The following is a 55,947-nucleotide window of genomic DNA, read 5'->3' on the forward strand; positions in this document are numbered from 1 at the left end:
CATCTCCCGGCAGCGACACGCCAACACCTAACGCCTACAAGCGATTTCGTGGCAGCGACACCGGCATCAACTCACTTCTTAAACACTCCCTAGGTGCGTGTCGAAATCTGCTGGACCGCCCAGCCATTGCCGTCCGGATCGGAGAAGAAGTAGAAGCCGCAGCCGCAGCCGCAGCCGCAGCCGCAGCCGCAGCCGAAATCATCGCTCGTTGCGCGGTTTCCAGCGCCACGCGAATTCACCCGCCTCCGGCGGCGGACCGGGCAGTTCACCTTTTCCCGACAGACCGGCGATCAGCATGGCGAGCACGCGTCTGCGCAGTTCCGCGGTTCGGGCCTGGTCCGGCATGGCGATGGCTGCGCATGATTCCAGGACGAGACCGAGGTCGTTGGCATTGGCATCCGCGCGCAGCCGGCCGGAGGCGTGCGCCCGCCGGACCAGTTCCTCGGTGACCTCCCCCGAATGCATGATGTCCGGCAGCATCGACTCGTCCGGGGTGAAGGTGCCCGCCAAATGCACGGTCAACGAGTGCACATCCGCGTCGACGACCCGTTGCAGGAATCCGATCAGACCGTGCCAGCCGTCCGAATCCTCCAGTGCGGCATCGGCTTCGGCGTTATAGCGGCGTAGGCCCTCGTGACAGAGGGTGCGTAGCAGCACCTCCTTGCTCGGATAGCGGCGGTAGAGGGCGCTGATGCCCACTCCGGCTCGCTCGGCGACGGCGGCGATGGGGGCGTTGGCGTCGGCGAGGAAGACCGCGCGGGCCGCCTCGAGGATGAGCCCGTCGTTGCGGGCGGCCTGCGCCTTACGGCCGGGCAGACCCTTCTGAGCTGGGGCATCGGATGTCTTCGGCATGAGTTCAGATTAGCACTTGAAACGGAATGATCCGTTCTGCTACTGTTCAAACAGAACGAAGCATTCCGTTTCACAAGGAGTAGAGATGACCGACATCACCCCCTTCCGCATCGCCGTCCCGCAGGCTCAGCTCGACGACTTGGCCGACCGGCTGTCCCGAGCCCTCTACCCGAACGAATTGCCCGGCGTCGGCGACGCCTACGGCGTACCGAACGAGCGGGTGCGGGATCTCGCCGAGTACTGGCTGGAACGCTTCGACTGGCGCGCGCTGGAGGCGAAGCTGAACTCCTACCCGCAGTTCACCACCGAGATCGACGGCGAAGATATCCACTTCCTGCACATCAGGTCCTCCCGGCCGGATGCGCTGCCGGTGGTCCTGACCCACGGCTGGCCGGGTTCGGTGCTCGAATACCTCGATGTCATCGCGCCGCTGACCGAGCCGGAATCGGCCGATGAGCCCGCCTTCCACCTGGTCATCCCGTCGCTGCCGGGATTCGGGTTCTCCGGGCCGACCCGCAGCACCGGATGGGGCACCGTCCGCACTGCCGCGGCCTGGGCGGAGCTGATGGGCCGACTGGGCTACGCGCGCTACGGCGCCATCGGCAACGACGGTGGCTCGATGGTCTCACCGGAGATCGGACGGCTGGATTCCGATCACGTCGTCGGAGTGCATGTGACGCAGCTGTTTTCGTTCCCGTCCGGTGATCCATCGGAGTTCGACGGGCTGTCCGAGGAGGACATGGCGGCGCTGCAGCACCTGCAGTGGTTCCATGAGAACAAGATGGCCTTCAACGCCTTGCACAGCCAGCAGCCGCAGACGCTGGCGTTCGCGCTGGCCGATTCGCCGGTCGGATTGCTCGGCTGGAATGCGCAACTGTTCGGCGAGAGCCTCGACGAGGAGTTCGTGATCGGCAATGTGGCCATCTACTGGCTGACCGGAACGGCCGGGTCGTCGCTGCGGTTCTACTACGAGAATGCGCACAGCGCGCAGCAGCCGAGCGGACCGACCACGGTGCCGACCGGATTGGCGATGTTCAAGGGTGATTTCCAGTCGATTCGCCGGTTCGCCGAGCGCGATCACAGCAACATCGTCAGCTGGAATTCTTACGACGTCGGCTCCGTCCAAGGCGGCCCGAACGACGCGGCCGGACACTACGCCGCGCATGAGGCACCGCAGGTGATCGTCGCCGATATCCGGCAGTTCTTCGCCAAGCTCAGCTGAGCGCACGCAGCGCAACGGCCCGCATCCGTTTTCCGGACGCGGGCCGTTGCGCGTTCCCCAGCAGAGACCCTCTCTTATGTCTTCGAGACGCACGGCCATGGTTCGTCTCGCTCTCCGTTGATGTACTGGATTCACCAACAGCTCAACAGCTTTCAACACCCGCGGTGCGAGCGTCAGGCCCGGAGGCGGCAGCCTGCGTAACCACGTAGGGCCCGGGAGCACCGCAAATACAACACAGGAGAACATCATGCGTATCGCAATCTTCGGAGCCACCAGCACCGTCGGTCGGCTGGTCGTCGACCAGGCGCTCGAGCAGGGGCACGAGGTCACCGCCTTCACTCGCAATGCGGCGAGTGTCGGGCAGCGGCACGAGCGGTTGCACATCGTCGAGGGCGATGTGCTGGATACGAATTCGGTGGAGCGGGCCGTTGCCGGGCAGGACGCGGTGCTGATCTCGCTGGGTGCGGGCCGTAAGGGTGTCATCCGGGCCGAAGGCACCCGCGCGGTACTCGAGGCGATGAACCGGACCGGCGTCGAGCGCCTGATCTGCCAGACCACCCTGGGTGTCGGCGACAGCCGCGGCAACCTGAACTTCCTCTGGAAGTACGTGATGTTCGGGATGCTGCTGCGCGAGGCCTACGCCGACCACGTCAAGCAGGAAGAATACGTCCGCGCCAGCAACCTCGACTGGACCATCGTGCGCCCGAGCGCCTTCACCGACGGCCCCCGCACCAACGCCTTCCGTCAGGGCTTCCCCGCCGACGCCAAGGGCCTCTCCCTCAAAATCGCCCGCGCCGACATCGCCGCCTTCATGCTCACCCAACTCACCGACCCCACCTACACCCACCAGGCCCCCGCCATCTCCAACTAGTGGCCGAGAATGCGGTGGTGGCGGGGCACTCTCGACGGTTGCCTGCGTGGATGCATGGTGAACGGTTGTCCAGGTCAGTGCTGGTGGAGAGTGCCCCAGGCGGGGAAGGGGTCGGGGTAGGTGGTCCAGGTGGTGGGGCCTGCGCTGAGTTCGTCGTCGGTGAGGAGGGCGGCGTCGAGGAGGGCGCGGATGTGGGTGGTGTCGAGTTTTATGCCGATGAAGACGATTTCCTGGCCGGCGGGGACTTCGAGGGCGGACCACCAGGCGGCGGGCTCGAAGGTGAGGTTGGGACCGGCTTGGGACCAGATCGCGGCGAGGTCGGGGCGGCTGGCCAGCCAGCAGAAACCCTTGCTGCGCAACATGCCTCGGAGTTGAGTGAGGGCATCGGCGAGGCGCTCGGGGTGGAATGGGCGGTCGGCGGTGTAGGTGAGGCTGCGGATGCCGTATTCCTCGGTTTCCGGGGTGTGGCCGCCCGCCAGTTCCTCGGCCCAGCCATCGGATTCGGCGGCCACCACCGGGTTGTAGCGGCCGGTCGCGAGGACCTCCGCGAGATCTACCGCTCCCTTCTCGGTGCGCAGCACATGGGCGCGTGGATTGAGCCGTCGCACAGTGGCTTCCACGGTTCCGGCGGCATTGGCGCTGACCAGGTCGGTCTTGTTGATCAGCAGGACATCGGCGAATTCGACCTGATCGACCAGCAAGTCGGCGATGGTGCGCGTATCGCCGTAGCCCGCTTCGAGATTGCGCTCGACGAGGGCCTGCCCGCGGGCGATTTCGGCGAGGAAGGTGGATGCGTCCACCACGGTGACCATGGTGTCCAGGCGGGCGATATCGCCGAGTTTGAAGCCGTCCTCGAATTCCCAGTCGAAGGTCGCGGCGACCGGCATCGGCTCGGAGATGCCGGTGGATTCGATGACCAGCTGATCGAAGCGGCCCGCGCGGGCGAGCCTGCCGACCGCCTCGATCAGATCCTCGCGCAGCGTGCAGCAGATGCAGCCATTGGTCAGTTCGACCAGCTTCTCCTCGGTGCGGTCCAGGTGTCCCTGCCCGGCAACGAGCGCGGCATCGATATTGACCTCGCTCATGTCGTTGACGATGACCGCGACCCGGCGACCGTCGCGATTGGCCAGGATGTGGTTGAGCAGGGTCGTCTTGCCCGCGCCGAGGAAGCCGGAGAGCACGGTGACGGGCAGCAGATCAGGGGTCGATGAAGAGGTCACACCTTAACGATAATGGTTTTCATTTAGTTGCGTTCACGCGGCTGCGGATTTCACCACCGCCGACGACATTGCGGCTGTCGCCATTGGTTGGCAGAAACCGCTGGAAGGTGAGGGACATTCGTGCGATCCAACGCGGGGGCCGCCGCACTGCATAGGTATGCGATCGGGCAGATCGGGATGGTCGGGCCGACGCTGAGTAGGGTCTGGGATGTGAAATTCCTGCCGCTCGTGCCCGACGGGCAGACCCCGGTTCGCGTACTCACTATCGCCGGGACCGATTCCGGCGGCGGCGCGGGTATTCAGGCAGATTCGCGGACCATGGCCCTGTGCGGGGTGCACGCATGCGTGGCGGTGGCCGCAGTGACGGTGCAGAACTCGGTCGGGGTGAGCGGGTTCCACGAGATTCCGCCGCAGGTCGTGGCCGATCAGGTGCGCGCGGTCGTCGGGGATATCGGGGTCGGAGCCGCCAAGACCGGGATGTTGGCTTCGACCGCGATCATCGAGTCGGTCGCGGCGGTGTGTCAGGAAGTCGGGATCGGGCGGGATCGGACGCCACTGGTGGTCGATCCGGTCGCGGCATCCATGCACGGCGATCCACTGCTGCACGAGGAGGCGCTGGACGCCGTGCGGCACACGCTGATTCCGCTGGCCACGGTGGTTACGCCGAATCTCGACGAGGTGCGGCTGATCACCGGGATCGAGGTCATCGACGACGCCTCGGCGCGCAAGGCGGCGGAGGCGCTGCACCAGCTCGGGGCGCAGTGGGCAATCGTCAAGGGCGGCCATCTGCGATCCTCGGCGGTGAGCACCGACCTGCTCTTCGACGGCGATCGCTTCCTCGAGTTCACCGCGCCGCGGATTACCACCGGCAACGACCACGGCGGCGGCGACACCTTGGCCGCGGCCATCGCATGCGCACTCGCCAATGGCTACTCGGTCCCGGATGCCGTCGAATTCGCAAAGGACTGGACCTACCGCTGCCTGGCCGCCTCCTACGACCTCGGCGCAGGTCACGGCCCCGTTTCCCCGTTGTGGCGGCTGTCCGCCTCCTGACCCCCGGCTTGCCGCTGTACCAGGGATGCCGCCGTCACCAGTCATGCGGACTTCGGCGGTCCAGTGGGTTCCGAAACTTGTCGGTGGGTGGGGTCATACTGTGGGCATCGCAGACACCGTTGGCCTCGATGATGCGGTTGACGAGAACGATGGGGTTCGAAGTGGATGCGGGAGCCGACCGCTAATGGCGCGCTCGCGGTCGGTGCGTACAAGTCAGTCGCTGGAGAACGCGAGGTGCAGCGGTTGGTCCGCGTCCATGCGGATGCCGTTCAGTCGCGCATTGGCCTCGGCCAGTGCCGAGATGATCTCGGCCAGATAGGCAACGAACTTCTCGATCGGCATGGTGTGTTCCTGTAGCCGGTTCGCACCGAGCCACCAGTCGGTGGCCGAGGCCACCGCACCGAATACCGAATAGTTGACGAGTTCCACGCTGGACACCTCGACGGATTTGTCGGCGAGCAGTCCGGTGAACAGATCCGCGGCCCGCTTGGCCGATTGCCGAGCCGACTGTAGCGCCCGCTCGGATTCATCGACTCGCTGCGTGAAGTGGCTGTGCAGCATGAACCGGAAGACATTGGGGTGCTCGGAAACCACGAGCACATATTCGGCTGCGCCCCGCCGAATCAACTCGCGCGCAGAATCATTCGTCAGATCGGCGCTGGAAACGATCCGCTCCCACAGCATGTCGCGAACCCGGTCGACAATCGCGTTGTACAGATCGGTCTTATCCTCGAAGTGCCGATAGAGTTTGGGCTTGGCCGCCCCGGCCTCCTTCGCGATATCGCCCATGCTCACCTCGGGCCCGAACTTGTCCAGCGCCCGAAACGCCGCATCGACGAATTCCGCCCGGACCTTCACCCGATGCTCCCGCCACCGCTCGGTCCGAGCGTCGACCCGCCTGGGCGTCCCCGCATCCACTCCCCGCCCACTGCGCATCACAAATCCGACCGTACCAATACCTGCACCCGACCTCGGTAGACGCGGTTGCCGAAACGGCAACAAAGTTGGCGCTGTCGCGGACCCTGCGTACATCATGCGAACAGGGTCGATGGACCGAGATACGCGACTTCGATGGGAGAACGACGCATGACCGAGAGCACCACTTCTGGCAATACCCAGGAGTTCTGGGAGGGGTTCTATCAGGATCGGGATCAGGTGTGGACCGGGAATCCCAATCCGTTGTTGGTGCGAGAGGCCGTGGAGCTCGAGCCGGGGACCGCGTTGGACCTCGGATGTGGTGAGGGTGCGGACGCTGTTTGGCTCGCGGGGCGCGGGTGGCGCGTTACCGCGGTCGATGTGTCCCCGACAGCGCTGCGGCGTGCGGCTGTCCATGCCGACGAGGCGGGCGTCGGGGAACACATCACGTTCGCGGAACATGATCTGGCGCAATCGTTTCCGGACGGAGAGTTCGATCTGGTTTCGGCGCAGTTCTTTCATTCGCCGGTGGCGCAGGAGCAGGAGCGGACGAAGGTTCTGCGGCGTGCTGCGGAGGCGGTGGGTGTCGGCGGGGTCTTGTTGATTGCGGGGCATGCGGGGTGGCCGACGTTTGTCGAGGATCGGCATGACGTGCACTTCCCGACGATGGATGAGGTGCTCGACGGGCTGGCTCTCGGGCCGGACTGGAACGTGGAGACCAAGGATGCGGTCGAGCGGGAAGTCACGTGGCCGGAGGGGCAGGTGGGGCTGCGTACCGACACCGTGTTGCGGATTCGGCGAGTGCGGTAGCCACGGTCCCCAGGAACCTCACAGGTAGAGCCCAGCTAGGGTCCAGCGCGGTTCGCGAGGGTAGTCACCATGACCGAATCGACGACCGCCGCGCACCGGGCGGAAATGACCGAAACGGTGATCACGCCCGTGCTGGACGTCGTGATCCCCGTCTACAACGAAGAGGCCGACCTGGGTGTCTGCGTACGGCGGCTGCACGCCTACTTGCGCGACGGGTTCCCGTTCCCGGCGCGGATCACCGTAGCCGACAATGCGAGCACCGATGACACCATGCAGGTCGCGCAGCTGCTCGCCGATGAACTCGATGACGTGCGGGTCGTGCACCTCGACGCCAAGGGCCGCGGCCGCGCACTGCGCGCGGTGTGGGAACACTCCGACGCCCAGGTGGTCGCCTACATGGACGTGGATCTGTCCACCGACCTCAATGCGCTGCTGCCCCTGGTCGCTCCGCTGATCTCGGGCCACTCCGATCTGGCCATCGGCACCCGGCTCGACGCGGCATCGCGAGTCGTGCGCGGGCCCAAGCGCGAGATCATCTCGCGCTGCTACAACCTGATCCTGAAAGCCTCACTGCAGGCGCGCTTTTCGGATGCGCAATGCGGTTTCAAGGCAATGCGCACCGATGTCGCGCGGCGACTGCTGCCGCTGGTGGAGGACGGTGAATGGTTCTTCGACACCGAGCTCCTGGTGCTCGCCGAGCGGGCCGGGCTGCGCATCCACGAGGTACCGGTCGACTGGATCGACGATCCGGACAGCCGGGTCGACATCATCGACACCGCGCGCAAGGATCTGCTCGGCGTGTGGCGACTGCTGCGCGGACTGACCACCGGTGCGCTGCCGTTGGACGAGCTGCGCCGCTCGGTCGGCCGTGAACCATTGGTACCCGGTGTGCCGTTGGGGATGGTCGGGCAGGTGGTGCGGTTCGCGATAGTCGGCGTCATCTCCACGCTCGCTTATATGCTGCTGTACCTGGTGTTGCAGCCCATGACCGGCGCGCAGGTCGCGAACTTTGTCGCGCTGCTGATCACCGCGGTCGGCAACACTGCCGCCAACCGCGCCTTCACCTTCGGGGTGCGTGGGTCGAATGGCGTTGTGTCACACCAATTCCAGGGTCTGCTGATCTTCGGCTTCGGCTTGTTGGTCACCAGCGGATCGTTGTTCGCCCTGCACCGTTGGGCACCCGACGCCGCCGTTCATCTGGAATTGTTCGTACTCGTGGTCGCCAATCTCATTGCCACGCTGATCCGATTCGTCGGCCTGCGCTGGGTCTTCCGTAACCCGACTGCCACCCGCACGGCGCTGGTCACCGAGGGCGGACAGCAGTGACGGCTACGCTCACGCCAGAGTCGACAGCGGTACCGCCGCGATCGCGCCCCGAGCGCGAGATCGGCTGGGAATACCCGGCATTGGCGGTACTGCTGCTCGGCACCGGAATCGCCTACCTGTGCAACCTCAGTGCCAGCGGGTGGGCGAATTCCTTCTATTCCGCTGCGGCACAGGCGGGTTCGGAGTCCTGGAAGGCCTTCTTCTTCGGCTCCTCGGATGCCGCGAACTCGATCACCGTCGACAAACCACCGGCCTCGCTGTGGTTGATGGAACTGTCGGTGCGGGCGTTCGGACTGAATTCCTGGAGCATCCTGGTTCCGGAGGTGCTGCTCGGCGTCGCCTCGGTGGCACTGGTGTGGGCGACGGTGCGCAGGCCCTTCGGCCCGGCGGCCGGACTCATCGCCGGACTGGCGCTCGCGGTGACGCCCGTCGCCGCACTGATGTTCCGTTTCAACAACCCGGATGCGCTGCTGGTATTCCTGATGATCGCGGCAGCCTGGGCAATGACCAGGGCCGTCGAGGACGGACGCACCCGCTGGCTGGTACTCACCGGCGTCTTCATCGGATTCGGATTCCTCACCAAGCAATTGCAGGTGCTGCTGGTGGTGCCGACACTGGCGCTGACCTATCTGTTCGCCGGCCCGCCCAAACTCGGCAAGCGGATCCTGCAGCTGCTCGCGGCGGGTTTGTCGATGATCGTCGCGGCCGGCTGGTGGCTGCTCGCGGTCGAACTGTGGCCCGCATCTTCGCGACCGTGGATCGGTGGGTCGCAAAACAATTCGATTGTCGAACTCACTCTCGGCTACAACGGTCTCGGTCGCTTGAACGGCAATGAACACGGCAGCGTCACTCCCGGCGGTGGCGATATGCCGCGCGGTGGCGGCGGCGCCGGCGGCATGTGGGGCAGCACCGGCATCACCCGGATGTTCGAACCGGCGCAGGGCGGTCAGATCGCGTGGCTCATCCCTGCCGCATTGGTCGCGCTGGTCGCGGGAATTCTGTTGCGCGGCAAGGCAGCTCGCACCGATGGAAGGCGCGCGGCGCTGATCCTGTGGGGCGGATGGCTGCTGGTGACCGGGCTGACCTTCAGCTTCATGGCGGGCATCTTCCACCAGTACTACACGGTGGCACTGGCTCCGGCGGTCGCCGCATTGGTCGGTATCGGCGCGGTTCAGCTGTGGCGGGATCGGCACCGGCTGTGGGTCCGGTTGTTCGCGGGGCTCGCGGTCGGCCTGACCACCGCGACGTCGTGGATGTTGTTGTCGCGCAGTTCGAGCTTCGTGCCGTGGTTGCGCTGGGCGGTGCTGGTGGTCGGCGTGCTCGCGACCATCGCGGTACTGCTGCCCGCACCACGGAAGGTGGCGCTGGTCGCGGCATTGGCCGCCGCATTCACCGGATTCGCCGGGCCCGTCGCGTATTCCGCCCAGACAATTTCGACCGGACACGAGGGCGGGATCCCGTCGGCGGGACCGAATGTCGGGAGGTTCGGGATGTTCGGTCCTCCCCCGTGGGCCGAGGCCGGGATGGCGGCGGGACCGAACGCCGAGATGTTCGCGACGTTCGGACCTCCCCCCTTTGCCGATGGTGGCGCGCAAGGTAAACGCCCCGGCGAAACCAACCTGCACGGCACCAACGAGTCCGCGGGCAATCCGATGATGGGCGGCCCCGCCGGCGGTCTGCTCGGCGCGAGCAGGCCGAGTGAGAAGGTCATCGCGCTGCTGGAAAGCAATGGCTCCGACTACACCTGGGTCGCCGCGGCCACCGGCTCCAACAGTGCCGCCGGATTCCAGCTGGCCACTGAACTGCCGGTCATGCCGGTCGGCGGCTTCAACGGCAGCGATCCCTCGCCGACCTTGGATCAGTTCAAGCAGTATGTCGCCGACGGAAAGATCCACTACTTCATCGGCAGCGGCAGTCGCGGCGGCGAGGATGGCGGTTTCGGTTTCGGCCGCTCCGGCACCAGCAGTGAGATCAGCAAGTGGGTGGAAGAACACTTCACCGCGACCGAAGTCGACGGCATCACCCTGTACGACCTGACCGCCGCCCGCTGATCCACACTGGCGGGATCCGCACCCCTTCGGGGAACCCGCATCGGGTGCGGATCCCGACAACCGGTGCGGGTTGGCACGCAAACTAATTCGCCCGGTGCGTGTGCACCGGGCGAATCGCGTTGTGGGTCAGGCGTATGTGGCCTCGAGCCACTCGGCGAACGTCGGACCCGCCAGCTTCGCGTGCGAACCCGGCAGCAGCGCACCGTTCTCGAACTGCTCACGATCCAGATTCGCCGGATCACTCGACTCGATCACCTGGGCAGGAGCACCGAGCTTTGCCGCGAGCAGACCGGCCGCACCCGCCATGGTCTCCGGCTGCGGACCCGCGATCTCTGGGAACGGCCCGTCGAGCGACTCCGGCGCGGGATGCACCGCCAATTCCACCAGCGCCTCGGCCACCGCGCGTGCGGCGACCAACTGGGTGCGCATCTTAGGCAGGTAGGCGACCTCGCCCTGGGTCCCCCACTGCACCATCACCTCGACCAACTCGTGGAACTGCGCGGCCCGCAGAATCTGCACCGGCAGCGGCCCTTCCAGCAGCGCGGCCTCATGCGCCAGCTTCGCGGCGTTGTATCCGGCGAGCGATCCGTCGATGCCGATGATGGACACCACGACCAACCGCTCGACACCGGCCTTCTGGCCCGCCTCGTGCAGGTTGCGCGCCGCGGCCCGGAAGAATTCGGTCGCGATGGTCTGGTCCGCGGACGGCGTGCTGGACGCGTCGATGACGACATCCACACCGTCGAGCGCTTCCACGAGCCCGATGCCGGTCTCGATATCCACACCGTTGGCCCGGGAGAATGCGACGACCTCGTGTCCCTGCTCGTTCAGCACGTCCACGACGTGGCGGCCCAGCCGTCCGGTCGCTCCGGCCACTCCGTAGCGACTGCTTGCAGGTCGCTCGAAAGGATCAGCGATCTTCTTGGTATTCGACATGATTCCCGCTCCTGTTTTTCGCTGCGCTGTTCCGCTTTCACAGAGAGGACGACGCAGGACGCACGAGTGTGACATGCCGCTTCGGACCGATCCTCGAGATCCCTTTACCTGGTTCCTCGAAATCCTCTTAATGCGGCATTCATTCGAAACCCTTTCGCACGCCGCGAACTCCGGGAATGATGATCCAGTTGCGCCAACTCCGACCATCAGGAAAAACGTGAGAAGCATTTCGAGATTCGTCCTAACCGTCATCGGCGCACTCGTCGCCATCGCGCTCACCGTCGGCTTCGCCTCGACCGCATCGGCCGCACCGGGTGAAGCGCCCCAGCCGACCGCACCGGTCGCGACCGCACCGATCGCCGCGGCCGCCGAACCGACCCCGCAGGCCGACCTCATCGGGCAGTGCCTGGCGCCCGGCGACACCATCGAGGTCAGGACGCTGGTCGGTGGTCTGGTCGGCGCCACCATCGGCGGCATCGCGGGCCTGCCCCTCTTCTTCGTCGGCGCTATTCCGGGACTGGTCATCGGTGGACTCCTCGGCGTCCTCATCGGTTCCACCTCCTACGCGGTCGACGAGGGCCACATGCAGCAGGCTGGGCTCTGCTGACAGCGAATTCCCTTTAGTGGCAAGCTGTTAGCGTGTTGCGCAGGGCGGGAAGCGGCTCGCCGAGCTGCTGCCCGATGTGCCGACAGGACCGCGAGCGAATATCGCGGTCCTCATCGGCGCGTGCGTCGAGGGTGGTGCGGATCCCGTGGTTCCGGCATGTGGCACCGGCCAAGGATTCGAACGAGGACTAGCGGCTCACGCCTAGTCCGCCCGGCAACTCAGCAGAGCGCCGGGAGTCAGGACCGCGGGGCGTGCAGTGCGGCGTGCAGCGTCGCCGCCCATTGGGAGACGATCTGCTTGCGGCGCGCCGAGTCATCGGTCAGGACATCGGCCAGCCCGAGGCCGCGCGCCATATCCAGCGTTGCCTGAACGAGGTGATGGGCGACCGGATCGGCGTCGTCCACGCCGAGCGCCTCCACCGCCCGCCGATGCGATCTGCGCCCGAATTTGGCTTCCAGCGGCACAATTCGCTCCCGCAGCGCGGGATCGGCGGCCGCATGCGTCCACACCTGCAGCGCCGCCTTGAACAGCGGGCTGGTGAAGGATTCGACCAGCCCGGCCACCACCGCCTCGGTGCGCTCGACCCCCTCGGCCAGCGCGGCCACCGACTTCGCCTCGTCCTTGGCCTGCTGGGTGCGGGTGTCGAACATGTACTCGAGTGCGGCGGTGATCAGATCTTCCCTGGTCGGGAAGTGATGCTGGGCCGCGCCCCGTGACACCCCGGCGCGTTCCGCGACGACCGAGACCGTGGCCGCCGCCCAGCCCATTTCGGCCAGGCAATCGATGGTCGCCTCGAGCAGGCGCTGCCGGGTGGCCCGGCTGCGGTCCTGCTTGGGTTCGTGCGGCGCCACTGGGGGCCTCGAGATCGCTGCCATGGCGCTATTCTGCCCAGCTCGGTGGACGGCGCTGCAAAAAGGCCAGCATGCCCTCGTGCACCTCGGGTGTGCCGAAGAAGCTCGCCGAGCGGGCGGCGAGTTCCCCGGCGGAGCTGTCGAATTCGGCCAGGATGCCCGCGTTGACCAGTCGCTTGGCCTCGGCGAGACCCTGCGGGGAGCCCTTGCGCAGCTCCGCGCACAGCCGGGCCACCTCGGCCGCGGGATCGTCGGCGGTGATGGTGACCAGGCCGATCTGCTCGGCGATATCCGCGCCGAACTTCTCGCCGGTGAGGTAGTAGCGACTGGCCGCGCGCGGGCTGAGCCGCGGCAACAGGGTCAGCGAAATCATGAACGGCGCCAACCCGATTCGCACCTCGGTGAGTGCGAAACTGCTGCCGGGACCGGCGACGACGAGGTCACAGGCCGCGACGATGCCCATGCCGCCCGCGCGCACATTGCCGTCGATCTGCGCGATGATCGGCTTCGGCGTTTCGACGAGTCTGCGCAGTACGCCGATCATCACCCGGGTGCGCTCATCGGCGGCCACCGCCGGATCGGCATTGCTGGCCTCGGTGAGGTCCGCGCCCGCGCAGAAGGTATTGCCGGTGTGCGCGAGCACGATGCCGCGGACGGCGGGATCCGCCGCGGCATCGTCGAGGCCCTGAAGCAACTCGGCGACCAATCGCGACGACAGCGCGTTGCGGTTGTGCGGCGAATCCAGGGTCAGCGTGGCGAACCCGCTGCGCACCTCATACCGCACATACGGAGCGGTAGACGTTTCGGTCATCGAGCCTCCTCTAGTACGACTTGGGCAGGCCGAGGGAGTACTGGGCGACAAAGTTCAGCACCATTTCCCGGCTGACCGGCGCGATGCGGCCGATGCGGGCCGCGGCGAGCATAGCGGCGAGGCCGTATTCCTTGGTGAGGCCCGCGCCGCCGTGGGTCTGGATGGCCTGATCGAGCGCCTTGATACTGGCTTCCGCCGCAGCGTATTTCGCCATATTCGCGGCCTCGGCCGCACCCATCTCATCGCCCGCGTCGTAGAGCGTCGCGGCCTTCTGCATCATCAGCCTGGCCAGCTCCACCTCGACCTTCACCGCGGCGAGCGGATGCGAAATGCCTTGGTGCGCACCGATCGGCGTCTTCCACACCGTGCGTTCCTTGGCGTATTCGACAGCACGGTCGATGGCGTAGCGCCCCATCCCGACTGCCATGGCCGCGCCCATGATGCGCTCCGGGTTGAGGCCCGCGAACAGCTGCATGAGTGCGGCATCCTCCTTGCCTACCAGGGCATCCGACGGCAGGCGCACGTCATCGAGGAACAGCGTGAACTGGTGGTCCGGCTCGATGATGTCCATTTCCTGCGGCGTCTTGACGAAGCCGGGGGCATCGGTGGGCACGATGAACAGCGCGGGCTTGAGCTTGCCGGTCTTGTGGTCCTCGGTGCGCGACACGATGAGCACTGCCTCGGCCTGGTCCACGCCGGAAATGAAGATCTTGCGGCCGTTGAGGATCCAGTCGTCACCATCGCGACGCGCGGTGGTGGTGATCTGGTGCGAGTTCGAACCCGCGTCGGGTTCGGTGATGCCGAAGACCATCTTGGCCGTGCCGTCGGCGAGTTTGGGCAGCCACTGCTGCTTCTGCTCATCGGTGCCGTATTTGGTGATGATGGTGCCGCAGATGGCCGGTGAGACCACCATCAGCAGCAGGCCCGCGCCCTGCGCGGACAGCTCCTCCATGACCAGCGCGAGCTCGTACATGCCCGCGCCACCGCCGCCGAACTCCTCCGGCAGATTCACGCCGAGGAACCCGAGTTTGCCTGCCTCATCCCACAATTCGGTGAGCGGTTCGTTCCTGCGCGCCTTCGGCAGCACGTAATCGCGGAAGCCGTACTTCGCGGCCAGCCCGGCGACCGCGGCCCGCAGTGCCTTCTGCTCTTCGGTTTCGATAAAGCTCATGAGTTCTCCTGGGATTCGGTGGGCTCGACGACGGCGAGCACGGCGCCGACATCGACCTGCTGCCCGACGGTGACGTTGAGGGCGCTGAGCACGCCGGCGGCGGGCGCGGAGATGGTGTGCTCCATCTTCATGGCCTCCAGCCACAGAATCGGCTGGCCCTGTTCGACGGCACCGCCGACCTCCGCGCCGATGCGAATCACGCTGCCAGGCATGGGCGCGAGCAGTGAACCGTGCGCGACCTGATCGGCCGGATCGCTGAAGCGCGGCAGTCTGCGCACCGACACGGGTCCGAGCGGGGAATCCACGCAGACCAGATCGCCGTAGCGAGCGATATCGAATTGCCTACGCACCAGGCCACGTTCGCCCGGAACCGCGAGGACCACGCACTCGGGGCCTGCCTGCACCGATTCGAGTCCATCGTGACCGTCCACCGCGACACCGGTTCGGGTGAAGCGGTAACCGATGTCATGTGTTCCGCTGGTGCGGCTTTCGTACGACTTGTGTTGTGACCGGGACGGCAGATTCCGCCAGCCCACGGGTAGCCCGCCGCCGACCCTGGCCGCCTTCCGGTTCGCCGCGGCATCCGCGAGTGCGGCGGCGACGATGGACAGTGCCTCATCGGCCTCGGACACCAAAGGCGCGGAGAGCGAATCCAATCCGTGCGTTTCGAAGAATGCGGTATCGGTGTCCCCGGCCAGGAATGCCGAATGCCGCAGCACCCGCACCAGTAGATCGCGGTTGGTCACCAGACCGTGAATCTTGGCCCGCTGCAATGCCGTTGCCAACAGCCGTGCCGCGTCGCCGCGGGTCTCGGCGTAGGAGATGACCTTCGCGAGCATCGGGTCGTAGTGCACACCGACAACCGAACCGTCCACCACACCGGTATCCAGACGCACGCCCGGTCGATCGAGCACATCGAATTCGGTTACCACCGAAGGGATATCGAGCCGATGCACCGTCCCGCTCTGCGGCTGCCACTCGTTCGCGGGATCCTCGGCATACAGCCGCACCTCGATCGAGTGCCCACGCAGCGGCGGCGGCGCGGCAGCCAACTCGCCGCCCGCCGCGACCTCCAGCTGAGTCCGAACCAGATCCAGTCCGGTGGTGCATTCGGTGACCGGATGTTCCACCTGCAGCCGGGTGTTCATCTCCAAGAAGAAGAAGTCGCCCGCCTCGTCGGCGAGGAATTCCACGGTCCCGGCACCGGTGTAGCCGATCGCACCAGCCGCCAGCTTGGCCGCCTCGAACAGCCGCTCACGCATGCTCTGTCCATCGGCCATGCGCGCGGGCCCTGCGTGGTCACGCTCCGCTACCGCCTCCGGGCCTGACGCGCGCATGGCGTCGATCCGCTCGACCAGCGGCGACGGCGCCTCCTCGACCACCTTCTGGTGGCGGCGCTGAATGGAGCATTCCCGCTCGCCGACGGCCCAGATGGTGCCGTGGGTATCGGCCATGACCTGGACCTCGATATGTCTGCCGGTCTCCAGGTACCGCTCGCAGAACACCGTCGGATCGCCGAATGCCGATTCGGCTTCCCGGCGCGCGGCGGCGATCTGCGGTTCCAGATCGGCGAGTTCGCGCACCACACGCATGCCGCGCCCGCCACCACCGGCGGAGGCCTTGATCAGCACCGGCAGCTGCGCCGCGGTGACCTCGTCGGGATCGAGTTCGGCGAGTACCGGTACTCCGGCCGCGTCCATCATCTTCTTGGATGCGACCTTCGAACCCATCTGCTCGATGGCCTCGACCGGCGGGCCGATCCACACCAGTCCGGCCGCCAGTACAGCCCGTGCGAATTCCGCATTCTCGGAAAGGAATCCGTAACCGGGATGGATGGCGTCGGCACCGGTGGCCAGGGCGGCCTCGATGATCAGCTCGCCGCGCAGGTAGGTCTCGGCCGGGGTGTTGCCCGGAAGACGCACCGCCGCATCGGCTTCTACGACATGCGGTGCCGCGGCATCCGCATCGGAGTAGACCGCGACCGTGCCGATCCCCATGCGACGACAGGTGGCGAATACCCGGCGGGCGATCTCACCGCGATTGGCTACCAGAACAGTGGTGAAAGACATGACCCTCACATCCGGAAGACGCCGAAGCCATCGGCGCCCTTGACTGGGGCATTGTGAATGGCCGACAACGCCATTCCCAATACCGTGCGGGTATCACGGGGATCGATCACACCGTCGTCGTACAGCCGCCCCGACATGAACATCGGCAGCGATTCGGCCTCGATCTGCGCCTCCACCATCGCCCGCATCCCGGCATCGGCCTCCTCGTCGAACGGAATGCCCTTGGACTCGGCGGCAGCCCGGCCCACGATCGAGATCACACCGGCCAGCTGCGCACCGCCCATGACAGCGGATTTCGCACTGGGCCAAGCGAAGACGAACCGCGGGTCGTAGGCGCGGCCGCACATACCGTAATGGCCCGCACCGTAGGACGCGCCCATCAGGAGCGAAATATGCGGCACCTTCGAATTCGAGACCGCGTTGATCATCATCGCGCCGTGTTTGATGATGCCCTTCTGTTCGAACTCCTTGCCAACCATGTAGCCGGTGGTGTTGTGCAGGAACAGCAGTGGCGTATTCGACTGGTTGGCCAGCTGAATGAACTGGGTCGCCTTCTGCGACTCCTCCGAGAACAGCACGCCGCGCGCATTGGCGAGAATGCCGACCGGATAGCCGTGCAGTTCCGCCCATCCGGTGACCAGGCTGCTGCCGTAGAGCGGTTTGAATTCGTCGAAATCGGAGCCGTCGACGACGCGGGCGATCACCTCGCGCGGATCGAACGGAATCTTCAGATCGGACGGGACGATGCCGAGCAGATCCTCCGGGTCGTACAGCGGCTCGATCACCTCGGCGCGCGGTGCCGGGCCCTGCTTCTTCCAGTTCAGGCGCTTGATAATCGAGCGGCCGATGCGGATGGCGTCCTGCTCGTCGACCGCCAGATAATCGGCCAGACCCGAGACGCGCGCGTGCATATCCGCGCCACCGAGCGATTCGTCATCGGATTCCTCACCGGTGGCCATCTTGACCAGTGGCGGTCCGCCGAGGAATACCTTGGAGCGCTCCTTGATCATCACCGTGTAGTCGGACATGCCAGGGACGTAGGCACCGCCTGCGGTCGAATTACCGAAAACCAAAGCAATGGTGGGGATTCCGGCCGCCGATGCCCTGGTGAGGTCGCGAAACATCCGCCCGCCGGGTACGAAGACTTCCTTCTGCGTCGGCAGATCCGCACCGCCGGATTCGACGAGTCCGATCACCGGTAGCCGGTTCTGCATGACGATGTCGTTCATGCGCAGGTTCTTGCGCAACGTCCACGGATTCGAGGTGCCGCCGCGCACCGTCGGATCCGGCGCGACGATCATGCATTCGACGCCCTCGACAATGCCGATACCGCACACCACGCTCGCACCGACGTGGAAGTCGCTGCCCCACGCGGCAAGTGGGCACAGTTCCAGGAATGGCGAATCCTCGTCGATGAGCAGTTCGATGCGCTCGCGCGCGGTGAGCTTGCCGCGCTTGCGATGCCTGGCCAGCTTATCCGGGCCACCGCCCGCGATAGCCTTGGCGAATTCGGCCTCTACCTCGGTAAGTTTGGTGGTCATGGCCTCGGCCGCGGCCGTGTACTCCGGCGATGCGGTATCGAGCGTGGTGCGTAGTGTCGTCAAGACTGGTACCCCAATCGTTTCGCCGCCAGTCCGGTCAGGATTTCGGTGGTGCCACCGCCGATGCCGAGAATGCGGATATCGCGGTACTGCCGCTCGACCTCGGATTCGCGCATATAGCCGAGGCCGCCGAACAACTGCACGGCCTGATTGGCCACCCATTCGCCCGCCTCAACGGCGGTGTTCTTGGCGAAGCACACCTCGGCGATCAGATCCGTTTCGCCATCCGCGCTGTATCCACCCACCCCGCCGACTCCGTCGGCTACCGTCCCCCAGTGCTGCACCACATCTCGGGTGTAGACGCGGGCCACGTCGGTGCGGCGGGCCATTTCGGTCACAGTGTTCTGCACGGCCTGCCTGCTGATCAGCGGGCGACCGAAGGTCTCGCGGTTGCGCACCCAGTCCAGGGTCAGGTCCAGGCAGCGCTGGGCCTGCGAATACGCCTGCACCGCGAGCCCGACCCGCTCGCTGACGAATGCACCGGCGATCTGATAGAAGCCGGAATTCTCCGGTCCGACCAGATTCTCCACCGGCACCCGAACATCCACGTAGGACAGTTCGGCGGTGTCGGAGGCCAGCCAGCCCATCTTGTCGAGCTTGCGGCTGACCGTGAAGCCCGGCGTGCCCTTCTCCACCACCAGCAGCGAAATCCCGCCAGAGCCGGGGCCGCCCGTGCGCACGGCGGTCACCACGAAATCGGCGCGCACACCCGAGGTGATGTAGGTCTTGGCCCCATTGACGATGTAGTGGTCGCCATCGCGGCGCGCGGTGGTGGCGAGGTGGCCGACGTCGGAGCCGCCGCCGGGTTCGGTAATGGCGAGCGAGCCGATCTTCTCCCCGGCCAGTGTCGGTCGTGCGAAGCGTTCGATCAGGTCTTCATTGCCGGAGGCGATGATGTGCGGCACCGCGATACCGCAGGTGAACAGCGAGGCGAACAGGCCGCCCGAGCAGCCGGCCTGATGCATTTCCTCGCAGACGATCATGGCGTCGATACCGTCACCGCCGGAACCGCCTGCGGATTCCGGGAATTGGATGCCGAGCAGGCCGAGCGCTCCGGCCTTCTTGTGCAGTTCGCGCGGGATCTCGCCGTCGCGCTCCCAGGCGTCGAGGTACGGAAGAACTTCGCGCTCGGCGAAACCCCGTACAGTGGCGCGCAATTCGCGCCGTTCCGGCGTATTCCACGGACTCATAGCAACTCCAATGGGATATCAACATGACGCGAGCGCAGCCATTCGCCGAGCCCCTTTGCCTGCGGATCGAAGCGGGCCTGATAGGCCACACCCTGTCCGAGCAGACCCTCGATGATGAAGTTCACGGCACGCAGATTCGGCAGTACGTGCCGGGTGACGGTCAGCGGCGCGGCCTCGGGCAGCAGTTCCTTGATCCGCTCCACCGTCAGCGTATGCGCCAGCCAGCGCCACTGCTCATCGGTGCGAACCCACACGCCGATATTGGCATTGCCGCCCTTATCGCCGCTGCGGGCCAACGCGATCGCGCCCAACGGTGCCCTTCGAGTTTCGCTGGCAGGCAACGGCTCCGGAAGTTCCGGCTCCGCCACCTCCGCCAACTCCAGCGTGTCCGCGGCGGGTGCGATATCAACGCGAGTGCCCTGCGGCAGCACCGCCGCATGCGGCACCTCGGCGGCATCGACGAATCCCGGTGTGTACACGCCGTACGGCGAACCATTGCCAGGCAGGCTGGTGAAGTTGGTACCCGGATAACTGGCCAACGCCAGCTCGACCGCGACATTGGAGAACGAGCGGCCGACCTTGTTCGGATCCGGATCGCGAACCACGCAGCGCAGCAAAGCGCTTGCCTGCTCCTCGGTTTCGGCATCCGGCCGGTCGAGACGCGCTAGCGTCCAGGTCAATTCCGCAGGCCGCACCGGCAGCCAGGACTCCAGCTGTCGTTGCGCCAGTTCGGCTTTCGCTTCGATATCGAGTCCGGTGAGCACGAACTCCATCTCATTGCGGAAACCACCGAGAGTGTTGAGCGACACCTTGAGCTGCGGCGGCGGCGCTTCGCCGCTCACACCGCTGATCAACACGCGATCCGGACCTTCTTGACTCAGCTCGATCGTATCCAGCCGCGCTGTGACATCCGGCCCCGCATAACGAGCACCCTGGATCTCGTACATCAGCTGTGCCGCAACGGTATCCACCGTGACCGCGCCGCCCGTGCCCTGATGCTTCGTGATGACGCCGCTGCCGTCCCCGCGCACTTCGGCGATCGGGAAACCGGGCCGTCCGAGATCGGCCAGCTCGGTAAAGAATGCGAAGTTACCGCCGGTGGCCTGGGTACCGCACTCGATGACATGTCCGGCCACGACCGCACCGGCCAGCTGGTCATAATCGGTTCGCCCCCAACCGAAATGAGCGGCGGCCGGGCCGACGATCACCGAGGCGTCGGTGACCCGGCCGGTGACCACGATATCCGCGCCCGCATTCAAACATTCGACGATGCCCCAGGCGCCGAGATAGGCATTCGCGGTCAGCGGTGATCCGAGGCCGAGCTCGCCCGCCCGGCCGAGCAGGTCGTCACCCTCGACGTGCGCGACTTTGGCATCCAGTCCGAGATCCGCCGCAACCTTGCGCAGCTTCTCCGCGAGCCCGGCCGGGTTGAGACCGCCCGCATTGGTGACGATCTGAACATTGCGTTCCAGCGCCAGCCCGAGGCAGTCCTCGATCTGCCGGACGAAGGTCTTGGCATAGCCGAGGCTGGGATCTTTCATCCGGTCGCGGCCGAGGATCAGCATGGTCAACTCGGCGAGATAGTCCCCGGTGAGCACATCGAGCTGCCCGCCATCGAGCATCTCCCGCATGGCGCTGAGCCGATCACCGTAGAACCCGGAACAGTTGCCGATTCGGATCAGCTCCGGATCGGCGGCCAGCATACTCATCAGCTGGAAGGCCCTCCTGTGCGGCGAACCGTCCCGGCGCGCCGCGTTGCGCCGCCGGTGGAGTCCGCGTTCCGGAGTCCAGCATCACACCCGGTCCAGAAAAAAGCAAGCACGCGTGCTTGTTAATCGAGCAGGGCGCGCGAGGCAGAATGACCAGATGTCGTCCGTCATCCTTTTCGCGCTGGCCGGCTTCCTGCTGGGCGGGGCCTACTCCACCTGGAAAACCGCCCGCCCACTCGCAATCGCACTGGTGGTGCTCGCCGTCCTAGCGACCGCAGGCGCGGTCGCCTGGTTGATGTAGGCACCTCACAACCCACTCGACCACCACGGAGCGAGTCTTACGAGCGACCTGTTCGCCGCCCGTCTCGCGTCCGAGCCGTCGAAGCGCATGCGACGAAGTCGCGAGTCTCGACGGCTCGGACGCGAGACACCAGGGGGCCGCGAACACGCAGCGCCGCAGGCGCTGCAAATCAGACACAGCTCAGTTCTTCGACAGGCGGAAGATCCGTAGATCCTCCGGCACGCCGCTCAGTGGTGCGGCGAATAAACTGCGCCTATACGGCTTGACCGAGAACCCGAGCTCCTCGAGCGTCTCCGGTTCGACGGACTGCAATGTCGCGTGGGAAAGCATGGTGTTGCCGTTGCCGCCGGCCTCCATCACACGAGCGGCGATCGTCACATCCACGCCGAGCCAGTCCCCGCCGATCTCGCGCGGCGAGCCGGTGTGCAGACCGATCCGCATCTGCGGGCGATAACCGCGCACACTGACGTCGGCCAGATTCCGTTTTGCCTGCACAGCGGCGCGCACCGCACGATCGGCCGAGGTGAACACCGCCATCACGCCGTCACCCATGCGCTTGACCACATGACCGCCACGATCGGCGATCGGCGGCTCGATGGCCTTGGCAACCCCGCGCAACAGTTCGAGGGTCGCCTCATCGCCCGCCGAGAGCGACCAACTGGAGAACGCCACCAGGTCGGTGAACATCACAGTTATTTCTTCGCTACCTCGACCGCCGCCTACACGCTCCAACATGGCCTGCCAGACCTGCAGCGCGCCGAACCCGATTTCCCGGGCCGCGCTCGGCGTATCGCCGACCAACTTATCCGCCGCGCGCGCAACCGCGCGGGCACCGCCCGGACCTGAAACCGACAGTGGGTCACCGAAAGACGGGTCACCGGGCAGTTGTTCGCGCGCCTTGCGCAGTACGCCGATGATGTCGGGCCGCTGGTTCGCGGCATTCACCAGTGCGGAAAACTGTCCGCGTCGAATCCCCGAGCCGGGACGACGAGCGGATCGGTCCTCATCGGCGGGTACCAACGGTATGGTCACCTCGGACGGAACGCCCCCGTTGTCTTCCGGTTCCATCCCCGGCTCAGCACCGCCGGAAGGTGTTTCGGTCACGCCCCGAGCGTATCTCAGCCGACCAACCGTCGGCGGGTTACTTATTGTCGCCACCTGTGCCCCCTCGATCAGACTGAGCGGGCACTACGCCGGGTCCGCCAATGGGTAACTCACTGGTTGCCGACTCCGACAGTAGCCAGCATCGATTCTGGATGGAAGCGGTGCCGGGCTTAGTTTCCGGGATGTTCACATACTGCCTGGATTGCCCGAATACATACACCGACCCGGTGTGGAAGGGGATTCACACACCGGGCCGATGTTCGCATAGTCCGCCGGGCAGTGGCGAACAGTGCGCGGGGCGCTCGGACCTCCCGACAAGGTCGGCACCCGTCACCCGAGCGGCGAGGGAGGGCAACTCGGGTAGTTCAATCATGCATCGCGTTGGTTGACCATAACCAGTGCAGCGCCGAAGACAATTGCGACGAAAGCCGTGAAGTACAGCAGGCCACCCCACGGTCCCCAGTGCCAGTTCGCCGTGGATTCCGAGGCGCTGTAGAAGTGGCTCGCATTCGCGAACGGCAGGAACGGCTGCACGTTGCGCCCAAAGCTGCCGAAAGCGCCGAGCAGCGGCTCGATCAGCAGAGGCCAGAGCACAATCAGCGAAATCGCCGCCGCCGACTGCCGGACCAGCACCCCGACGCCGACCGCCAGGATCACGCTGAGCAGGGCATAGACCGGAATGCCGTAGATCTCGCGCCAGGCATCGCCGCCAGAGAGCGTGAGGTTTTTGCTCGCCTCGCCGCCGATCGCCTTGGCGATCGCGAAGGCGGCGAAGGCCAGCACGACGGTGAGCACCGCGCCGTACACGCCGACCAGACCCGCCTTGGTGGCGATCACCTTGGCGCGATGCGGTGTCGCCTGGAAGGTGGTCCGGATGATGCCGAAGCGGTATTCGCTGGTCACAGTCAAGGTGGCCATGATCATCAGGACCATCACGCCGAATCCGCTGATCCCGCCGACCGCGGTGCCGACGGTCAGGTCGAGCGCATTCTCCTTGCCCGACGACGAGCGGGCCACCGCCGCGAACAGCGCGGCCAGGCCGAGGGCGAGCACCACCACGATCGCCGAGCACCACCACGGCGACCGGGTCGAGGTGAGCTTGATACGTTCCGCTGCCAGCACGCCCATCAGAGCGCACCTCCCATCGCTGTGTAGGACGCGGCGTCCGCGGGGCCCTGCGTGGTTACGCGAGCTGCCGCCTCCGGGCCTGACGCTCCCGCCGGGTCGAAGCCTTCGCCGTGGTACTGCACCGCGCCGCCGGTCATCCGCATGAATGCCTCTTCCAGCGAGGCCCGCTGCGGTGCCAGTTCGTACAGGGTGATGTCGTTCGAACCGGCCAGCTTGCCGACCGCGTCACTGGTCACCCCGGCGACGACCAATGCGGCGCCGTCCTGGCCCGTGCCGTCCTCGCGGACGGTCATGCCATTGGAGGTGAGCAGGCTGCGCAACTGCTCGAGCTGCGGACTACGCACGCGCACCGACTGTTCCGAGGCGCGCTCGATGAATTCCTGGGTGGTCGAATCGGAAATCAGCTGACCGCGTCCGATCACGACCAAATGCTCTGCGGTCTGGGCCATTTCGGAGAGCAGATGGCTGGAGACCAGCACCGTCCGCCCCTCGGCCGCGAGCCGCTGCATGAAGCGGCGGATCCAGAGGATGCCCTCGGGGTCCAGGCCGTTCACGGGCTCGTCGAACAGCAGTACCGGCGGATCGCCGAGCAGCGCCCCGGCCAGGCCCAGCCGCTGCGACATGCCGAGGGAGAAGCCACCGGCATTCTTACTCGCCACCTCGGACAGGCCGACCAGCCGCAGCACCTCGTCCACGCGGGACATGGCGATCTCGTTGGAGGCAGCCATCCACTGCAGATGCGCGCGGGCCGAACGGTTGGGATGCACCCACTTGGCGTCCAGCAGCGCACCGACGGCGCGCAGCGGATGGTCCAGCTCGTGGTACGGCTTGCCCTGGATCAATGCGGTGCCCGCGGTGGGCTTGTCCAGGCCGAGGATCATTCGCATGGTGGTGGATTTACCGGCGCCGTTCGGCCCAAGAAAGCCCGTCACCTGTCCGGGTCGAACGGTGAAGGAGAGATCTTGAACCGCGACGGTCTGCCCGTAATGCTTGGTCAGGCCCCTCAGCTCGATCATGATGACCAGCTTTCCTCATTGCGCGGCCACGCGCGTCATTAAATGGTGCCGAGTTCAATCATCCTCGAGGATGACGAAGGCCCTGGGGCCGCATCAGGGGAATCACCCTGACCGGTCTCCCCGTTAACGGGCTGTGCGCGGCAGGTCTCCCGGCGGTAGCGGCGATGATTCCAGCGGCCAGATCAGCGCATACCCGAGCCGCCGGGCCAGCCGCCGAACCTGCGCGGCCTCCATGCGCGGCCACCAGTGCTCGCTTCACGCGCCTGACTTGCGCATATCGACGCGCGCCGAACCACGCGCGACAGGGTCTCCCCTGACTCAGCGGGCCGGTGAGGAGGCTTGGGCCCAAAAGCGTTTGGGAATGCGGCCTGCGCGACGGGCCAGGTGACCTGCGTTGACCGCGTCCTTCATCGCGGCCGCCATGAGGGCGGGGTTCTGGGCGCGGGTGACGGCGGTGGCGAGCAGGACCGCCGAGCAGCCGAGTTCCATGGCCAGTGCGGCGTCGCTCGCGGTGCCGATGCCCGCGTCGAGGATGACCGGGACGCCCGCAGCCGCCACGATCATCTCGATATTGTGCGGATTGCCGATGCCGAGTCCGGTGCCGATCGGGGCGCCGAGGGGCATGACGGCGGCGCAGCCCGCGTCCTCCAGTCGGCGGGCCAGGATCGGGTCGTCGGTGGTGTAGGGCAGCACGACGAATCCGGCGTCGACCAATTGTTCTGCGGCGGTTAGCAATTCGATTGGGTCCGGGAGCAGGGTGCGCTCGTCGGCGATCACCTCGAGTTTGACCCAGTTGGTGTCGAGCGCCTCGGCGGCCAGTTGCGCGGTGAGCACTGCCTCGGCGGCGGTGCGACAGCCCGCGGTATTGGGCAGCGGCATGATCTCGAGGCGTTTGAGCAAGTCGAGGACGCCGGTGCCGCCGACGGCGTCGACCCGGCGCATGGCGACCGTGGTGAGCTCGGTGCCCGAGGCGATGAGCGCCTCCTCCAGCACGGCGAGGTTCTCGGCGCCCCCGGTGCCCATGATGAGGCGGGAGCCGAACCGCTTGCCCGCAATCTCCAGTGCGTCAGGGGTTTCCAGTGCGTCAGCCACCCTGAACCGCCGTAAGCACTTCGATCTCCCAGCCGCGGCCGACCGGCTCGTCCCAGCGGGACTTCGGGAAAACCGCACCGTCCACCGCGAGCGCGACGCCCTGCGACGGCAACCCGAGACGATCGAGCAGTTCACGCACCGTGAGGGATTCGTCGAATTCGTGGTCCTGCCCGTTCACGGTGACACCGATGGGGACCGAGGTCATCGAACTCCTCCTGCAGATGTAGCGAGTGACGGCGGGTGCGCCGTCGAAAAACGTTGGGGGTCGGCGGCTTTCGCGTCATCGAGCGATTTGCCATCGAGCAGGCTCAGCACCGCGTCGACGGTGAGCGGCACCGCGAGCATGCCGTTGCGGCCGTGGCCGGTGGCCGTCACGATCCGGTCGGTGAGCCGTCCGATCAAGGGCAGGTTGTCGGGGGTGCCCGGCCTGGATCCGGCGCTGGCCTCGGCCAATTCGTATTCGCCGATACCCGGCAGCACCGCTTCGGCGTCGGCGATCAGGTCGCGGACTCCGGCGACGGTCACCGTCGTGTCGTAGCCCGCCTCGTATTGTGTTGCGCCGACGACGATTCCGTCCGTGCGCGGCACCAGGTAGACCTGCCTGCCGTGCACGCGCGCGCGAATCACGCGCTGCGGCGGGGGTGTCGCGCCCGGACGATGGCGCAGGCGCAGGATCTCTCCCTTCACCGGGCGGACCGGGAGTCCTGGCCACAGCAGCGACGATGCCGCGCCCACGGCGAGCACGATTTGGTCGTACGGAAGGGCGTCCACCGAGTCGACCGTCTCGGCACGCACCTCGACTCCTACTGTGCCGCAAGCATTTTGGAGCGCTGCCAGCAGCAGCCGGTTGTCGATTGCGGGTTCGGCGGCAGCGCGCAAACCGGCGCGCACGGTGCGTGCCAGCGCGGGTTCCAGCGCGCGCACACCGGCTCGGTCGAGCACCTCGAGCTCATGGCCTCGGCCGCCGACCCATTCGGCCACGGTGCGCAGATCGGCGGCATCCGCGCCATCCAGCGCGACGGTCAGGGTTTCATCGGCGACGAATACCGCTACACCGGTAGTCGATTCCAGTCGGGCGGCGAAGTCGGGCCAGCGCGCCAACGAGGCGGCGCCGAATTCCAAGACCAGGTCCTCCCCCGGCCAGCCCTCGGACAGTGGTGCGAGCATTCCCCCGGCAACCCAGGAGGCGCCGGAGCCGACGGCGGGATCGAATACGGTGACCGACCATCCCGCCTCGGCCGCCCGCCAGGCGGCGGCGAGTCCGATGGCGCCGCCACCGACGACGGCCAGAGTCCGCATTTGATCCACCTGCCTCACTATTCGCATCCCCACGGTAGCGCGACTACGGTCGAGCACGTGCAACCCTCCCACCAGTTCCGGTCCCTACCGCCCAGGGAGCGTTTGGCTACCGCCCGGCTGTATCTCTGTACGGACGCACGCAGGGAGAAGGGCGACCTGGCCAGGTTCGCCGAGGCCGCGTTCGCGGGCGGTGTCGACATCATTCAGCTCAGGGATAAGGGTTCGCCCGGCGAGGCGAAGTTCGGCCCGCTCGAGGCCAAGGCCGAGATCGGCGCACTCGCCGAATTGAAGGCCGCGGCCCGCAGGCACGGCGGACTGGTCGGGGTGAACGATCGTGCCGATATCGCGCTCGCCGCAGGGGCCGATGTGCTGCACCTCGGACAGAACGATCTGCCACCGTGGTACGCGCGACGCATTCTCGGACCCGATGTGGTGATCGGGCGCTCCACCACCAACCGCGCGCAGGCCGGGCTCGCGGCGGTCGACGAGAACGTCGACTATTTCTGCACCGGACCGGTGTGGGCGACGCCGACGAAGCCGGGACGTCAGGCGGCGGGCCTGGACCTGGTGCGTTCCACCTCCGACGCCCACCCGACCCGGCCGTGGTTCGCGATCGGCGGCATCGATGCCGAACGACTACCCGAGGTGCTGGCCGCAGGAGCCGAGCGCGTCGTCGTAGTCCGCGCTATCACCGAGGCGCGGGACCCCGAAGCAGCCGCACGGCATCTCAAAACCGCGCTGCTCCACAACTCGGCTCATCGAGGGTAGTCAATTGGTCGCTCCACACCCCACCCGCAACCGCCATTCGACTACCCTCGACGAACTCTCGAGAACGCAACCACAGCCAGTGGACTGAGCTGGCAGCCACGGGCTGACCACCTGGCTGCGGGAGGTAAGCCGGGTACGGCACACGACGCACCCAGCACGGCCAGGAAAACCACGAGACGGCAAACGACCTTGGGGCAGCAGCCTCCGAGGAGTCGGTGCAGGACGACAAGACCCCCCACAGCCCACTCAACCCGAACGGGGCAACCAAGCCTGAAGCTCAGCCCGCTGCCCACTCAATCGGCTGCGGGCTGCTAACCGATGTCGGAACACGCACTTTCAGGACAGCACCTGGACTCGGGTGAGCGAAAAGACCGAATCGGGCGGGGTGAGCTCCGAATTCGCGTCCGCCCGCCCGGCATCCGTCGCATCAATATCCGCGTCGACGATGCGGGCGTATGCACCGGGGCCTTCGGGATCCGCGTGCAACCAGACGAAGCCCTGATCGGCGAGGTCGACAGTACGAGGCAGCGCTGCCGCGACCGTACCGGCGTCGTCCACATCGATGTCGTCGAGGCGGACGCGCGCCGGAGCCGCCCGCAATGCAGGCCAGGAGGCCGCGAAGCCGGGGTGCAGCGGATGGCTGTCGACCTCGCCCTCGGGGACCCAGGCCAACGCACTGCTCTCCCGGTTGCGACTGGTCGGCAGAGTCATCGCGGCATCGGCAACAACGGTGGTGTACGTCCAGCCGCTCAACGCCGTCGCGGTGATTCGCTCGCCGCGCACCCGAACATCGGCGGGATCGATGCCCGCTTCCTCCCATGCCTCGCGGACCGCCGCGTGCACCGGGGTCTCGTGGCTGTCTCGGGCGCCGCCGGGCAGCGCCCAGGTGCCGCCCTGATGACTCCACGGCGCGCGGTGCTGCAACAACACCGCAGAACCGCCGCCTGCGAGCGGGGCGCGCAGCAGAAGTCCGGCGGCGCCGAAGCGGCCCCAATGCCGCAATCCGTCCGGGTCGCGTGACCAACCGTCACCGTCACCACGCATCTGGTTACCATCCTCATCTAGCCGTCGCGCGGTTGTTTCACACGCCACGGCGCCGGTAAGACCACAATAAGCTCCCAGCAGGAGCACATGTGCGCACCAACCGGGGAGGTGGAGATGGCAGCACTCGACTCGACGACGGCCCCGCGGCCGCCGTCGGTCACGGCCGATGTCGGGCCCGAGCGGCTGGACGTGCCGCGCGAGGCTGGGCTACGTGCCCATCTGGACCCGGCGAACCTACGATCCTTCGCGCTATCGACACCGGGCCGGCTCATCGCCATCGGTCTGCTGCTCATCGGCCTGTGCTTGGCCGCGGGCACGATGACCGCGTCGACGGTGAGCGATCGCCAGCAGGCACTGGACATCCTGCTCGACGACACCGAGCCGGACGCGAACTCCTCGCACCACCTCTACACGTCGCTGTCCATCGCGGACGCCGCGGCGAGTACCGCATTCATCGCGGGCGGCCTGGAACCGGAGACCGTGCGCGATCGCTACAGCCAGGCGCTGGGTGAGGCGTCCGCGGAATTGGTGACGCAATCAGGTCACGCGGCCGGACAGGCCACCGACGACGACCCGGATACCCGACTGCGTACCGGCATCGCCACCGGCCTGCCGGTCTACTCTGGTCTGGTCGAAACCGCCCGTGCGAACAATCGCAACGGGTACCCGGTCGGCGCCGCGTATTTGAGCGAGGCATCGAATCAGATGCAGACCGTCCTGCTGCCGATGGCCGCACAACTGCAGAGCCATCGCTCCGATGCCGTGAGCGCGGCCCAGCGGCATCACGTGCAGCCGCCGTGGCCCGCTATCGGTGTGCTGATACTTGCGCTGGGAGCGCTGATCTGGGCGCAGTTCGATCTGTCGAAGCGCTGGCATCGCGTGCTCAATCCGGGACTGCTGCTCGCTTCCACCGGGATGCTGATCCTGCTGGCGTGGACGCTGGTCGCCGGATCGGTCTCGGCCGCGGAGATGATCGGTGGCCGCGACCACGGCGCGGTGCCGAGCTCCCGTTTGACCGAGAGCCGCATCCTGACCCAGCAGGCGCGTTCGGCGGAGACGCTGAAGCTGGTGCGCCGCGACGCCACCGGTGACTACGACCGGACCTACGAGTCCAGCGTCACCCGGCTCAACGAACTGCTCAGCGGCTATCCGTCCGATGCGCCCGCGGCCGATGAGATCGCGAAGGCTCGTGAGGCGCTTACCCGTTGGCGAGCGGCCCATCAGCGCATGAACGACACTCTCGCCCGCGGCGATTTCGTCGGAGCCGCGACGGTGGCGACCGGACCGGGCTCGGCGGATGCCGAAGCACAGGTGGAATCACTGGACCGAGCATTAGGGCTAGGCCTGGACGCAACGCGCGATACGTTGCGCGACAACATCTCCGGTGCGGCCCGATCACTGGACTTCCTGGCACCGGGCGCGATGGTGCTGGGGATACTCGCCGCAGGTTATGTCGGCCTCGGTATCTGGCCGCGACTTCGGGAGTACCGGTGAACCGCGTGCGCGGGCTACTCGCCCCGCTCGCCGCAATCGCCCTGCTCGCCGGGTGCGCAGCGGGCTCGGACACGATCGATACGAAGACCACCGAATACACCGAACCGCCGCTGCCCGCCAAAGCCGTTTCGATACCGACGGACTCACCGATTCCAGCGGAACGCGACGAGCAGTGCGGTGATCCGACCGCGAGTCTGCGGCCCACCGGGGCGGGTGCGGCCGCCCGTGGACCGACCATCGATGCGATTCGGGCCCGCGGCCGGCTGGTGGTCGGATTGGATACCGGCAGTAACCTTTTCAGCTTCCGGGATCCGGTGAGCGGCACGATCGTCGGGTTCGATGCCGATATCGCCAGGGAGGTCGCGCGCGATCTGTTCGGCAATCCGGAGCAGATCGAGTACCGCAGTCTCGGGTCCGCTGAGCGCGAGTCCGCGCTACAGAATCATCTCGTCGATATTGTCGCCAAGACGATGACGATCAACTGCGAGCGGCGGCAGAGGGTCACCTTCTCGACCGTCTATCTGCACGCGAATCAGCGCGTGCTCGCGGTGAAGAACTCCGGTATCCGAAGTCTGGCCGATTTGGCCGGTAAGCGGGTGTGCATCGTATCCGGCACCACCTCGCTGGACCACATGCGCCGCGAGCAGCCCGGCGCGACCATCCTCACCGTGCCCACCTGGGCCGACTGTTTGGTCGTGCTGCAGCAGCGTCAAGTCGACGCGATCAGCACCGACGACGCCGTACTCGCGGGTCTGGCCACGCAGGACTCGTCGTACACCGAGCTCGTCGGGCCCAGCATCAGCGTCGAGCCCTACGGCATCGGAATCCCCAAGGGCAACGACGATCTCGTCCGCTTCGTCAACGGCACGCTGGAGCGCATCCGCAATGACGGCACATGGGCCCGGCTGTACCAGCAATACCTCATCGCTCTAGGGCCGGTCCCAGCGCCGCCCGTCGCGACCTATCAGGACTGACGGCGATGACATCATCACCGCACGATTCCCCCGATTCGACCGAGGGCGAGCTGAAGGAACCCGCCGAGGAATCCGGAGAAAGCACCAGGGCAACCACGTTCGTCGAACCGGATATGGCCGAACCGGGCTCTGCGGCCATCGAAACGATCAGGTGGTCACCGGGCACCGGCCCGGAGGCCGAAAACGAGAAATCCGCTCGTCACCACTCCGCCTCCGCCGAGACGACCCGTGACCACCCCGCCTCCGCGGAAACGATCCGCCACCAACCCGCGTCCGGCGAAACCGTTCGCCGCGACAATATGGCCGCCGAATTCACCGTCGGCGCATGGAATGCCCCGGAGCCGACCTCCGCCGCGACCATGCGCACCTCCGGCCGCAGCGTCCGCACCGCGCGCTCGCGACCGACGACGCGCAAACTCGGCGCCGGATTGGTCACGATTCCGAATATCCCGCCCGCCGATCCACGCACCGCGGTGCTCGCCGATCCCGTTGTCTCCGAGGGCAGGCGCTTCTGTTGGCGCTGCGGCAACCCGGTCGGCCGCGCCAGCGCGACACGCCCCGCGACAACCGCGGGCACCTGCGAAACCTGCGGTGCGCCATATGATTTCCGCCCGTCACTGCACGACGACGATATGGTGTCGAGCCAGTACGAGATCCAGGGCTGTATCGCGCACGGTGGACTCGGCTGGATCTACCTCGCGATCGACCGCAATGTCAGCGACCGCTGGGTCGTCCTGAAGGGTTTGCTGCACGCGGGCGATACCGAGGCGCAGGCGGTGGCCGTCGCCGAACGCCAATTCCTCGCCGAGGTGGCACATCCCAGCATCGTCAAGATCCACAACTTCGTCGAGCACACCGGCCCGGACGGCGAGTCGATCGGCTACATCGTCATGGAGTACGTCGGCGGCCGCTCGCTGCGCGATATCCTCGACACCTATCCGCGGCCGGAGCGGATGCCGGTCCCCGAGGCGATCGCATATCTGCTGGAGATCCTGCCCGCGCTGGAGTATCTGCATTCGATCGGGTTGGCATACAACGACCTCAAACCCGACAACATCATGGTCACCGAGGATCAGGTCAAGCTCATCGACCTCGGTGCCGTCACCACCATCGATGCCTACGGAAACCTGTACGGCACCAGGGGTTTTCAGGCACCCGAGATCGCCAGGACCGGACCGACGGTCGCCTCGGACATCTACACGGTCGGTCGGACGCTGGCCGTGCTGACGCTGAGCATGCCGATGGAACAGGGACGCTATCTCGACGGCATTCCCGACCCCGCCGACCATCCGGTGCTCGAACGCTACGAGTTCTTCCATCGCCTGCTGCTGTGCGCGACCGATCCCGATCCCGAGCGCCGCTTCCCCTCCGCGCGCGTCATGTCGGCGCAGTTGGCCGGGGTACTGCGCGAGATCCTGTCCATGGAGACCGGCGCCGAACATCCACAGCTGTCCACAGTTTTCAGTCCACAGCGTGGCAGCTTCGGCACCGAGGAGTTGATCAGCCAAACCGACGCCTATGCCGACGGCGTCGCCAGAAGCAATCTGCTGCGCGCCGCCGAAGTGGCTGCGGCACTTCCGGTTCCGCTCATCGATCCGACGGACGCATCGGTGCCGGTGCTCGCGGCCGTGGCTCATCCGGAACCGAACGATGCGCTTGCGGCGCTGCAGGAGGCACATGAGCGCGCCGTGGCCGATCCCGAAAAAACGCAGGAGACATGGGATCTGGAGCTGACGCTGGCCGAGGCCAAGCTCCGGCTCGAACTGGGCGAGCCGGCGGCGGTGCTGCAGATGCTGTCACGGGTGCCCGGCGATCACGATTGGCGCATCGACTGGTACCTGGGCCAGGCCCAGCTGCTCGAGTTGGATTACGAGCAGGCCTACAACAGCTTCGATGCGGTGCTGCGAGTGCTGCCCGGCGAGATCGCGCCCAAGCTCGCACTCGCGGCGACCGCGGAACTCGTTCTGCAGCATTGGGATTCGGACGACCACGAACAGTGGCGGGCTTATGCGCAGAAGTTCTACGCCACTGTCTGGCGCACCGATCGCGCCGTGGTGAGTGCCGCATTCGGCCTGGCCAGGCAGTCGGCCGAGGCGGGTGAGGTCGACGAGGCCGTACGCGCGCTCGATGAGGTGCCCGCTGCCTCCCGCCACTACACAACGGCCCGAATGACCGCGGTATGGCTATTGCTCACCGCCGCCCCGATCGCCGAACTCCCCGAATCCACCCTGCACCTTTCGGCCTCGCGGGTCGTCGGTCTGCCCAGCGGGGAGAGCCGCGCGACTCAGATGCGCGTGCTCGTCCTCGGTGCCGCGCTGGCCTGGCTGCAATCGGGCAATACGCCGAGGAGCGACGGGACGACCCTCTTCGGCGCGCCGTTCACCGAGCGCGAGCTGCGCGCGGGCACCGAGGCCGGGCTGCGCGCCCTGGCCCGCAGCGCCCCCGGCCGCAATCACCGCTATGCGCTGGTCGACCTGGCGAATTCCATCCGAGCCAAGACCTGGATCTGATCGCTGCAAAGCAAAACCCGGCCGGGAGGGAACGCCGGCCGGGCTCGGATCTCGATTCGCGGAGCAGTCGGCACACCGATGACCCCCGGGTTCCGCGCTTCCTGCCCGCCCCGGGGGCAGCCGGAGCGGGCACATCGGGAGCGGCGAGGGCATCGCGGACCCGATAGCGGCGGAGGTCCAGCCCCGGTCACGGCGTCCGGCGCGAACCTGATCCGATACCAATACTGCCGCAGCGAGTGTGAGGATTCCGTGAGGTTTTCTTGAGCCGCTCAATCAGCACGCTGATCTGCGACAACGCGGAGTGCGGCCTGCGCGATCGCCAATTCCTCATTGGTCGGCACGACGAGCACCGCGACCTTCGCGTCCGGTGCGGAGATGTGCCGGGCCGCGCGGTCCTTGGCGATATTGCGGTCGGGATCGACTTGGATGCCGAAGCGGGACAGCCCGGCAAGTGCGTCGGCGCGCACCTGCGGGCTGTTCTCGCCGACGCCCGCGGTGAAGGTGATGGCATCGACGCCGCCGAGCTCGATCAGATACGCGCCGAGGTAGCGGCGCAGGCGGTGGATGTACACGTCGTAGGCCAGGCGGGCGGCGGGGTCGCCCGCGTCGATGAGCCGCTGCAACTCGCGAAAGTCGTTGACGCCGGACAGTCCCTTGAGTCCCGCGTTGCGGTTCAGCATTTCGTCGATCTGGTCGACATCCATGTGGGCCGCACGGACCAGATGCGCGAAGATCCCAGGATCGAGGTCGCCGCCCCTGGTGCCCATGACCAGGCCTTCCAGCGGGGTGAGGCCCATGGTGGTGTCGATCGGGTGTCCGCCACGTATGGCCGATGCCGATGCGCCGTTGCCGAGGTGGAAGATGATCTGATTCAGGTCCGCGGGATCTCGATCGAGTAGCGCGGCGACCCGGCCCGAAACGTACTCGTGCGACGTGCCATGGAAGCCGTACTTCCGGATGCCATGCGCGGCAGCGAGTTTCGCGTCGATGGCGTAGCTCTTGGCGGCATCGGGCAGGCCGTGGAAGAACGCGGTATCGAAGACCGCCACCTGCGGTACGCCGGGCAGCAGTTCACGCGCACTCTCGATGCCCGCGACATTCGCCGGATTGTGCAGCGGCGCAAGCGAAGACAAGTCGGATATGGCCGCGACCACGTCGTCATCGATGAGCGTCGGCCGGTAGAACACTTCGCCCCCGTGCACCACGCGGTGCCCGACCGCGCGCACCCCCGCGGTGGCCAGATCGTGGCCAGATTCGGCGAACACATCGAAAACCAGCCGCAGCCCCGCCGTGTGATCGGCGATCGGCTCACGACGTTCGATGGTTCGGCCATCGACCTTGTGCTCGATCCCGGCCTGCTCCTCGCCGATCCGATCGACCATGCCGGACGCGGCGACCACACCCGACTCCGGGTCCAGCAGTTGGTATTTGATCGACGACGAGCCGGAATTGATCACCAGCACCAGGTCATTTGTCATACCAGCACCTCCTGCATCACGCGCATCCCCCGCACTCGGTCAGCAACCGCGAGCCCGGCCGCATTGTTCCGACGTGTGCCACACCGCACATCAGCCTTCCTGCGCTTGGATCGCGGTGATAGCAACCGTATTGACGATGTCGGCGACGAGCGCACCGCGGGAGAGGTCGTTGACCGGTTTGCGCAGCCCCTGCAGCACCGGGCCGATCGCGATCGCACCGGCACTGCGCTGGACCGCCTTGTAGGTGTTGTTACCGGTGTTGAGGTCGGGAAACACGAAGACCGTTGCGCGCCCGGCCACTTCGGAATCCGGGAGTTTGGTGGTCGCCACCGTGGGTTCGATCGCGGCGTCGTACTGGATCGGGCCCTCCACCGGCAGTTCCGGCTCGCGCTCGCGAACCAGTTTGGTGGCGACGCGCACCTTGTCCACATCGGCGCCGCTGCCGGATTCACCGGTCGAATACGACAGCATCGCGACGCGCGGGTCGATGCCGAAGCGGGCCGCGGTATGCGCCGAGGAGATCGCGATATCGGCCAGCTGCTCCGAGCTCGGATCGGGCACGACGGCACAGTCACCGTAGGCGAGCACCCGATCGGCCAGGCACATGAGGAACACACTGGAGACGGTGGAGACGCCCGGCACGGTCTTGATGATCTCGAAGGACGGCCGGATGGTGTGCGCCGTGGTGTGCGCGGCGCCGGAGACCATGCCGTCGGCGATGCCCTTGTGCACCATCATGGTGCCGAAATACGAGATATCGGCCATGGTTTCGCGGGCGCGCTCGAGTGTCATGCCCTTGTGCTTGCGCAGTTCGGTGTATTCCGTGGCGAATTCGTCGAGGTAACCGGAGGTGCGCGGGTCGAGTACCCGCGCGGCCGAGATATCGACGCCGAGTTCGGCGGCACGGGCGCGCACCGCAGCCTCGTCGCCGAGAATGACCAGATCCGCGATCTTGCGCTGCAGCACCCGCCCCGCCGCGCGCAGGATGCGGTCGTCGTCACCCTCGGGCAGCACAATGGTCTTGCGGTCCGCCCTGGCGCGTTCGATCAGCTGGTATTCGAACATCTGCGGCGTCACCACGGAGGTATCCGGAATTTCGATTCGCTGCAACAACTCCGACGCGTCGACATGCTGTTCCATCAGGGCCAGCGCGGTGTCGACCTTGCGCGGGCTGCCCGCCGACATGCGGCCGCGGGTGCGGTAGGCGGCGCTCGCGGCGTCGTAGGTGCCCAGTTCGGTGGTGAGGATCGGCAGTTTGGGTTTGAGGCCGTTCATCAGCCTGGCGATTGCCGGATGCGGCAGCATGCCGCCGTTCATGATGATGCCCGACAGCGATGGAAAGCCTTCCGCCTCATGCGCATTCACGACACTGAGCAGCACGTCGGAGCGATCGCCCGGCGCGATGACCACGACACCGTCGACCAACCGCTCCAGAATATGTTCAGCCGTCATGCCGCCGACCATGACCTTCAATGCCTCACGCTGCAGCAATTCCACATCGCCGCTGTATATTTCACCGCCGATCGCGGTACACAGTTCGGCCATGGTCGGCGAAATCAGCAGCGGCACTTCGGGTAACGTCCACGAGGGCACATCGAAGCCCTTCAACGCAATGCCGACTTCGTCCAATTGCGCTGGATCGCAACGGTTCGCGATGATGGCCACCAAGTGCGCGTGTTCGAGGGACAGCTCGTGTGCACATAGCTCGGCCAGCTGCTCGACCTCGTCCGGAGTGCGGCCGGAACCGCGCACGACCAGCAGTACAGGTGCGCCGAGGTTCACCGCGATGCGGGCATTGAAGCGCAGTTCGCTCGGGCTGGCCACATCGGTGTAGTCGCTGCCGACGATCACCACCGCGTCACACAGCTTCGCGACCTCGTGGAACCGCATGACGATGTCGCTGATCGCGGCATCCGGATCCGCGTGCACCTGCTCGTAGGTGACGCCGATGGCCTGCGCGTAGTCGATATCGGCGGTGCTGTGCTCGAGCAGCAGTTCCAGGATGTAATCCGGCTCGGTGGTCGAGCGGGTGATCGGCCGGAACACGCCGACCCGGGCGGTGGTCGCGCACAGCATCTGGAGCATGCCGAGGGCCACCGTCGATTTTCCGGTGTCACCCTCCGGAGATGCGATGTACACAGCGGATGGAGCGGTATCGGCCATGTCCGTGAGCTTAATCAACTACCCGGTTCTGAAAGACGAGGGTTTGCTGCTCACGTTCCAACTGGCTGCTAGAGGGGTGGCTGCTTTAGGCACGGTTGATTGGGCGGCCCGATAGTTTTGGTGTCCGAGTGCGGCGATGTTGATTGCGGCGTTATGGTCGGCGTGGCCGCTCCACCCACAATTACGGCACCGGAACAATTCTTGACTGGGTCTGTTCGCGGGATCGCAGCGTCCGCAGCGGTGACAGGTTTTGCTGGTGTTACGCGGGTTGATCACCTGCACAGGCAATCCTGCAGCTCGCGCTTTGTAGGTGATCTGGTCACGCAGCTGCGCGAACGCCCAGGAATGTAACTGATACCGCTGCTCCCTAGCGAGCCGTACCCGGTCTCGAATTCCCGACAGATCTTCTATCGCGATTCCCTGGCCGGTGCGTTGTGCTTGGGCGACAATGGTTTTGGAGAGTTGATGGTTGATATCGGTGGCGTAGCGCGTTTCCTTCCTGCGGCGGGTCTTCAGTTTGCGTTTCGCGGACTTGGTCCCCACTTTCTGCAGGGCGCTCCGCAATGACTTGTTCCTCTTCCTCCGTGCAGTGACCGCGCCACCGGACCACCGATCGTCAAGGTCGGTGGGGTTATCCGCACTGGTAACTGCCAGGTTCACAATCCCCAGATCCACGCCAAGCCACCCGGCGGGGTCATCCACCGGGACCAGCTCGCGCGGGGTGTCGGTCTCGATGGTGGCGTGGAGATAGAAGTCGCCATCGCGGAAGATCAAATCCGACTCACCCTTACGGGCAGTGAGCAGGTTCAACTGCCATGGCGCGCATACGAATCCGACACCCCGCAGTCGCCCTGCGCTGCTCCAGATCGACACTGTCGATTGATCGACCTGCCAAGACAGGCATCGGTCGTCGAATGGTTGACCCGCGTCCTCGCGGAACGCGATCGGCTTACCGACGACTTTCGCATATCGTTTCGATCCAGGCGTGCCGTAATTCCCCCTGGTTAGGTTCGCTTGTCGGGTCGCATACGCGTCCGCGACCTTCTTGATGACCCGGATCGCCGGTTGCGCAGACAACCCACCCGCTTTGAGGTGGGCGTACACCTGCTTCTGCAGCGCGAACGGGCGACGATCAGTAGCGGTGTGCGCGAGCCGCGCGACCATGTTCGCCCCCGCATTGCACAACTTCAGTGTCGCTTTCAGCGCCAAATACTGTTCTTGGGTGGGAGCGAGCTTAACGACGATGACCCGCTTCACAACCCACCCCTTCCTCGATGAAGGCCATTTGGTTTATGTCGCCGAACGAGCATCTCGCCCGGACGTACCGCGAGCAGATCATGACAGAGGTGTGTGACAAGTTCGGCGCGGCGTTAACCACGTTGAACGGAGAGACCGTCAACCGGTCAACACGCGGTTCTCGCCGTCCGTCCGACCGAGACCGCGATCACACGTTCGCGTGTTTGCCCCGACGGATATAGTCCGGGCATGGCTGAGCAATTCCCGAAGCGGCAGTGGGGTACGAACACCAATTTTCTTGCCCGCCTAGCGACCAAGCTCGCATCTACCAAACCCGGGTCATGGATGATTCGGAAGGTCACCCCGCTGGATCGGGCCATCCTCGAACGCACCGACGCCAAGTACACCCTCCTCGGCCCGATCGGTGCCCCGGTCATGCTGCTGACCACCATCGGCCGCAAATCCGGTGAGCCGCGCACCCAGCCATTGCTCTGTCTGCACGACGGCGACACCATCTACGTGATCGGCAGCAATTTCGGCCAGCAGCATCATCCGGCCTGGACCACCAACCTGCTGGCGAACCCGAATGCCACCGTCGCCATCGCAGGCCAACGCATCCCCGTGCGCGCCACGCTGGTCGAATCCGACAAGGACGCCCTGTTCGCCCGCTTCGCCGAAATCACCAGCGCCTATAGCGTCTACCGCACCCGCACCGCCCGAGACCTCCGCATCTTCGCCCTCACACGCGCCTGATCAACCGCACCCCTGCGATTGCGGGCATCGGCTCAGCGCACCGAGGCGATTCTCGAATGGTCGCTGCGGGACTCATCGCGGCCATCATCCGACTCGCCTCGATTGAGCATTTCGCCTGAGCTGGCCGAGCATCGCAGACCAGTCGCGGCTCGGCCGAGAGCACGGAGGCTCGAGCCAGGGCGGAAGAGCTCGAGGAAATCGAACCAGCCGCATTGCCATGTCCGGCCGAGCATCGGCGGGTGGGCCCGACGTTGCTCGGCCGGTGCGACCAGTTTGCGGCTCAGCCCAGGGCGCGGAGGCGGGGGGCCAGGTCGCGCTGGAAGAGGTCGAGGAAGCGGGACTGGTCGTGGCCGGGAGCGTGGAAGACCAGGTGGTTGAGGCCGGCGTCGAGGTAGGGCTTGATCTGTTCGACGGCCTGGTCCGGATCGTTGGCGACGATCCAGCGCTTGGCGATCTGCTCGATCGGGAGGGCGTCGGCGGCGGCCTCCATTTCGATCGGGTCGGTAATCGAGTGCTTCTGTTCGGCGGTCAGCGAGAGCGGGGCCCAGAAGCGTGTATTCTCCAGTGCCAGTTCGGGATCGGTGTCGTAGGAGATCTTGATCTCGATCATCCGGTCGATCTGCTCGACGGCGCGTCCGGCCTTGGCGGCGCCCTCCGCGACGGCGGGCATCAGCTTCTCGGTGTAGAGGTCCATGCCCTTGCCGGAGGTGCAGATGAAACCGTCACCGGCGCGGCCCGCGTAGCGCGCGACCAGCGGTCCGCCCGCGGCGATGTAGATCGGGATGCCGCCCTTGGGCACGTCGTAGATCGAGGCGCCGACCGTCTTGTAGTACTCGCCGTCGAAGTCGGTGCGCTCGCCGGTCCACAGCGCGCGCATGAGGTCGACGGATTCGCGCAGCCGAGCGAAACGCTCCTTGAATTCCGGCCATTCGCCGGTGTAGCCGGTGGCGATCTCATTGAGCGCCTCACCGCTGCCGACGCCGAGCATGATGCGGTCCGGGTACAGACAACCCATGGTCGCGAAGGCCTGCGCGATCACGGCGGGGTTGTAGCGGAAGGTCGGGGTGAGCACCGAGGTGCCGAGTTGGATGCGTTTGGTGCGCTCGCCGACCGCGGCCATCCAGGCCAGCGAGAACGGCGCATGCCCGCCCTTGTGCCGCCACGGCTGGAAATGGTCGCTCACCGTTGCGCTGTCGAGGCCGTGTTCCTCGGCCGCCACCGCGATTTCCACCAATTCCCGCGGTCCGAACTGTTCCGCCGACGCCTTGTATCCGAGCTTGAGATCACCCATATGCGCCACTCCTGTCGCTTCGCTCAGCGGTCCGTGCGGGAGGTTCCGCACACCGTCGGCCGCCTGAATCCCGCGACCGCATCCCGGTACAACCGCAACGGCGACACGGGAGTTCCCGAGCCCATCGGCCTACCTGAGCGCTGCGCGATCGGTTCTCACACGGCCTCCCCTCGACCATAGTCAGCGCCATCCGGCGAGGTGTGCCGGGTCGCACCTGGGCTATCGCATAGCCGGTGGGCATCGCGTACAACTCATACCGTCCGCGGGGATGCCCACTGGATGTGGGGATGGTCGCATCGGGACTGGTATTCGCGCGGTGGATCGGCGGATAGCCGACAATTGGCTTGTGAGTACACCAGATGAACCGATCCTGTCCTACCTGACTGATATGGATGGGGTGCTGGTGCACGAAGACCATCTGGTGCCCGGTGCCGACAAGTTCCTGGCCGAGCTGCGCGGCAATGAGATCCCGTTCCTGGTGCTCACCAATAACTCGATCCGCACGCCGCGCGATCTGCAGGCCCGGCTGCGCCACACCGGACTCGATATTCCCGAGGAGGCGATCTGGACCTCGGCGCTGGCCACCGCGACCTTCCTCAACGACCAGCGCCCCAACGGAACCGCCTACGTGGTCGGCGAGTCCGGACTCACCACCGCGCTGCACGAAATCGGGTACGTACTGACCGATAGCGATCCGGACTACGTGGTGCTCGGCGAAACCCGCACCTACTCCTTCGAGGCGATCACCACCGCGATCCGCCTGGTCGACCGGGGTGCGCGCTTCATCGCCACCAACCCGGACGCGACCGGACCGTCCCGCGAGGGTCTGCTCCCCGCGACCGGCTCGGTGGCCGCGCTGATCACCCGCGCGACCGGCAAGGAGCCGTACTACGTCGGCAAGCCGAACCCGCTGATGATGCGCTCGGCACTGCGCCGGATCGGCGCACATTCACAGTCGACGGTGATGATCGGCGACCGCATGGACACCGATATCGTCTCGGGGCTGGAGGCGGGCATGCGGACAGTGCTGGTCACCACCGGCATCTCCACTCGCGAGTCCGTCGAGCAATTCCCATACCGCCCGACCCTGGTCGTCGATTCGGTGGCCGATCTGGTCGGTCGAACCGACAAGCCCTTCGCCTGACGCGCGCGGAATCGGTCAGCCGGTAATCAGGTCTGGTCGGTAATGGCGTCGAGCGCAGCGGAGAGTCGCGTCATGACCTGGGCGGTCAGCGCGAATTGCTCGGCACCGAGTTCATCGGCGAGCTGTTTCGCCATGACCCTGTGCTGCGGATTGATGCGCTTGATCGCCTCGCGACCCGCGTCGGTGACCGCAACGAGTTTGGCCCGGCGGTGCGCCGGATTCGGCTGGAACTCGGCAAGTCCCTTGTCCACCAACAGATCCGCGATGCGTTGCACACTCTGCCTGGTGATCCCCATGGCTCGGGCGATACCGGCCACCGGCAGCGGTTCGCGCAGCACCGCGCCGAGCACCTGCCACCACGCCGCCGTGATTCCCCCGGGAGCGGCCAATTCCTCTGCGATGGCGAGGAATTGGCCGTTCAGCTGGAACGAGGTGATCGCGACCGTTGCGAAGAGTTCCTGCTCGGGCGTGTCACTCATACCGTGGCGACCCGCTGCGCCTCGTACTCGGAAAGTGCGGCAAAGCCCGCCGGATCGCTGTGGCCGTACAAGCGGTACCACGCGTCCAGCACATGTGGTTCATAGACATCGAGCCTGCGCAACACCTCGCGGGCGAATTCGAAGGGCGCGGTCGGGCCCGCCGTGATGAGATCGCCGTCCAGTACCGCCGCTTGGTCCAGATAACGATCACCGCCCGAATATCCGCTGTAGGCAAGGTATTCCGCGGCCGCACCGGTATGGGCGTGGTTGTCGAGGAGCCCTTCCTTGGCCAAACCGAAGGTGGCACCGCAGATCGCCGCGACCGGAACCCCCGCATCCAGAAACTCCCGCGCCTTGTGCACGAAGGGCACGAGTTCGCCGGTCTCCCAGGTGTCGGCGCCGGGCAGGATCAGCATCGCGCTTGCGGCGGGCGTGAGATCGGCGAGCACCATATCCGGCACGATCCGCATTCCACCCGTCGTGATGATCGGATCGGCGGTGAGTCCAACGGTCTGCACCCGGAACGTTCCCGGCGCCTTCTGCCAGCTGGGCCGATTGATATGCGCGGTCGCCGCACCGACCTCCCAGTCGGCGAGCGTGTCGTAAACGGCCGTGTGAACTGTTTTCGTAGACATGACAGCATGCTGTCATATTTGACAGCATGCTGTCAATGTCTCAGTGTCCGCGTTCGATCTTCGACAGATGCGCGATATTGGCGCGATCCTCCACATCAGCACTCGGTTCACCGCCGAACCACGCGTCCAGGATCTCCGTCAGCTCGGCCCGGGAAGTCGAACGCAGGCTCAGCGCAAGCACATTCGCGTCATTCCACTTCCGCGCGCCAGCCGCCGTCACCGCATCACCACACAACGCGGCCCGGATCCCCGCCACCTTGTTGGCGGCCATAGAAGCCCCCGTCCCCGTCCAACAGCACACCACCCCCTGCTCCGCCCGCCCCTCGGCCACATCCCGCGCCGCCGCCTCACTGGCCCAAGCCCAGTCGTTGCGCTCACTATCCGACAGCGCCCCATGCACCAACGTCTCGAACCCCCGCCGCCCGAGCTCCACCACCAGCTCCTCGGCCACCCCCACCCGCTCATCCGCCGCAACCGAAATTCGCATACCCCAAGCGTAATAACGCCCCCACCGTCCAGCCCCGAAAACGGCGAGCGGCCTGTCCTCGGTCCCGAGGGCAGGCCACCGCTCCGGTCACCAGCCGACGGGGCCGAGGCGATCGATGAAGATCCCGGTCGGCCCGTCGGCGTCGATCGTCGCGAGTTCGAGGATCGAGTCGGTGCCCTCGGTGACCGTCAGCTGGCCGGTGTGGTTGTTCATATCGGTGGCCGCGAATTTACGATTCGCGACCTCACCGGGAGTCGCGACATTGAACTTGATCTTCGGGAGTGCCTGGGCGTACCGCACAGTGATCATGTTCAGCGCCGCTTTCGACGAACTGTAGGCGAGCTCGTGCATCTTCGAGACGGGCTGCTCCGGATCGGTCACGACCGCGAAGGAACCGCCACCACTCGACACCATCACCACCCGCGGATTGTCCGCCGCCTGCAGCAACGGCAGAAACGCATGCGTGACCCTGATCGGTCCGTACACATTGGTGTCGTAGACGGAATGGATTTCGTCGGCGGTCGCGTCCGCGGGCGCGACAATATTCCCCGGCGCACCGGCGTTGTTGATCAACACATCCAGCCGGTCGGTGTGCTCGCGCACGAGCCGTACCGCATCCGACACCGACTCCTCCGAGGTCACATCCAGCGGCACCATCACGACGTTCACCCCCTCTGCGGCGAGTTTGTCCGCGGCGGCCTGTCCGCGAGCCGCGTCGCGCGAGCCGAGGAAGACCGTCCACCCCTGTTCCCCGAGCCGCCGCGCCGCTTCGAGACCGAGGCCCTTGTTGGCTCCGGTGATCAACACTGTGGTCTGTTCTGTGTTCGTCATGCCCACTAAGACGCACCGGCCCGCTCGCGCTGTGACAACCTGTGAGCGGCCTCACAAACACCGGGAATCGACACTGTGCACCGACCCCGCGAGTCGGCCAGAATCCTGGCAGCGTGACTAGACGCGGAAAGCGGAGGGACCGGCAGTGTCAGCTTGGGGTGAGGGTCGTTGTCGGCCTCATGAACAAGACAGCACCATCGAGCATTCCCCCACCCGAGAGCTACCCCACACTACGTCGAAACTGATTGTGTGCCAACAACTCACGGTCAGCGATAGCGCTGGTAGGCGACAACTTGGGTTCCTCCGGCCAATCGGTCGTGAATTCCCTGGCGCGTAGGGCTTTTCGAGATCGTGTATCCGATAATCAGTACTACGGCGAAGGAAATCTGCGCGAACAAATCCGTGTCGGGGGTAGCAATGAGCACTAGCAGGTAGCAGTTGCGGATCAAGGCCGCCGCGAAGCTCGGTTTGCTCGCGTTCTCGGCCCCCCGTACCCGCAGACCCAGCACCCGCATGCCGGGAGTCCAACCCACCCAAGCCTGGAACCCCACAAAGTAGAGCAACATCAGGGCCGCAACGATAAGACCTCGGGTGAACTCGCCCAATCCAACGGTCAGTCCGGTAACTCCAATCGCGAAGAAGACGGGCAGGAGCAGGACAGTCGAGGCGACAAAATCGATCAACAACGCCGCGAACCGGATCCATGCCCCCGGCAGTGTTTGCTGTGGTAACGATCCCAACGGTCGTTGGTCGGCAGCCATGTTTCCGCTCCTCTCGGCTTCGTGCTTGCGGGAGACCCGGTGAGCGGCTCGAGTCCCGCCGTCGGGCTGGTCACCATCTTGTGCCCGATCCACCGACGCGAATACCCAACCTAGGGCTTAGCTCATTAACAGTGCACAACCGAAACCCTTGGGGTGGTCGAACCCGATCCCAGGGTGCCTATCGGCGTCCGGCCCTGGCACTCGTCTCGTTGCAACCGTTCATCGGTCCGGTCGCTCCAACTCGCTGTGGGCCACCCGCACACATAGGCTTGTCCTGTGGAAACGTACGCCCATCAGGGGTGGTTTTTAGTACTTGTCGGCCTGGTAATTCTGGTCGGGCTGGTCGGGATCATCGTCCCGATTCTGCCGGGGGTCATTTTGATCTTCGGCGCCGTCGCCGTGTGGGCGTTCATGACCGGGGGCGCGACGGCGTGGATCGTATTCGCCATCAGCACAGCGTTCTTGGTGCTGTCCGGCGTCATCAAGTACACCTGGCCGGGCCGGAAGATGAAGGATGCGGGCGTATCCAATCGCGCGCTGTTCATCGGCGCGATCTTCGGCATTGTCGGCTTCTTCATCATCCCGGTGGTCGGGTTGTTCGTGGGATTCGTTCTGGGCGTATACCTTTCGGAGCTGCAGCGACTCCGCGAAAACCAACCTGCTTGGCAGGCAACGGTTCACGCCCTCAAGGGTGTGGGCCTTTCGATGCTCATCGAACTCTTCGGTGCGCTGCTGGCGACCGGGGTGTGGGTCATCGGTGCCATCGTGACCTGAGCCGGGGCCGGGTGTCGATCGCCGTTTCCGGTGGCCGGGCCGCGGGGCTACGAGGTGGTGTCGGCGATAACGCCGACGATCAGCACGATGATGGCTCCTACTACTGCCAGGATGATGAATGCGGAGGAGATGATTCCGCAGATGTAACCCGCCATCACCATGGCGCGGCCACCGATCGTGCCGCCGGAGCGATCGATGTCGGCCAGTGCGCGCCGCCCCATGAACCAGGCGAACGGCCCGGTCAGCATGCACAGCACCAGACTCACGATCCCGAGAATCAATATCAACACGGCCTGGGGATGATCCCTCGGCGGTTGTGGATAACTTGGGTAACCGGCCCCCGCTGGAGTTTCGGTCATGCAAGAAGCGTATGTCCGACCACCCGAAGACGGGACGAACTCGGCAAATGAGCGGAACCCACGGCGGCGACCGGCCTCGCACTCACTCGATGGCGGGGAACGGAATCGTATCGGCCGGTTCGAGTTTCGGTAGTTCATCGCGCCGCAGCGGGAGCGTCGGCTGCTCGGTGCGGTGGATCGGCAGGGTAGGCGTCGGATCGGCCTGGATCGCCCGTTCGCGGGCGGGCAGTCGATAGAACGCCCGCGCGTTGTCCTCGAGCACCTTGAACATATCGGTGCCCACCACATCGCAGATCAGATCGACATCGGAATCCTGGAACGGTCGCCCCGCGCGGGTGCCCGGGAGATCGGTGCCGAACATCAGCGCCTCGGGATTTACCGCGTGGATCCGGCGCAGCGTATCGGCCACTTTCATATGCACCCGACCGAAGCCGGTCGCCTTCACCCGCGCCCCGCGATCCACCAGATCCAGCAGATAGGGCAAACCCTCCTCGGACATGCCGAGATGGTCTATGGAGAACACCGGCAGCTTCGAGATCACCGGCTGCATCGAGGTGAGCATGTTGCCGTCGATATACACCTCGACATGCCAGCCGACGAGATCGTGCGCGCGCAATGCCTGCAACGTCATCGCGGTGATATCCGGGGCCGCGCGCTTGACGTTGAACCGCAGCGCACGCACACCGATCCGGTCGAGTTCGATGATCTCTTGGTCGGTGGCGTCGGGGTCCAGCGCCGTTACGCCGACCCAACCCTCGCCGAGTTCCGCGAGCGCCGCTTTCAGGTAGGTCTGATCGGTGCCTTGGAACGATCCGCTGACCACGGCACCGCCGCCGACATCGAAGCGCGACATACGCTTTCGATAATCGGCGATGGTGAACGGGTCGGGCAGGTAGCCCTCGTTCTCGGCCAGCGGGAACCGCGGGTCGAAGATGTGGAGATGGGCATCGAACACTTGTACAGAATGCCTCAGAGACGGAATTTCCGCTGCCGCAGACCCGACAGATTTTGCGCTGCCGCAGCCGTGTCGGATTGTCGAGAACCACAGGAGGTGACGGTCACACCCCCGTGGGGTGCGCACTAGACCTTGTGCGGCTCGCTGGCGCGCAGCATGTCCTCGCGCTCGACGACCTTGACGCGCTCGCGGCCCTCCGGCTCGCCGAGGGCGCGCTCGTGCGCGTCCAGGCGGTACCAGCCCTGCCAGGTGGTGAACGGGATGCCCTTGCTCTCCAGGAATTCGGTGACCGCGTCCAGTTCCGGCTTGGCGGCCGGAGTGAAGTTCACGCTGTCGTCGAGCAGGCAGGCAACGGTCTCGTTGGCGTCGCCCTTGGTGTGGCCGATGAGGCCGACCGGGCCGCGCTTGATCCAGCCGGTGACGTAGGTGGCGGGCAGGTAGCGGTCAGCACCGTCGGCGTCTTCGTCGGCGAGGACGCGTCCGGCCTCGTTGGGAACGACACCGGCCTGATCGTCGAACGGCAGGTTGGTCAGGTTCTGCGACAGGTAGCCGACGGCGCGGTAGACAGCCTGGATGTCCCAGTCCTTGAACACGCCGGTGCCCTTGACATTGCCGGTGCCGTCGAGCTGGGTGCGCTCGGTGCGCAGGCCGGCGACCTTGCCGTCCTCGCCGAGGATCTCGGCCGGGGACTCGAAGAAGTGCAGGAACAGCTTGTGCGGGCGGTTACCGACATCGCGGATGGCCCACTGCTCCAGAGTGTTGGCGATCATGTCGACCTGCTTGGAGTGCCTGCGCGCGGCCTCGGAGCCCTCGTCGTAGTCGATGTCCTCGGGATCGACGATGACCTCGATGGTCGGCGAATGGTCGAGTTCACGCAGCTCGAGCGGGGTGAACTTGGCCTGCGCCGGGCCGCGGCGGCCGAAGACGTGCACCTCGATCGCCTTATTGGCCTGCAGGCCGTTGTAGACGTTCGGCGGGATCTCGGTCGGCAGCAGTTCGTCACCAGTCTTGGCCAGCACACGCGCCACGTCGAGCGCAACATTGCCGACACCCAGGACCGCGACCTTCTCCGCGTCCAGCGGCCAGGTGCGCGGCACGTCCGGATGACCGTCGTACCAGGAGACGAAGTCCGCGGCGCCGTAGCTGCCGTCCAGGTCGATGCCGGGGATGGGCAGCGCGCGGTCGGCGTTGGCGCCGGTGGAGAAGATCACCGCGTCATAGAACGTGCGCAGATCGTCGAGGGTGATGTCGGTGCCGTAGTCGATATTGCCGAGCAGGCGGACCTGCGGCTTGTCCAGCACCTTGTGCAGGGCGGTGATGATGCCCTTGATGCGCGGATGGTCCGGCGCGACGCCGTAGCGGATCAACCCGAACGGCGCGGGCATGCGCTCGTACAGGTCGATGCTCACCTCGGCATCGGACTTCATCAACGCGTCGGCGGCGTAGATTCCGGCCGGTCCCGCGCCCACGATCGCGATGCGAAGCGGGCGAGTCGCTGCACTTTGTTCGGTCATCTTTTACGCGCACCCTTATGGTCGAAACAATTACGGCGTCAGTCTTAGCTTAGGCTAACTTGACGCACCCTCTCGGTCGCATCTGCTGATGCGAACAGGCGGCCATCTCGGCTATGACAGCCACGCCGCAGTTTCGCGATTCTATCGGTGGCACAGCGCGCACCCTGCGGCGGTGCGTACACCGGGTGTTTGCTGCCCCGGCCCACCTACCGTGACTACCCGCTCTGCGCACATCTATCAAATCCTCGCGGCGCAAGTCTCGGGGCCGAATGCCGGATACCGCCGTCCACCAGGGATGATCGACCCATGACAGAGCAGCAGGGCACCGATGAAGAACCCGTAATCGAGGTCGATCAGACCGATCGTCGCTCCATCGCGCCGTTCATCGCGGCTGCCGTCTTCGCCGCCGTCGTGCTGGTCGCGATCGTGCTCGGTGCGGTGCTTTCGCCCGCTGAGAAAAATGTCACAGAATCGGACAAGATCGCGGCCGCGGTGCAGCGCTACGCGGAGGCCCGCGCCACCACCGACAACACGCCGCCGCCGGGCGTGGCCTGTCCCGGCTTCGACGAGAGCAAGACGCCGCTCGCCGGTCAGTTCGGCGGGACCGCGGCCGGAAAGTCGATCAAGGTCACCAAGATTGAGAATGCGATGGTCGACGGCGATAAGGCCAAGGCGACGGTGACCATCGCGGTCGAGGGCCGGGAGACCCCGGCAACCTGGAATCTGACCCGCTCCCAAGACCGATGGATCGTCTGCGGTTGATTCCTTATGCGCGGCGCGAACTGGGGTTTGACATGGCGGCCCCTGCCCAGGCAATCTCATTTTCAGGTCATGAGTACCAGCGCCAAGCCCCGGCTGGCTGGTCGGCAACCCTCCTCCGCGGTGGGGTGCTCCGGGTGACGACCTGGCCGTGTACCGAAACCCAGGTGCGGCAAGCGTGGATTCACAGGAGGATCGCATGACATATGCCGGTGATATCACCCCACAGCAGGCGTGGGAGTTGTTGCAGGACAATCCCGAAGCTGTCCTGGTAGACGTGCGCACCGAGGCCGAATGGCGTTTCGTCGGTGTGCCGGATACGACTTCGATCGAACGGCCGACGGTGCTGATCGAATGGGTCGACAGCAACGGCGCCCGCAACGGTGAGTTCGTCGAGCAGCTGACCAAGGCGCTGGAGGGTCGCGATCCGGCCGCGCCCGTCGTCTTCCTCTGTCGCTCCGGACAGCGTTCCATCGGTGCGGCGGTCGCCGCGACCGGGGCCGGCATCGCCCCGTCGTTCAATGTGCTGGAGGGCTTCGAAGGCCCGATCGATGAGCTCGGACATCGCGGCGGCTCCGGCTGGCGCGCCATCGGCCTGCCCTGGCGGCAGTCATGATCACCGGCGGTTCGTTCGACAAGCCGCTGCCCGAAGGTGTCGGTCCCGCGACGCTCGGCGTACGAGGCGGCCTGCGCCGCTCGGGATTCGAGGAAACCGCCGAGGCGCTGTACCTGTCCTCCGGTTTCGTCTACGAGAGCGCCGAGGCGGCCGAGGCCGCGTTCACCGGCGATATCGAGCATTTCGTCTACTCCCGCTACGGCAACCCGACGGTCGCCATGTTCGAGGAGCGGCTACGTCTGATCGACGGCGCCGAAGCATGTTTCGCTACCGCGAGCGGCATGTCGGCCGTATTCACCGCGCTGGGTGCGCTTTTGGGCGCGGGCGATCGACTTGTGGCCGCGCGCAGCCTGTTCGGCTCGTGCTTCGTGGTGTGCAACGAGATCCTGCCGCGCTGGGGTGTGGAGACGGTCTTCGTCGACGGCGATGATCTGGATCAGTGGGAGCAGGCGCTTTCGGTGCCGACCCAGGCCGTGTTCTTCGAGACACCGGCCAATCCGATGCAGACGCTGGTCGACGTGCGCCGGGTGACCGAGCTCGCGCATGCGGCGGGCGCGAAAGTGGTGCTGGACAACGTCTTCGCCACGCCACTGCTGCAGCGCGGTTTCGAACTCGGTGCGGACGTGCTGGTGTATTCGGGTACCAAGCACATCGATGGTCAGGGCCGGGTGCTCGGTGGTGCGATCCTCGGCACCCAGGACTACATCGACGGCCCGGTGAAAAACCTTATGCGCCATACCGGTCCGGCGCTGAGCCCGTTCAACGCATGGACCCTGCTCAAGGGTTTGGAGACCATGCCACTGCGCGTGCGTCACTCGACCGAATCCGCATTGCGCATCGCCCGCTTCCTCGAGGCCAACAAATCCGTCTCGTGGGTGCGCTACCCGTACCTGGAGTCGCATCCGCAGTACGACCTGGCGACCGGCCAGATGAGCGGCGGCGGCACCGTGGTCACCTTCGAACTGAACGCGCCGGAGGCCGAGGCCAAGAAGCGCGCCTTCGAGGTCCTCAACCGCCTGCGCATCATCGATATCTCCAACAACCTCGGCGACTCCAAAACCCTCATCACCCACCCCGCCACCACAACCCACCGCGCCATGGGCCCCGAAGGCCGCGCCACCATCGGCCTGTCCGACGGTGTCGTCCGCATCTCGGTTGGGCTGGAGGATGTCGAGGATCTGCTGAGCGATTTGGACCACGCGCTCAGCTAGATGTATGAGGCTGTGCTGTCGGTAACGCCGGTGTGGAGTCGGCTGGCTGGTGGCTGGTTTCCGCCGCCGGCCGCCGCCATCGGGGATGCGGCGCGCCGTATCGCGCCGCATTGCTGATCACCTAATTCGCAGGTTTCAGAGAAGAGTTCTGCGCCCATTTAGTCGTACCGGCGGGCGCGTTGAGCGTGTCGATCAGCTCCACGGCCGAAAGCATCAGGACCGGTCCCCCGGCAACAATTGTCCCCAGAACGCCGCCGATCCCCGCACCGGCGATCGCGGCAGGTATGCAGCCGACCGCGAACAGCGGCAAACCCACAATGCATCCGGTAACGCCCCCGACGACCAGACCGATCACGGTGCCGACGAATGTGCCGAGCGTGGCGGCGAGCCCCAATCGGGTCGAGAACTCCGCCATCGCAGCCTGGTTCTCGACGGGCGATGCGACCGGCGTCGCGACCGGCGTGGCGGCGGGTCGCAGCTCACCGGGCGTCAACCGCAGCTCCTTCGCATCTTTGCCGAGTGCGGAGTCGACTGTGAGCACCTTGTCGCCCACGGTGAATCGCGTTGGCACGACCAGCACGGGTGCGCCGCTCTCATCGCGAATCGTGAACGAGCTGTGATCGTGGTCGAGTACGAAGGTCCCTCCCGATAGTGTAGTTGTCACAACACGTTCCACCGAGGTGACCTTGTACTCGATGTCATGTTCGGCGGAGGCTTCCGCGTGGGCGGTTACCGGCGCGATTGCTGCAACGCATGCGATACCGATCGCCGCGATGCGCGAGGTTTCGATCACGAAATGTCCTTTTCTATTTCATGGATCAGGCATGCGAGACGGACCTGCGCATCCCGATCGTCGTTTCACCGCAGGGCATTCCGGTCCCGAGCCAGTTGGGCTCGGCACCGAAGAAGTCGGGGAAAGGCGTCGATCAGCTATAAACGGGGGATGGCATCGGTGTAGGCGTGTCAGTCGCCATCGTGCCCATCCGAGAAGTAACTGGGGACGCACGCGCGATCCAGCCGGGCGGGATAGGGGTCGCCCAATCGGACCGGTAGGTGGCCCTTCCGGTATGCGCGGTCCACGTGGATCTGCGATAGCGGTTCGGAATCGAGTGCCCGGAACTCCCACCGTGTTCCGGTGGAATCCGGTTGCCAACCGTCCGGATCGATCGCGTATACCCGCTGGACCAGTCGGTCGACGACAACGATGGCGTAATGGGCGTTGCGTCTCGCTGCGCTGCTCACCCGCCACCATCGCCGATCTCGCTCGTAGAGCACTTCGGGAGACCGGAGGGCAGACGGCCCGGCATCCGGCCACGGCTGCGAGATGATGAGCGCAATACGTTCACCGGCCGCGGTGAGGGTGCCCCAGCGCTGATAGGTATGCGCCCGGTCCAGGCCCGTGACTGAGGCGACGTCGCCCAGCCCCGCCGTATGGTCGAGGGCGGCGGCAGCAGCTTCCAACATCCCGGCGTCGATCTCGTTCGCGAGCACACTGTGCACTCGCAGCAGGGCTAGTTGGAACTCACGCGCCTGCGCGAATTCCAGCTCACCGTCTTCATAGCGTGTCCATGCCTGTGGTCCGAGTCCGCTCAGTTGTCCGGCGAGTCCGACCAGGATGGTCCGCACGGACCGCGACAGCCATAACCGTTCAGTTGCCCACATATCGCGCGCAAAGGCATACGCGCCGCCGTCTACTTGTAAATCAGTCATAGCCACGGACTCTAGCGAGCAGATACATCCAGATCACAGATTTACCGGATCGATCTTAATTAAATTTCTTCCCAAGACCGCTTGTCGATAGCCAGATATTAGCGATCTTCGGGCGACTGGTTCGTAGCTACCTTTTGCTCGATTTCGAAGACATCAGCGGAAACGGTCTTCCGGCCCACGACATCCGCTCGCACAGAACCTGGACCCCGATAGCGGACCTCGGGCAAGGTGGATGCCCGATGCCCTCCCCCAATCGATCGGTCAGCGTAACGATGTGGCGTCCCACCACCGACGCCTGGGCATATGTGCGTTGCGCGAACCTGTCGATGCTGGAAAGGGGAGTACACACTGATTGCGACACCGACGAATCCAATGACGTCCACGGCCGCCGCCATGGCCAACCGGTTCGATTGGTCGATCAGCCACGCCGACGACACGCTCGTGGTGACGTTCGGAGTGGAACGGGCCGGAATCGAGCTACCCGCTCCACTGCGAATCGGGGTGGAGTTGTTCTTCCAGGACAACGGCCTGTCGGGACCCACCATCGCGATCGGTGGACCGGTCGGGCGCCATATCCGGCTCGTCACCGGCATCAGCAAAGCCGACCGGGCCATCGACTACCTCCAACACTGCGGCGCGGTGCTCCACGTCGGCCGCGCCGTATGGCCCCTACCCCCCGTTTCGGGACTCGGCCTCGCATGGTCGGCGGATGGCGGACACGGCGGTCGCATACCCCCGCTCGTAGCGGTCGCCGCCGCGGTTCGCGCTGTACGTCTGTACACCCCCGACGGACTCGAGCAACTTCCGAGGCAAGGTCACCAGGTGACCGGCAGTTCGTGGACGCCGTAGATATTCATGTCGGTCCTGAGTTTCACCTCGTCGGCGGGGATGGCGAGTTCGAGGGTCGGGAGACGACGCAGCAGTCCATCGAAACCGGCGCGCATTTCGATGCGGGCCAACTGCTGGCCGAGGCATTGGTGGATGCCGTGGCCGAAGGCCACCAGACCGCGGGCCCTGCGGTGAATGTCCAGGGTGTCGGGGTTGTGGAAGCGCCGGGCGTCGCGATTGGCGGCCAGCAGCGAGATGACGACGGTCGATCCCTTGCCGATCGTTTCGCCGCCGAGCTCGATGTCTTCCGTGGCGTAGCGGTAGAAGATGTCGGCAACGGACAGGTAGCGCATGAGCTCCTCGACCGCATCGGGCACCAACTCCGGGTCGGCGCGCAGTTCGGCCAGCTGCTCGGGGTGCTCCAAGAGCGCGAAGGTGCCGAGTCCCAGCATGTTGGCGGTGGTTTCGTGCCCCGCGAGCAGCAGCAGGAAGGCGATGCCGGTCAGTTCCTCGATGGTGAGGTCGTCATCGCGGGCCAGGTCGGACAGGATGTCCTCGCCGGGTTCGGCGCGTTTGCGCGTGACAAGTCCGGCCAGGTACATGGTCATCGCGCCGTACGCGGCCATCTTCTCCTCGAGCGCCTGGTCCTTGACCAGGAACTTGGCGGAGTTGACCTGGAAGGTGTCCCGGTCCTCGTAGGGAACGCCGAGCAGTTCGCAGATCACCAGCGAGGGCACCGGCAGTGCGAACGCCTTGACCAGGTCGACCGACGGGGTCAGGCGTGCCATCTCGTCCAGTTGCCGCTCCACGATGTCGATGATGTGCTCTTCGAGCTGCTTCATCCGCTTGACGGTGAAGGCGCCGGTGAGCTTGCGCCGCAGCCGGGTGTGGTCCGGCGGGTCCATGGCGACGAACAAGCCCGGGATCTGCGGGGAAGGTTCGGCAGCGACCGGCATACCGGGAGTCTCGTACGGCACGTGGACAATGCCGATGTCCTGGCGGGAGCTGAACCGGGTGTCGGCCATGAGCTGGCGGACCTCCTCGTAGCCGGTGACCAACCAGCCCTCGTGACCGTCCGGGAAGACGAGGGGACTGACCGGGCGAGCCTCGCGCAGCCGGGTGATTTCGCGGGGCGGGTCGAAGGGGCCCGCATTGCGTTCCATGGGGAGGCCGTGGGGGACGGGAACCGTTTCACTCATTGGGTTTTCCTGATCAGGTAGTAGAGATAAGTCGGGAAGCGGGGGCTAATCGCCGGAGACGATGGTGATCGCGCCGGACGGGCATACCTCTGCGGCCTCGCGGACGGCCGCTTTCCGCTCGGGCGCGGGTGTGAGGTCCAGCGGCACCACCCGGCCGTCCGCGGCGTCCTGGTCGAACACTCCGGGGGCGGTCAATACGCACATGCCTGCGCCGATGCAGCGCTCCCGGTCCACTCTGAGTTCCATCGGTTATCCCTTGTTCCAAGTGACCGGGAAGGAGCGCGCGCCGTAGATCAGCGCGTCGGTGCGCAGCTCGGTGCCATCGGGGATCGCCTTGTCCCCGTATGCCTTCCGCGGTCCAGAAGCTGAAGTTGCTGAACTATTCACATGAACACTGTCGCCAGCCCGGCTGATATCGACCTGACACCGACCTGACACGTCGTTCGACCTGGTCACACGGCCGCAGCCACTCCGCAGCTCGAAGTGCGACGATAGGCAGCCGACGCGTCCCGGTGCACGACGCTGATGTGGCGTCGCGCAGCCGGTGAGCGGTATGCGTGGGCAGGCCAGGGGCTGTGGAGCCGGGGCACTAGGCGGCGATGGCGTGCCGAATGATGATGTTGCCGTAAGAGTTTCGCGCATACACCTGCACGGTGTCCTCGTTGCGCTCCGCCCCGCCGACCGGTTGCATCTGGTTCTGCACGGTGCCGTGCTTGGCGTTGGTTTCCAGCCGGGCCGCGCTGCCCGGATGGATGCCTACCTCCAGCTC

The 55,947-nt window shown here is 65.9% G+C and carries 55 protein-coding genes and 1 riboswitch (1 of these 56 only partly in view); of the genes, 19 read left to right on the forward strand and 36 right to left on the reverse strand.

Annotated features, from left to right (window positions below):
- Positions 1–198: 198 nt before the first annotated feature.
- Entirely contained in the window at positions 199–852 is a 654-nt protein-coding gene (locus ACZ60G_RS39210; protein WP_465817029.1) for a TetR/AcrR family transcriptional regulator, read from the reverse strand.
- Between the two features lie 85 nt (positions 853–937).
- Here ACZ60G_RS39210 and ACZ60G_RS39215 point away from each other — a divergent pair, with 85 nt between their 5' ends.
- Both ACZ60G_RS39215 and ACZ60G_RS39220 read left to right on the forward strand, forming a co-directional pair.
- On the forward strand, positions 938–2,074 hold the full coding sequence (locus tag ACZ60G_RS39215) for an epoxide hydrolase family protein (protein WP_465817030.1): 1,137 nt from the start codon (positions 938–940) through the stop codon (positions 2,072–2,074).
- A 247-nt stretch (positions 2,075–2,321) separates the two neighbouring features.
- The gene (locus ACZ60G_RS39220; protein ID WP_465817031.1) at positions 2,322–2,945 is read left to right on the forward strand and encodes an NAD(P)-dependent oxidoreductase; all 624 of its coding nucleotides are present in this window, start codon (positions 2,322–2,324) and stop codon (positions 2,943–2,945) included.
- Positions 2,946–3,019: 74 nt separating this feature from the next.
- On the opposite strand, the gene ACZ60G_RS39225 is transcribed toward ACZ60G_RS39220, so the two are convergent.
- Positions 3,020–4,165, reverse strand: coding sequence for a GTP-binding protein (locus ACZ60G_RS39225; RefSeq protein WP_465817032.1), 1,146 nt, complete (start codon positions 4,163–4,165; stop codon positions 3,020–3,022).
- A gap of 210 nt (positions 4,166–4,375) precedes the next feature.
- On the opposite strand from ACZ60G_RS39225, the gene thiD reads away from it, so the two are divergent.
- Positions 4,376–5,218: a bifunctional hydroxymethylpyrimidine kinase/phosphomethylpyrimidine kinase gene (gene thiD / locus ACZ60G_RS39230; protein ID WP_465817102.1), complete on the forward strand. Its 843-nt coding sequence runs from the start codon at positions 4,376–4,378 to the stop codon at positions 5,216–5,218.
- 213 nt (positions 5,219–5,431) lie between these two features.
- Here the strand turns inward: thiD and ACZ60G_RS39235 are convergent, their stop codons facing one another.
- A complete protein-coding gene (locus ACZ60G_RS39235; protein ID WP_465817103.1) occupies positions 5,432–6,154 on the reverse strand; it encodes a TetR/AcrR family transcriptional regulator in 723 nt (240 codons plus the stop codon).
- A 150-nt stretch (positions 6,155–6,304) separates the two neighbouring features.
- Here ACZ60G_RS39235 and ACZ60G_RS39240 point away from each other — a divergent pair, with 150 nt between their 5' ends.
- From ACZ60G_RS39240 to ACZ60G_RS39250, 3 genes are all read left to right on the forward strand, one after another.
- Positions 6,305–6,943: a class I SAM-dependent methyltransferase gene (locus ACZ60G_RS39240; RefSeq protein WP_465817033.1), complete on the forward strand. Its 639-nt coding sequence runs from the start codon at positions 6,305–6,307 to the stop codon at positions 6,941–6,943.
- Positions 6,944–7,012: 69 nt separating this feature from the next.
- Positions 7,013–8,269 (forward strand): bifunctional glycosyltransferase family 2/GtrA family protein, encoded by a 1,257-nt coding sequence (locus tag ACZ60G_RS39245; protein WP_327094245.1) that lies wholly within the window; start codon positions 7,013–7,015, stop codon positions 8,267–8,269.
- Complete coding sequence (locus ACZ60G_RS39250; RefSeq protein WP_465817034.1) at positions 8,266–10,320, forward strand: ArnT family glycosyltransferase; 2,055 nt, start codon at positions 8,266–8,268, stop codon at positions 10,318–10,320. Before ACZ60G_RS39245 ends, ACZ60G_RS39250 begins: the two co-directional genes overlap by 4 nt.
- 126 nt (positions 10,321–10,446) lie before the next feature.
- Here the strand turns inward: ACZ60G_RS39250 and ACZ60G_RS39255 are convergent, their stop codons facing one another.
- Positions 10,447–11,256, reverse strand: a complete 810-nt coding sequence (locus tag ACZ60G_RS39255) for an SDR family oxidoreductase (RefSeq protein WP_465817035.1) — start codon at positions 11,254–11,256, stop codon at positions 10,447–10,449.
- Between the two features lie 217 nt (positions 11,257–11,473).
- On the opposite strand from ACZ60G_RS39255, the gene ACZ60G_RS39260 reads away from it, so the two are divergent.
- Complete coding sequence (locus ACZ60G_RS39260) at positions 11,474–11,863, forward strand: hypothetical protein (RefSeq protein WP_387294584.1); 390 nt, start codon at positions 11,474–11,476, stop codon at positions 11,861–11,863.
- A 236-nt stretch (positions 11,864–12,099) separates the two neighbouring features.
- Here ACZ60G_RS39260 and ACZ60G_RS39265 read toward each other — a convergent pair whose 3' ends face one another.
- The 7 genes from ACZ60G_RS39265 to ACZ60G_RS39295 are packed head-to-tail and all read right to left on the reverse strand — an operon-like array spanning position 12,100 to position 21,265.
- A complete protein-coding gene (locus tag ACZ60G_RS39265) occupies positions 12,100–12,738 on the reverse strand; it encodes a TetR/AcrR family transcriptional regulator (RefSeq protein ID WP_387294582.1) in 639 nt (212 codons plus the stop codon).
- 4 nt (positions 12,739–12,742) lie between these two features.
- Positions 12,743–13,525 carry an enoyl-CoA hydratase family protein gene (locus ACZ60G_RS39270; protein ID WP_465817036.1) on the reverse strand — a complete coding sequence of 261 codons (783 nt, stop codon included), beginning with the start codon at positions 13,523–13,525 and terminating at the stop codon, positions 12,743–12,745.
- Between the two features lie 10 nt (positions 13,526–13,535).
- Entirely contained in the window at positions 13,536–14,696 is a 1,161-nt protein-coding gene (locus tag ACZ60G_RS39275; RefSeq protein WP_465817037.1) for an acyl-CoA dehydrogenase family protein, read from the reverse strand.
- The gene (locus ACZ60G_RS39280; RefSeq protein WP_465817038.1) at positions 14,693–16,765 is read right to left on the reverse strand and encodes an acetyl/propionyl/methylcrotonyl-CoA carboxylase subunit alpha; all 2,073 of its coding nucleotides are present in this window, start codon (positions 16,763–16,765) and stop codon (positions 14,693–14,695) included. The genes ACZ60G_RS39275 and ACZ60G_RS39280 overlap by 4 nt, the downstream gene beginning before the upstream one ends.
- Before the next feature lie 5 nt (positions 16,766–16,770).
- Entirely contained in the window at positions 16,771–18,369 is a 1,599-nt protein-coding gene (locus ACZ60G_RS39285) for an acyl-CoA carboxylase subunit beta (RefSeq protein ID WP_465817039.1), read from the reverse strand.
- Positions 18,366–19,556 carry an acyl-CoA dehydrogenase family protein gene (locus tag ACZ60G_RS39290; RefSeq protein ID WP_465817040.1) on the reverse strand — a complete coding sequence of 397 codons (1,191 nt, stop codon included), beginning with the start codon at positions 19,554–19,556 and terminating at the stop codon, positions 18,366–18,368. Before ACZ60G_RS39290 ends, ACZ60G_RS39285 begins: the two co-directional genes overlap by 4 nt.
- Positions 19,553–21,265: an acyclic terpene utilization AtuA family protein gene (locus ACZ60G_RS39295; RefSeq protein WP_465817041.1), complete on the reverse strand. Its 1,713-nt coding sequence runs from the start codon at positions 21,263–21,265 to the stop codon at positions 19,553–19,555. Before ACZ60G_RS39295 ends, ACZ60G_RS39290 begins: the two co-directional genes overlap by 4 nt.
- A gap of 157 nt (positions 21,266–21,422) precedes the next feature.
- Here ACZ60G_RS39295 and ACZ60G_RS39300 point away from each other — a divergent pair, with 157 nt between their 5' ends.
- Entirely contained in the window at positions 21,423–21,566 is a 144-nt protein-coding gene (locus ACZ60G_RS39300; RefSeq protein WP_465817042.1) for a hypothetical protein, read from the forward strand.
- Between the two features lie 180 nt (positions 21,567–21,746).
- Here ACZ60G_RS39300 and ACZ60G_RS39305 read toward each other — a convergent pair whose 3' ends face one another.
- The 6 genes from ACZ60G_RS39305 to thiO form a co-directional block, all read right to left on the reverse strand.
- A complete protein-coding gene (locus tag ACZ60G_RS39305) occupies positions 21,747–22,670 on the reverse strand; it encodes an adenylate/guanylate cyclase domain-containing protein (RefSeq protein WP_465817043.1) in 924 nt (307 codons plus the stop codon).
- Between the two features lie 369 nt (positions 22,671–23,039).
- Entirely contained in the window at positions 23,040–23,798 is a 759-nt protein-coding gene (locus ACZ60G_RS39310) for an ABC transporter permease (RefSeq protein WP_465817044.1), read from the reverse strand.
- Positions 23,798–24,814 (reverse strand): ABC transporter ATP-binding protein, encoded by a 1,017-nt coding sequence (locus ACZ60G_RS39315; protein ID WP_465817045.1) that lies wholly within the window; start codon positions 24,812–24,814, stop codon positions 23,798–23,800. Before ACZ60G_RS39315 ends, ACZ60G_RS39310 begins: the two co-directional genes overlap by 1 nt.
- A gap of 318 nt (positions 24,815–25,132) precedes the next feature.
- Entirely contained in the window at positions 25,133–25,906 is a 774-nt protein-coding gene (thiG, locus tag ACZ60G_RS39320) for a thiazole synthase (protein ID WP_465817046.1), read from the reverse strand.
- Positions 25,899–26,111 (reverse strand): sulfur carrier protein ThiS, encoded by a 213-nt coding sequence (gene thiS / locus ACZ60G_RS39325; protein ID WP_465817047.1) that lies wholly within the window; start codon positions 26,109–26,111, stop codon positions 25,899–25,901. Before thiS ends, thiG begins: the two co-directional genes overlap by 8 nt.
- Positions 26,108–27,205, reverse strand: a complete 1,098-nt coding sequence (gene thiO, locus ACZ60G_RS39330) for a glycine oxidase ThiO (protein ID WP_465817048.1) — start codon at positions 27,203–27,205, stop codon at positions 26,108–26,110. Before thiO ends, thiS begins: the two co-directional genes overlap by 4 nt.
- Positions 27,206–27,262: 57 nt before the next feature.
- On the opposite strand from thiO, the gene thiE reads away from it, so the two are divergent.
- Complete coding sequence (thiE, locus tag ACZ60G_RS39335; RefSeq protein WP_465817049.1) at positions 27,263–27,973, forward strand: thiamine phosphate synthase; 711 nt, start codon at positions 27,263–27,265, stop codon at positions 27,971–27,973.
- 336 nt (positions 27,974–28,309) lie between these two features.
- On the opposite strand, the gene ACZ60G_RS39340 is transcribed toward thiE, so the two are convergent.
- Positions 28,310–29,017 (reverse strand): NUDIX hydrolase, encoded by a 708-nt coding sequence (locus tag ACZ60G_RS39340; protein WP_465817050.1) that lies wholly within the window; start codon positions 29,015–29,017, stop codon positions 28,310–28,312.
- 114 nt (positions 29,018–29,131) lie between these two features.
- Between ACZ60G_RS39340 and ACZ60G_RS39345 the strand changes: the two genes are divergently transcribed.
- From ACZ60G_RS39345 to ACZ60G_RS39355, 3 genes are all read left to right on the forward strand, one after another.
- A complete protein-coding gene (locus tag ACZ60G_RS39345; protein WP_465817051.1) occupies positions 29,132–30,511 on the forward strand; it encodes a hypothetical protein in 1,380 nt (459 codons plus the stop codon).
- Positions 30,508–31,485 carry a glutamate ABC transporter substrate-binding protein gene (locus ACZ60G_RS39350; protein WP_465817052.1) on the forward strand — a complete coding sequence of 326 codons (978 nt, stop codon included), beginning with the start codon at positions 30,508–30,510 and terminating at the stop codon, positions 31,483–31,485. The genes ACZ60G_RS39345 and ACZ60G_RS39350 overlap by 4 nt, the downstream gene beginning before the upstream one ends.
- 113 nt (positions 31,486–31,598) lie before the next feature.
- Complete coding sequence (locus ACZ60G_RS39355; RefSeq protein ID WP_465817104.1) at positions 31,599–33,995, forward strand: serine/threonine-protein kinase PknG; 2,397 nt, start codon at positions 31,599–31,601, stop codon at positions 33,993–33,995.
- Between the two features lie 269 nt (positions 33,996–34,264).
- Here ACZ60G_RS39355 and ACZ60G_RS39360 read toward each other — a convergent pair whose 3' ends face one another.
- The 3 genes from ACZ60G_RS39360 to ACZ60G_RS39370 all read right to left on the reverse strand — a co-directional run bounded on the left by ACZ60G_RS39360 (position 34,265) and on the right by ACZ60G_RS39370 (position 38,893).
- Positions 34,265–35,473, reverse strand: coding sequence for an acetate kinase (locus tag ACZ60G_RS39360; RefSeq protein ID WP_465817053.1), 1,209 nt, complete (start codon positions 35,471–35,473; stop codon positions 34,265–34,267).
- A 90-nt stretch (positions 35,474–35,563) separates the two neighbouring features.
- Entirely contained in the window at positions 35,564–37,636 is a 2,073-nt protein-coding gene (gene pta / locus ACZ60G_RS39365) for a phosphate acetyltransferase (RefSeq protein WP_465817054.1), read from the reverse strand.
- Between the two features lie 18 nt (positions 37,637–37,654).
- Positions 37,655–38,893, reverse strand: coding sequence for an RNA-guided endonuclease InsQ/TnpB family protein (locus ACZ60G_RS39370; protein ID WP_465817055.1), 1,239 nt, complete (start codon positions 38,891–38,893; stop codon positions 37,655–37,657).
- 228 nt (positions 38,894–39,121) lie between these two features.
- Between ACZ60G_RS39370 and ACZ60G_RS39375 the strand changes: the two genes are divergently transcribed.
- Positions 39,122–39,625 carry a nitroreductase family deazaflavin-dependent oxidoreductase gene (locus ACZ60G_RS39375; protein ID WP_465817056.1) on the forward strand — a complete coding sequence of 168 codons (504 nt, stop codon included), beginning with the start codon at positions 39,122–39,124 and terminating at the stop codon, positions 39,623–39,625.
- Positions 39,626–39,905: 280 nt separating this feature from the next.
- Here the strand turns inward: ACZ60G_RS39375 and fgd are convergent, their stop codons facing one another.
- Positions 39,906–40,916: a glucose-6-phosphate dehydrogenase (coenzyme-F420) gene (gene fgd, locus ACZ60G_RS39380; RefSeq protein WP_040696830.1), complete on the reverse strand. Its 1,011-nt coding sequence runs from the start codon at positions 40,914–40,916 to the stop codon at positions 39,906–39,908.
- Positions 40,917–41,304: 388 nt separating this feature from the next.
- Between fgd and ACZ60G_RS39385 the strand changes: the two genes are divergently transcribed.
- Positions 41,305–42,060 carry an HAD-IIA family hydrolase gene (locus ACZ60G_RS39385; RefSeq protein ID WP_444980802.1) on the forward strand — a complete coding sequence of 252 codons (756 nt, stop codon included), beginning with the start codon at positions 41,305–41,307 and terminating at the stop codon, positions 42,058–42,060.
- Positions 42,061–42,086: 26 nt separating this feature from the next.
- Here ACZ60G_RS39385 and ACZ60G_RS39390 read toward each other — a convergent pair whose 3' ends face one another.
- From ACZ60G_RS39390 to ACZ60G_RS39410, 5 genes are all read right to left on the reverse strand, one after another.
- Positions 42,087–42,539, reverse strand: coding sequence for a MarR family winged helix-turn-helix transcriptional regulator (locus ACZ60G_RS39390; RefSeq protein WP_465817057.1), 453 nt, complete (start codon positions 42,537–42,539; stop codon positions 42,087–42,089).
- The gene (locus ACZ60G_RS39395) at positions 42,536–43,174 is read right to left on the reverse strand and encodes a DJ-1/PfpI family protein (protein WP_465817058.1); all 639 of its coding nucleotides are present in this window, start codon (positions 43,172–43,174) and stop codon (positions 42,536–42,538) included. Before ACZ60G_RS39395 ends, ACZ60G_RS39390 begins: the two co-directional genes overlap by 4 nt.
- A 40-nt stretch (positions 43,175–43,214) precedes the next feature.
- Positions 43,215–43,661: an RpiB/LacA/LacB family sugar-phosphate isomerase gene (locus ACZ60G_RS39400; RefSeq protein ID WP_465817059.1), complete on the reverse strand. Its 447-nt coding sequence runs from the start codon at positions 43,659–43,661 to the stop codon at positions 43,215–43,217.
- Positions 43,662–43,748: 87 nt separating this feature from the next.
- Positions 43,749–44,492, reverse strand: a complete 744-nt coding sequence (locus ACZ60G_RS39405) for an SDR family NAD(P)-dependent oxidoreductase (RefSeq protein ID WP_465817060.1) — start codon at positions 44,490–44,492, stop codon at positions 43,749–43,751.
- A gap of 266 nt (positions 44,493–44,758) precedes the next feature.
- A complete protein-coding gene (locus ACZ60G_RS39410) occupies positions 44,759–45,253 on the reverse strand; it encodes an RDD family protein (protein WP_465817061.1) in 495 nt (164 codons plus the stop codon).
- Positions 45,254–45,529: 276 nt separating this feature from the next.
- Here ACZ60G_RS39410 and ACZ60G_RS39415 point away from each other — a divergent pair, with 276 nt between their 5' ends.
- On the forward strand, positions 45,530–46,027 hold the full coding sequence (locus tag ACZ60G_RS39415) for a DUF456 domain-containing protein (protein ID WP_465817062.1): 498 nt from the start codon (positions 45,530–45,532) through the stop codon (positions 46,025–46,027).
- Between the two features lie 47 nt (positions 46,028–46,074).
- On the opposite strand, the gene ACZ60G_RS39420 is transcribed toward ACZ60G_RS39415, so the two are convergent.
- The 3 genes from ACZ60G_RS39420 to ACZ60G_RS39430 all read right to left on the reverse strand — a co-directional run bounded on the left by ACZ60G_RS39420 (position 46,075) and on the right by ACZ60G_RS39430 (position 48,855).
- On the reverse strand, positions 46,075–46,386 hold the full coding sequence (locus ACZ60G_RS39420) for a DUF4190 domain-containing protein (protein ID WP_465817063.1): 312 nt from the start codon (positions 46,384–46,386) through the stop codon (positions 46,075–46,077).
- A gap of 82 nt (positions 46,387–46,468) precedes the next feature.
- Positions 46,469–47,341 carry an amidohydrolase family protein gene (locus ACZ60G_RS39425; RefSeq protein WP_465817064.1) on the reverse strand — a complete coding sequence of 291 codons (873 nt, stop codon included), beginning with the start codon at positions 47,339–47,341 and terminating at the stop codon, positions 46,469–46,471.
- Between the two features lie 125 nt (positions 47,342–47,466).
- A complete protein-coding gene (locus tag ACZ60G_RS39430) occupies positions 47,467–48,855 on the reverse strand; it encodes an FAD-dependent oxidoreductase (protein WP_465817065.1) in 1,389 nt (462 codons plus the stop codon).
- 306 nt (positions 48,856–49,161) lie between these two features.
- Here ACZ60G_RS39430 and ACZ60G_RS39435 point away from each other — a divergent pair, with 306 nt between their 5' ends.
- From ACZ60G_RS39435 to ACZ60G_RS39445, 3 genes are all read left to right on the forward strand, one after another.
- Positions 49,162–49,617 (forward strand): Rv0361 family membrane protein, encoded by a 456-nt coding sequence (locus tag ACZ60G_RS39435; protein ID WP_465817066.1) that lies wholly within the window; start codon positions 49,162–49,164, stop codon positions 49,615–49,617.
- Between the two features lie 65 nt (positions 49,618–49,682).
- Positions 49,683–49,799, forward strand: a riboswitch (SAM riboswitch).
- A 14-nt stretch (positions 49,800–49,813) separates the two neighbouring features.
- Entirely contained in the window at positions 49,814–50,230 is a 417-nt protein-coding gene (locus ACZ60G_RS39440; protein WP_040686280.1) for a rhodanese-like domain-containing protein, read from the forward strand.
- Positions 50,227–51,441 (forward strand): O-succinylhomoserine sulfhydrylase, encoded by a 1,215-nt coding sequence (locus ACZ60G_RS39445; RefSeq protein WP_465817067.1) that lies wholly within the window; start codon positions 50,227–50,229, stop codon positions 51,439–51,441. Before ACZ60G_RS39440 ends, ACZ60G_RS39445 begins: the two co-directional genes overlap by 4 nt.
- 121 nt (positions 51,442–51,562) lie before the next feature.
- On the opposite strand, the gene ACZ60G_RS39450 is transcribed toward ACZ60G_RS39445, so the two are convergent.
- Both ACZ60G_RS39450 and ACZ60G_RS39455 read right to left on the reverse strand, forming a co-directional pair.
- Entirely contained in the window at positions 51,563–52,234 is a 672-nt protein-coding gene (locus ACZ60G_RS39450; protein WP_465817068.1) for a DUF8020 domain-containing protein, read from the reverse strand.
- A gap of 170 nt (positions 52,235–52,404) precedes the next feature.
- Complete coding sequence (locus tag ACZ60G_RS39455; RefSeq protein WP_465817069.1) at positions 52,405–53,151, reverse strand: hypothetical protein; 747 nt, start codon at positions 53,149–53,151, stop codon at positions 52,405–52,407.
- A gap of 372 nt (positions 53,152–53,523) precedes the next feature.
- On the opposite strand from ACZ60G_RS39455, the gene ACZ60G_RS39460 reads away from it, so the two are divergent.
- A complete protein-coding gene (locus ACZ60G_RS39460; RefSeq protein WP_465817070.1) occupies positions 53,524–54,000 on the forward strand; it encodes a hypothetical protein in 477 nt (158 codons plus the stop codon).
- Here the strand turns inward: ACZ60G_RS39460 and ACZ60G_RS39465 are convergent.
- The 4 genes from ACZ60G_RS39465 to ACZ60G_RS39480 form a co-directional block, all read right to left on the reverse strand.
- Positions 53,967–55,178, reverse strand: a complete 1,212-nt coding sequence (locus ACZ60G_RS39465) for a cytochrome P450 (RefSeq protein WP_465817071.1) — start codon at positions 55,176–55,178, stop codon at positions 53,967–53,969. The genes ACZ60G_RS39460 and ACZ60G_RS39465 overlap by 34 nt on opposite strands.
- A 45-nt stretch (positions 55,179–55,223) precedes the next feature.
- Positions 55,224–55,424 (reverse strand): ferredoxin, encoded by a 201-nt coding sequence (locus ACZ60G_RS39470; RefSeq protein ID WP_465817072.1) that lies wholly within the window; start codon positions 55,422–55,424, stop codon positions 55,224–55,226.
- A 3-nt stretch (positions 55,425–55,427) separates the two neighbouring features.
- On the reverse strand, positions 55,428–55,565 hold the full coding sequence (locus ACZ60G_RS39475; protein ID WP_465817073.1) for a hypothetical protein: 138 nt from the start codon (positions 55,563–55,565) through the stop codon (positions 55,428–55,430).
- Positions 55,566–55,767: 202 nt separating this feature from the next.
- Positions 55,768–55,947 carry the end of a DUF4097 family beta strand repeat-containing protein gene (locus ACZ60G_RS39480; RefSeq protein WP_465817074.1) on the reverse strand. 465 nt of this gene lie beyond the right edge of the window, so the window shows 180 of its 645 coding nt (coding positions 466–645); the start codon falls outside the window, past its right edge; the stop codon is at positions 55,768–55,770.

The organism is Nocardia sp. NPDC102475 (genome assembly GCF_055584605.1).

Bases quoted from the DNA above. Each gene is read 5' to 3' on its own strand.
- ACZ60G_RS39210 (WP_465817029.1), bottom strand. From the start codon at position 852: ATGCCGAAGACATCCGATGCCCCAGCTCAGAAGGGTCTGCCCGGCCGT.
- ACZ60G_RS39215 (WP_465817030.1), top strand. From the start codon at position 938: ATGACCGACATCACCCCCTTCCGCATCGCCGTCCCGCAGGCTCAGCTC.
- ACZ60G_RS39220 (WP_465817031.1), top strand. From the start codon at position 2,322: ATGCGTATCGCAATCTTCGGAGCCACCAGCACCGTCGGTCGGCTGGTC.
- ACZ60G_RS39235 (WP_465817103.1), bottom strand. From the start codon at position 6,154: ATGCGCAGTGGGCGGGGAGTGGATGCGGGGACGCCCAGGCGGGTCGAC.
- ACZ60G_RS39240 (WP_465817033.1), top strand. From the start codon at position 6,305: ATGACCGAGAGCACCACTTCTGGCAATACCCAGGAGTTCTGGGAGGGG.
- ACZ60G_RS39245 (WP_327094245.1), top strand. From the start codon at position 7,013: ATGACCGAATCGACGACCGCCGCGCACCGGGCGGAAATGACCGAAACG.
- ACZ60G_RS39255 (WP_465817035.1), bottom strand. From the start codon at position 11,256: ATGTCGAATACCAAGAAGATCGCTGATCCTTTCGAGCGACCTGCAAGC.
- ACZ60G_RS39265 (WP_387294582.1), bottom strand. From the start codon at position 12,738: ATGGCAGCGATCTCGAGGCCCCCAGTGGCGCCGCACGAACCCAAGCAG.
- ACZ60G_RS39270 (WP_465817036.1), bottom strand. From the start codon at position 13,525: ATGACCGAAACGTCTACCGCTCCGTATGTGCGGTATGAGGTGCGCAGC.
- ACZ60G_RS39275 (WP_465817037.1), bottom strand. From the start codon at position 14,696: ATGAGCTTTATCGAAACCGAAGAGCAGAAGGCACTGCGGGCCGCGGTC.
- ACZ60G_RS39280 (WP_465817038.1), bottom strand. From the start codon at position 16,765: ATGTCTTTCACCACTGTTCTGGTAGCCAATCGCGGTGAGATCGCCCGC.
- ACZ60G_RS39290 (WP_465817040.1), bottom strand. From the start codon at position 19,556: ATGAGTCCGTGGAATACGCCGGAACGGCGCGAATTGCGCGCCACTGTA.
- ACZ60G_RS39295 (WP_465817041.1), bottom strand. From the start codon at position 21,265: ATGAGTATGCTGGCCGCCGATCCGGAGCTGATCCGAATCGGCAACTGT.
- ACZ60G_RS39300 (WP_465817042.1), top strand. From the start codon at position 21,423: ATGTCGTCCGTCATCCTTTTCGCGCTGGCCGGCTTCCTGCTGGGCGGG.
- ACZ60G_RS39310 (WP_465817044.1), bottom strand. From the start codon at position 23,798: ATGGGCGTGCTGGCAGCGGAACGTATCAAGCTCACCTCGACCCGGTCG.
- ACZ60G_RS39315 (WP_465817045.1), bottom strand. From the start codon at position 24,814: ATGATCGAGCTGAGGGGCCTGACCAAGCATTACGGGCAGACCGTCGCG.
- thiS (WP_465817047.1), bottom strand. From the start codon at position 26,111: ATGACCTCGGTCCCCATCGGTGTCACCGTGAACGGGCAGGACCACGAA.
- thiO (WP_465817048.1), bottom strand. From the start codon at position 27,205: ATGCGGACTCTGGCCGTCGTCGGTGGCGGCGCCATCGGACTCGCCGCC.
- ACZ60G_RS39340 (WP_465817050.1), bottom strand. From the start codon at position 29,017: ATGCGTGGTGACGGTGACGGTTGGTCACGCGACCCGGACGGATTGCGG.
- ACZ60G_RS39345 (WP_465817051.1), top strand. From the start codon at position 29,132: ATGGCAGCACTCGACTCGACGACGGCCCCGCGGCCGCCGTCGGTCACG.
- ACZ60G_RS39355 (WP_465817104.1), top strand. From the start codon at position 31,599: ATGGCCGAACCGGGCTCTGCGGCCATCGAAACGATCAGGTGGTCACCG.
- ACZ60G_RS39360 (WP_465817053.1), bottom strand. From the start codon at position 35,473: ATGACAAATGACCTGGTGCTGGTGATCAATTCCGGCTCGTCGTCGATC.
- pta (WP_465817054.1), bottom strand. From the start codon at position 37,636: ATGGCCGATACCGCTCCATCCGCTGTGTACATCGCATCTCCGGAGGGT.
- ACZ60G_RS39375 (WP_465817056.1), top strand. From the start codon at position 39,122: ATGGCTGAGCAATTCCCGAAGCGGCAGTGGGGTACGAACACCAATTTT.
- fgd (WP_040696830.1), bottom strand. From the start codon at position 40,916: ATGGGTGATCTCAAGCTCGGATACAAGGCGTCGGCGGAACAGTTCGGA.
- ACZ60G_RS39385 (WP_444980802.1), top strand. From the start codon at position 41,305: ATGGATGGGGTGCTGGTGCACGAAGACCATCTGGTGCCCGGTGCCGAC.
- ACZ60G_RS39390 (WP_465817057.1), bottom strand. From the start codon at position 42,539: ATGAGTGACACGCCCGAGCAGGAACTCTTCGCAACGGTCGCGATCACC.
- ACZ60G_RS39395 (WP_465817058.1), bottom strand. From the start codon at position 43,174: ATGTCTACGAAAACAGTTCACACGGCCGTTTACGACACGCTCGCCGAC.
- ACZ60G_RS39400 (WP_465817059.1), bottom strand. From the start codon at position 43,661: ATGCGAATTTCGGTTGCGGCGGATGAGCGGGTGGGGGTGGCCGAGGAG.
- ACZ60G_RS39405 (WP_465817060.1), bottom strand. From the start codon at position 44,492: ATGACGAACACAGAACAGACCACAGTGTTGATCACCGGAGCCAACAAG.
- ACZ60G_RS39410 (WP_465817061.1), bottom strand. From the start codon at position 45,253: ATGGCTGCCGACCAACGACCGTTGGGATCGTTACCACAGCAAACACTG.
- ACZ60G_RS39420 (WP_465817063.1), bottom strand. From the start codon at position 46,386: ATGACCGAAACTCCAGCGGGGGCCGGTTACCCAAGTTATCCACAACCG.
- ACZ60G_RS39430 (WP_465817065.1), bottom strand. From the start codon at position 48,855: ATGACCGAACAAAGTGCAGCGACTCGCCCGCTTCGCATCGCGATCGTG.
- ACZ60G_RS39435 (WP_465817066.1), top strand. From the start codon at position 49,162: ATGACAGAGCAGCAGGGCACCGATGAAGAACCCGTAATCGAGGTCGAT.
- ACZ60G_RS39440 (WP_040686280.1), top strand. From the start codon at position 49,814: ATGACATATGCCGGTGATATCACCCCACAGCAGGCGTGGGAGTTGTTG.
- ACZ60G_RS39445 (WP_465817067.1), top strand. From the start codon at position 50,227: ATGATCACCGGCGGTTCGTTCGACAAGCCGCTGCCCGAAGGTGTCGGT.
- ACZ60G_RS39455 (WP_465817069.1), bottom strand. From the start codon at position 53,151: ATGACTGATTTACAAGTAGACGGCGGCGCGTATGCCTTTGCGCGCGAT.
- ACZ60G_RS39460 (WP_465817070.1), top strand. From the start codon at position 53,524: ATGACGTCCACGGCCGCCGCCATGGCCAACCGGTTCGATTGGTCGATC.
- ACZ60G_RS39465 (WP_465817071.1), bottom strand. From the start codon at position 55,178: ATGAGTGAAACGGTTCCCGTCCCCCACGGCCTCCCCATGGAACGCAAT.
- ACZ60G_RS39470 (WP_465817072.1), bottom strand. From the start codon at position 55,424: ATGGAACTCAGAGTGGACCGGGAGCGCTGCATCGGCGCAGGCATGTGC.